The organism is Psychrobacillus sp. 05T411, from assembly GCF_056396485.1.
Genome location: NZ_JBFTLO010000028.1, coordinates 1 through 52,918, shown reverse-complemented (window position 1 = coordinate 52,918; position 52,918 = coordinate 1). Strand labels below are relative to the sequence as shown.

At 38.0% G+C, this 52,918-nt stretch carries 52 protein-coding genes, 2 tRNA genes and 1 rRNA gene; 3 read left to right on the top strand and 52 right to left on the bottom strand.

What is annotated here, in order from left to right; genetic code table 11:
* Positions 1-369 precede the first annotated feature (369 nt).
* From lysS to AC1DFT_RS17095, 16 genes are all read right to left on the bottom strand, one after another.
* Positions 370-1,860 carry a lysine--tRNA ligase gene (gene lysS, locus AC1DFT_RS17170; protein ID WP_478160247.1) on the bottom strand — a complete coding sequence of 497 codons (1,491 nt, stop codon included), beginning with the start codon at positions 1,858-1,860 and terminating at the stop codon, positions 370-372.
* 180 nt (positions 1,861-2,040) lie between these two features.
* Positions 2,041-3,066 carry a tRNA dihydrouridine synthase DusB gene (gene dusB / locus AC1DFT_RS17165; RefSeq protein WP_478160245.1) on the bottom strand — a complete coding sequence of 342 codons (1,026 nt, stop codon included), beginning with the start codon at positions 3,064-3,066 and terminating at the stop codon, positions 2,041-2,043.
* A gap of 15 nt (positions 3,067-3,081) precedes the next feature.
* Positions 3,082-3,609 carry a 2-amino-4-hydroxy-6-hydroxymethyldihydropteridine diphosphokinase gene (folK, locus tag AC1DFT_RS17160; protein WP_478160243.1) on the bottom strand — a complete coding sequence of 176 codons (528 nt, stop codon included), beginning with the start codon at positions 3,607-3,609 and terminating at the stop codon, positions 3,082-3,084.
* On the bottom strand, positions 3,606-3,971 hold the full coding sequence (gene folB, locus AC1DFT_RS17155) for a dihydroneopterin aldolase (RefSeq protein WP_478160241.1): 366 nt from the start codon (positions 3,969-3,971) through the stop codon (positions 3,606-3,608). The genes folK and folB overlap by 4 nt, the downstream gene beginning before the upstream one ends.
* Positions 3,971-4,834, bottom strand: coding sequence for a dihydropteroate synthase (gene folP / locus AC1DFT_RS17150; protein WP_478160239.1), 864 nt, complete (start codon positions 4,832-4,834; stop codon positions 3,971-3,973). The genes folB and folP overlap by 1 nt, the downstream gene beginning before the upstream one ends.
* On the bottom strand, positions 4,831-5,667 hold the full coding sequence (gene pabC, locus AC1DFT_RS17145; protein WP_478160237.1) for an aminodeoxychorismate lyase: 837 nt from the start codon (positions 5,665-5,667) through the stop codon (positions 4,831-4,833). Before pabC ends, folP begins: the two co-directional genes overlap by 4 nt.
* Positions 5,668-6,258, bottom strand: coding sequence for an aminodeoxychorismate/anthranilate synthase component II (pabA, locus tag AC1DFT_RS17140; RefSeq protein ID WP_478160235.1), 591 nt, complete (start codon positions 6,256-6,258; stop codon positions 5,668-5,670).
* On the bottom strand, positions 6,255-7,667 hold the full coding sequence (locus tag AC1DFT_RS17135; protein WP_478160233.1) for an anthranilate synthase component I family protein: 1,413 nt from the start codon (positions 7,665-7,667) through the stop codon (positions 6,255-6,257). Before AC1DFT_RS17135 ends, pabA begins: the two co-directional genes overlap by 4 nt.
* Before the next feature lie 109 nt (positions 7,668-7,776).
* Entirely contained in the window at positions 7,777-8,700 is a 924-nt protein-coding gene (gene cysK / locus AC1DFT_RS17130) for a cysteine synthase A (protein ID WP_478160231.1), read from the bottom strand.
* A gap of 117 nt (positions 8,701-8,817) precedes the next feature.
* Positions 8,818-9,747, bottom strand: coding sequence for a peptidyl-prolyl cis-trans isomerase (locus AC1DFT_RS17125; protein ID WP_478160229.1), 930 nt, complete (start codon positions 9,745-9,747; stop codon positions 8,818-8,820).
* Positions 9,731-10,612 (bottom strand): Hsp33 family molecular chaperone HslO, encoded by an 882-nt coding sequence (hslO, locus tag AC1DFT_RS17120; RefSeq protein WP_478160227.1) that lies wholly within the window; start codon positions 10,610-10,612, stop codon positions 9,731-9,733. Before hslO ends, AC1DFT_RS17125 begins: the two co-directional genes overlap by 17 nt.
* Positions 10,613-11,395, bottom strand: a complete 783-nt coding sequence (locus AC1DFT_RS17115) for a type III pantothenate kinase (protein ID WP_478160225.1) — start codon at positions 11,393-11,395, stop codon at positions 10,613-10,615.
* A gap of 905 nt (positions 11,396-12,300) precedes the next feature.
* A complete protein-coding gene (gene ftsH / locus AC1DFT_RS17110; RefSeq protein ID WP_478160223.1) occupies positions 12,301-14,301 on the bottom strand; it encodes an ATP-dependent zinc metalloprotease FtsH in 2,001 nt (666 codons plus the stop codon).
* Positions 14,302-14,399: 98 nt separating this feature from the next.
* Positions 14,400-14,942 (bottom strand): hypoxanthine phosphoribosyltransferase, encoded by a 543-nt coding sequence (gene hpt / locus AC1DFT_RS17105; protein WP_478160221.1) that lies wholly within the window; start codon positions 14,940-14,942, stop codon positions 14,400-14,402.
* Positions 14,943-14,961: 19 nt separating this feature from the next.
* Complete coding sequence (gene tilS, locus AC1DFT_RS17100) at positions 14,962-16,347, bottom strand: tRNA lysidine(34) synthetase TilS (RefSeq protein ID WP_478160219.1); 1,386 nt, start codon at positions 16,345-16,347, stop codon at positions 14,962-14,964.
* A gap of 40 nt (positions 16,348-16,387) precedes the next feature.
* Positions 16,388-18,757: a SpoIIE family protein phosphatase gene (locus AC1DFT_RS17095; protein ID WP_478160257.1), complete on the bottom strand. Its 2,370-nt coding sequence runs from the start codon at positions 18,755-18,757 to the stop codon at positions 16,388-16,390.
* Between the two features lie 384 nt (positions 18,758-19,141).
* Between AC1DFT_RS17095 and AC1DFT_RS17090 the strand changes: the two genes are divergently transcribed.
* Together AC1DFT_RS17090 and AC1DFT_RS17085 are read left to right on the top strand one after the other, a co-directional pair.
* A tRNA-Met gene (locus AC1DFT_RS17090) sits at positions 19,142-19,215 on the top strand.
* Positions 19,216-19,306: 91 nt separating this feature from the next.
* A tRNA-Glu gene (locus AC1DFT_RS17085) sits at positions 19,307-19,378 on the top strand.
* Between the two features lie 649 nt (positions 19,379-20,027).
* Here AC1DFT_RS17085 and AC1DFT_RS17080 read toward each other — a convergent pair.
* The 25 genes from AC1DFT_RS17080 to metG all read right to left on the bottom strand — a co-directional run bounded on the left by AC1DFT_RS17080 (position 20,028) and on the right by metG (position 44,795).
* Positions 20,028-20,459: a S1 domain-containing RNA-binding protein gene (locus AC1DFT_RS17080; protein WP_282240958.1), complete on the bottom strand. Its 432-nt coding sequence runs from the start codon at positions 20,457-20,459 to the stop codon at positions 20,028-20,030.
* A gap of 138 nt (positions 20,460-20,597) precedes the next feature.
* The gene (locus tag AC1DFT_RS17075) at positions 20,598-20,993 is read right to left on the bottom strand and encodes an FtsB family cell division protein (protein ID WP_478160217.1); all 396 of its coding nucleotides are present in this window, start codon (positions 20,991-20,993) and stop codon (positions 20,598-20,600) included.
* Between the two features lie 24 nt (positions 20,994-21,017).
* Positions 21,018-21,515: a spore cortex biosynthesis protein YabQ gene (gene yabQ, locus AC1DFT_RS17070; RefSeq protein WP_478160215.1), complete on the bottom strand. Its 498-nt coding sequence runs from the start codon at positions 21,513-21,515 to the stop codon at positions 21,018-21,020.
* Positions 21,512-21,814, bottom strand: coding sequence for a sporulation protein YabP (gene yabP / locus AC1DFT_RS17065; RefSeq protein ID WP_402828551.1), 303 nt, complete (start codon positions 21,812-21,814; stop codon positions 21,512-21,514). The genes yabQ and yabP overlap by 4 nt, the downstream gene beginning before the upstream one ends.
* A gap of 77 nt (positions 21,815-21,891) precedes the next feature.
* Positions 21,892-22,182 (bottom strand): RNA-binding S4 domain-containing protein, encoded by a 291-nt coding sequence (locus tag AC1DFT_RS17060; RefSeq protein WP_478160213.1) that lies wholly within the window; start codon positions 22,180-22,182, stop codon positions 21,892-21,894.
* 7 nt (positions 22,183-22,189) lie between these two features.
* Positions 22,190-23,647 carry a bifunctional methyltransferase/pyrophosphohydrolase YabN gene (gene yabN, locus AC1DFT_RS17055; RefSeq protein ID WP_478160211.1) on the bottom strand — a complete coding sequence of 486 codons (1,458 nt, stop codon included), beginning with the start codon at positions 23,645-23,647 and terminating at the stop codon, positions 22,190-22,192.
* Positions 23,648-23,659: 12 nt separating this feature from the next.
* Positions 23,660-25,270: a putative polysaccharide biosynthesis protein gene (locus AC1DFT_RS17050; protein ID WP_478160209.1), complete on the bottom strand. Its 1,611-nt coding sequence runs from the start codon at positions 25,268-25,270 to the stop codon at positions 23,660-23,662.
* Between the two features lie 361 nt (positions 25,271-25,631).
* A complete protein-coding gene (gene spoVT, locus AC1DFT_RS17045) occupies positions 25,632-26,168 on the bottom strand; it encodes a stage V sporulation protein T (protein ID WP_478160255.1) in 537 nt (178 codons plus the stop codon).
* Between the two features lie 95 nt (positions 26,169-26,263).
* Entirely contained in the window at positions 26,264-29,788 is a 3,525-nt protein-coding gene (mfd, locus tag AC1DFT_RS17040) for a transcription-repair coupling factor (RefSeq protein ID WP_478160207.1), read from the bottom strand.
* Positions 29,789-29,879: 91 nt separating this feature from the next.
* A complete protein-coding gene (locus AC1DFT_RS17035) occupies positions 29,880-30,110 on the bottom strand; it encodes an anti-sigma-F factor Fin (protein WP_478160205.1) in 231 nt (76 codons plus the stop codon).
* A 45-nt stretch (positions 30,111-30,155) separates the two neighbouring features.
* Positions 30,156-30,719 carry an aminoacyl-tRNA hydrolase gene (pth, locus tag AC1DFT_RS17030; protein WP_478160203.1) on the bottom strand — a complete coding sequence of 188 codons (564 nt, stop codon included), beginning with the start codon at positions 30,717-30,719 and terminating at the stop codon, positions 30,156-30,158.
* 86 nt (positions 30,720-30,805) lie between these two features.
* The gene (locus AC1DFT_RS17025) at positions 30,806-31,402 is read right to left on the bottom strand and encodes a 50S ribosomal protein L25/general stress protein Ctc (protein WP_478160201.1); all 597 of its coding nucleotides are present in this window, start codon (positions 31,400-31,402) and stop codon (positions 30,806-30,808) included.
* A gap of 72 nt (positions 31,403-31,474) precedes the next feature.
* Positions 31,475-32,434, bottom strand: coding sequence for a ribose-phosphate diphosphokinase (locus AC1DFT_RS17020; protein ID WP_478160199.1), 960 nt, complete (start codon positions 32,432-32,434; stop codon positions 31,475-31,477).
* A gap of 22 nt (positions 32,435-32,456) precedes the next feature.
* Positions 32,457-33,827, bottom strand: coding sequence for a bifunctional UDP-N-acetylglucosamine diphosphorylase/glucosamine-1-phosphate N-acetyltransferase GlmU (gene glmU, locus AC1DFT_RS17015; RefSeq protein ID WP_478160197.1), 1,371 nt, complete (start codon positions 33,825-33,827; stop codon positions 32,457-32,459).
* Positions 33,828-34,004: 177 nt separating this feature from the next.
* Complete coding sequence (gene spoVG / locus AC1DFT_RS17010) at positions 34,005-34,295, bottom strand: septation regulator SpoVG (RefSeq protein ID WP_478160195.1); 291 nt, start codon at positions 34,293-34,295, stop codon at positions 34,005-34,007.
* A 962-nt stretch (positions 34,296-35,257) separates the two neighbouring features.
* On the bottom strand, positions 35,258-35,629 hold the full coding sequence (locus AC1DFT_RS17005; RefSeq protein ID WP_478160253.1) for a RidA family protein: 372 nt from the start codon (positions 35,627-35,629) through the stop codon (positions 35,258-35,260).
* Positions 35,607-36,458 (bottom strand): pur operon repressor, encoded by an 852-nt coding sequence (purR, locus tag AC1DFT_RS17000; RefSeq protein WP_478160193.1) that lies wholly within the window; start codon positions 36,456-36,458, stop codon positions 35,607-35,609. Before purR ends, AC1DFT_RS17005 begins: the two co-directional genes overlap by 23 nt.
* A 55-nt stretch (positions 36,459-36,513) precedes the next feature.
* Positions 36,514-37,380: a 4-(cytidine 5'-diphospho)-2-C-methyl-D-erythritol kinase gene (ispE, locus tag AC1DFT_RS16995; protein WP_478160251.1), complete on the bottom strand. Its 867-nt coding sequence runs from the start codon at positions 37,378-37,380 to the stop codon at positions 36,514-36,516.
* A gap of 249 nt (positions 37,381-37,629) precedes the next feature.
* Complete coding sequence (locus AC1DFT_RS16990) at positions 37,630-37,803, bottom strand: small, acid-soluble spore protein, alpha/beta type (RefSeq protein ID WP_093276510.1); 174 nt, start codon at positions 37,801-37,803, stop codon at positions 37,630-37,632.
* A gap of 130 nt (positions 37,804-37,933) precedes the next feature.
* Positions 37,934-38,197, bottom strand: a complete 264-nt coding sequence (gene veg, locus AC1DFT_RS16985) for a biofilm formation stimulator Veg (protein ID WP_053591096.1) — start codon at positions 38,195-38,197, stop codon at positions 37,934-37,936.
* A gap of 154 nt (positions 38,198-38,351) precedes the next feature.
* Complete coding sequence (rsmA, locus tag AC1DFT_RS16980; RefSeq protein ID WP_478160190.1) at positions 38,352-39,230, bottom strand: 16S rRNA (adenine(1518)-N(6)/adenine(1519)-N(6))-dimethyltransferase RsmA; 879 nt, start codon at positions 39,228-39,230, stop codon at positions 38,352-38,354.
* Positions 39,231-39,233: 3 nt separating this feature from the next.
* The gene (gene rnmV / locus AC1DFT_RS16975) at positions 39,234-39,794 is read right to left on the bottom strand and encodes a ribonuclease M5 (protein WP_478160188.1); all 561 of its coding nucleotides are present in this window, start codon (positions 39,792-39,794) and stop codon (positions 39,234-39,236) included.
* Positions 39,795-39,882: 88 nt separating this feature from the next.
* Positions 39,883-41,082, bottom strand: coding sequence for a ubiquitin-like domain-containing protein (locus AC1DFT_RS16970; RefSeq protein ID WP_478160186.1), 1,200 nt, complete (start codon positions 41,080-41,082; stop codon positions 39,883-39,885).
* A 123-nt stretch (positions 41,083-41,205) separates the two neighbouring features.
* The gene (locus AC1DFT_RS16965; RefSeq protein ID WP_478160184.1) at positions 41,206-41,985 is read right to left on the bottom strand and encodes a TatD family hydrolase; all 780 of its coding nucleotides are present in this window, start codon (positions 41,983-41,985) and stop codon (positions 41,206-41,208) included.
* A gap of 854 nt (positions 41,986-42,839) precedes the next feature.
* Positions 42,840-44,795: a methionine--tRNA ligase gene (gene metG / locus AC1DFT_RS16960; RefSeq protein ID WP_478160182.1), complete on the bottom strand. Its 1,956-nt coding sequence runs from the start codon at positions 44,793-44,795 to the stop codon at positions 42,840-42,842.
* 348 nt (positions 44,796-45,143) lie between these two features.
* On the opposite strand from metG, the gene AC1DFT_RS16955 reads away from it, so the two are divergent.
* Positions 45,144-45,419, top strand: a complete 276-nt coding sequence (locus AC1DFT_RS16955) for an AbrB/MazE/SpoVT family DNA-binding domain-containing protein (RefSeq protein ID WP_142540905.1) — start codon at positions 45,144-45,146, stop codon at positions 45,417-45,419.
* 41 nt (positions 45,420-45,460) lie between these two features.
* Here the strand turns inward: AC1DFT_RS16955 and rsmI are convergent, their stop codons facing one another.
* From rsmI to rrf, 11 genes are all read right to left on the bottom strand, one after another.
* Positions 45,461-46,339 carry a 16S rRNA (cytidine(1402)-2'-O)-methyltransferase gene (gene rsmI / locus AC1DFT_RS16950; protein WP_478160249.1) on the bottom strand — a complete coding sequence of 293 codons (879 nt, stop codon included), beginning with the start codon at positions 46,337-46,339 and terminating at the stop codon, positions 45,461-45,463.
* Positions 46,339-46,605 (bottom strand): GIY-YIG nuclease family protein, encoded by a 267-nt coding sequence (locus AC1DFT_RS16945; RefSeq protein ID WP_478160180.1) that lies wholly within the window; start codon positions 46,603-46,605, stop codon positions 46,339-46,341. Before AC1DFT_RS16945 ends, rsmI begins: the two co-directional genes overlap by 1 nt.
* Positions 46,592-47,338 carry a tRNA1(Val) (adenine(37)-N6)-methyltransferase gene (locus AC1DFT_RS16940; protein WP_478160178.1) on the bottom strand — a complete coding sequence of 249 codons (747 nt, stop codon included), beginning with the start codon at positions 47,336-47,338 and terminating at the stop codon, positions 46,592-46,594. The genes AC1DFT_RS16945 and AC1DFT_RS16940 overlap by 14 nt, the downstream gene beginning before the upstream one ends.
* A 64-nt stretch (positions 47,339-47,402) precedes the next feature.
* The gene (gene yabA, locus AC1DFT_RS16935; protein WP_478160176.1) at positions 47,403-47,756 is read right to left on the bottom strand and encodes a DNA replication initiation control protein YabA; all 354 of its coding nucleotides are present in this window, start codon (positions 47,754-47,756) and stop codon (positions 47,403-47,405) included.
* Between the two features lie 12 nt (positions 47,757-47,768).
* Positions 47,769-48,599, bottom strand: a complete 831-nt coding sequence (locus tag AC1DFT_RS16930) for a PSP1 domain-containing protein (RefSeq protein WP_478160174.1) — start codon at positions 48,597-48,599, stop codon at positions 47,769-47,771.
* Positions 48,592-49,599 (bottom strand): DNA polymerase III subunit delta', encoded by a 1,008-nt coding sequence (gene holB / locus AC1DFT_RS16925; RefSeq protein WP_478160172.1) that lies wholly within the window; start codon positions 49,597-49,599, stop codon positions 48,592-48,594. Before holB ends, AC1DFT_RS16930 begins: the two co-directional genes overlap by 8 nt.
* A gap of 84 nt (positions 49,600-49,683) precedes the next feature.
* Positions 49,684-50,124, bottom strand: coding sequence for a YaaR family protein (locus AC1DFT_RS16920; RefSeq protein WP_478160170.1), 441 nt, complete (start codon positions 50,122-50,124; stop codon positions 49,684-49,686).
* Positions 50,125-50,148: 24 nt separating this feature from the next.
* Positions 50,149-50,478 carry a cyclic-di-AMP receptor gene (locus AC1DFT_RS16915; RefSeq protein WP_142540898.1) on the bottom strand — a complete coding sequence of 110 codons (330 nt, stop codon included), beginning with the start codon at positions 50,476-50,478 and terminating at the stop codon, positions 50,149-50,151.
* A 46-nt stretch (positions 50,479-50,524) separates the two neighbouring features.
* On the bottom strand, positions 50,525-51,166 hold the full coding sequence (tmk, locus tag AC1DFT_RS16910; RefSeq protein WP_478160167.1) for a dTMP kinase: 642 nt from the start codon (positions 51,164-51,166) through the stop codon (positions 50,525-50,527).
* Between the two features lie 2 nt (positions 51,167-51,168).
* On the bottom strand, positions 51,169-52,590 hold the full coding sequence (locus AC1DFT_RS16905) for an aminotransferase class I/II-fold pyridoxal phosphate-dependent enzyme (RefSeq protein ID WP_478160165.1): 1,422 nt from the start codon (positions 52,588-52,590) through the stop codon (positions 51,169-51,171).
* 166 nt (positions 52,591-52,756) lie between these two features.
* Positions 52,757-52,872 (bottom strand): 5S ribosomal RNA (gene rrf, locus AC1DFT_RS16900).
* Between the last annotated feature and the right edge of the window lie 46 nt (positions 52,873-52,918).

Here is a 52,918-nt window from a genome sequence, read left to right as displayed (position 1 = left end):
CATCATCATTAAATGATGTCAAAATTGTTTTGCTATCAAGTTAACCGAAGTTAATCTTTCAAGCTATATTTCTTAACGTTTTGCATGTTCAGTTTTCAATGTTCATGTTGTCGTTTTGTTTTAGCGACATTTAATATCTTAACATTTCTCTTTGTCAGTGTCAACAACTTTTTTCAATTTGTTTTTCAAGTGAAATCAGTAGTGAAAATGACAACTTGATAACTATACCACCATCTAATATGTTTGACAAGTACTTTTCTCAAAAAAAGTTTATAAACTCTCAACATACTTTTGCAACACTACAAATAGAAGAAAGTTAAAAGAGAGACACCACAATTAGTAGTATCTCTCTTTTCAATCACCTATTAATTAATCTCTATGACGCATCGTTGGGAATAGCAACACATCACGAATAGAAGCTGAGTTCGTTAAAAGCATTACTAAACGGTCAATCCCTATTCCTAGTCCGCCTGTTGGAGGCATACCGTATTCTAATGCTTCTAAGAAATCTTCATCCATTTCATGCGCTTCGTCATTACCCGCTTCTTTTTCTACTAACTGCGCTTCGAAACGTTGACGTTGATCGATTGGATCATTTAACTCTGTAAATGCATTTGCATGCTCACGGCGCACAATGAATAATTCAAAGCGATCTGTGAAACGACCATCTTCTGGATTTTTCTTCGCAAGGGGTGATACTTCAACCGGATGTCCATAAATAAAGGTTGGTTGAACTAATGTTTCTTCTACTTTCTGTTCGAAGAATTCATTTAATACATGACCTACTTCCATAGAAGGTTTCACTTCTACTCCATGTTCTTTAGCCAATGCATGCGCTTCTTCTTTCGACATTTCTTTCCAGAAGTCTACTCCAGTAGTTTCTTTTACTGCATCCGCCATATGCCAACGTCTCCAGCCTGGTGCTAGATTAATCTCATCGTCACCATACATGATAGTTGTAGAACCTAATACTTCTTGTGCAACATGTGACACTAAGTTTTCCGTTAAGTTCATGATATCTTGATAGTCGGCGTACGCTTCATATAACTCAATCATCGTAAATTCTGGATTATGACGTGTTGAAACACCTTCATTACGGAATACACGGCCAATTTCATATACCTTTTCTAATCCACCTACTATTAAGCGTTTTAAATGTAACTCAATTGCGATACGCATATATAGTTCCATATCTAAAGCATTATGATGTGTAATGAATGGACGCGCTGCTGCTCCACCTGCAATAGAATGCAATAATGGTGTTTCCACTTCTAGGTAGCCTTGTCCATCAAGGTAACGACGCATAGATTGAATGATACGACTTCTAGTTATAAACGTTGTTTTGCTTTCATCACTTGTCATTAAATCTAAATAACGTTGACGGTAGCGTTGTTCTACGTCTTTTAGACCGTGGAATTTCTCAGGCATTGGACGTAGTGATTTTGTTAAAAATGTGAATTCAATCGCTTTAACAGATAATTCACCTACTTGTGTACGGAACACATTTCCTCGTACACCTACGATATCCCCTAAATCAGCGGAGTTGAATAGTTCATATGCATCGTCGCCAATTGCATCTTTTCGTACGTAAATTTGAATTTGACCGCCGAAGTCTTGGATATGAGCAAATCCTGCTTTCCCTTTTCCGCGCTTCGTCATAATACGTCCAGCAATAACTACTTCATGCGTTGTTTCTTCTAATTGTTCCTTAGTAAGCTCCTCAAATTCCGCAATTACTTGATTACTTAAATGCGTACGTACAAACTTGCCACCAAAAGGATCTAGTCCTTTTTCTTGTATTGCAGTCATCTTTTGTCTTCTCACCAAAAGTTGATCATTTAATTCTTCTATATTAGACATGTCGGTCACTCCTCCACTACTTACTGTTTCGCAAGTATCTTTTATAACATTGAACTTATTGTACACAATTTTGGCGCTCTGTTCATCTTTTTCATTCATCGTTCGATATTTTCCATTATTCAGATTACCTACTGAAATGGAAAGAGCCGTCACTAAACGTGACAGCCCTTCTTTTTGCCATTAAGCAAGAATTGAATCGACAGCGCTATATTCTTTCGAAGCTTCTTCCGCAAAATGATGCAAGTAATCTTTCAGCTCTTGTGCGCTTTCCGTTTGGTTAATCACATTTCTTGCTGTCCCATTTCCACGAATACCTTTTAAATACCAAGCAGCATGTTTGCGCATTTCCCTTACCGCTACTTTTTCGCCTTTTAAGGCAGCTAAACGATCAAAGTGCAACAAACATACATCAATTTTTTCTTGTGCAGTAGGTTCTGGCTTTAATTCACCAGTTTCTAAATATTCTACTGTACGGTAAATCATCCAAGGGTCTCCTAGCGCTGCGCGTCCAATCATAACAGCGTCGACACCCGTTTCGTCTAGCATACGTTTTGCATCTTGAGGAGTATTTACATCTCCATTCCCTATAACAGGGATATTCACCGATTCCTTCACTTGGCGAATTAAATCCCAATCCGCATGCCCTTCATACATTTGAAGACGAGTGCGACCATGTACTGCAACTGCCGCTCCGCCCGCACGCTCAACTGCACGTGCATTTTCTACTGCATATAGATGTTCATCATCCCAACCTGTACGCATTTTCACACTTACTGGTTTTTTTACCTTATCTACTACGGCTGAAACCATTTCGTAAATCTTTTCTGGGTCTAGAAGCCATCTAGCTCCTGCCTCACATTTGATAATTTTATTTACAGGACATCCCATATTAATATCAATGATGTCAGCAGACGTATGTTGATCTACATATTTTGCAGCTGCAACAAGCGTTTCTTTCTCTCCTCCAAAAATTTGAAGGGATAGTGGATTTTCACGCTCATCTATATAAAGCATACTTAATGTTTTTTCGTTTTTATGAACGATTCCTTTATCGCTAATCATTTCAGCGTAAACTAGTCCCGCTCCAAATTCTTTGACTGTTAAACGGAAAGCCGAGTTACAAATACCAGCCATCGGGGCTAGTACGACACGGTTATCCATCACGAAATCACCAATTTGAAATGGTTTTGTTGATGTAATTGTCATTATTATTCACCTTCTTTATGTTTCTCTATCTGTATAGTGTGTGAACTCGTCCACTCCATCGAAAGTTCTCCATAAATGGATGCCTTCTTTTTGAGTATCGGCAAGCTCTACGAAAGAACGATTTGTCCCAGGTTCTCTTAAATCCGAGTTTATTTCCGTTAATGGTATAAGCACGAAGCCTCTTTCTGTCATCCTTGGATGTGGAATAATGAGGTTCTCCGTTTTCACGTTCTCTTCATTATACAACAAAATGTCAAGGTCTACAGTTCGGGGACCCCAATGTATTTCTCTAGTTCGCCCTAGGTCCGCTTCTATTTCATTACATTTTTTTAGTAGTTCGTGCGGGTTTAATGAAGTCTTTAGCTCCACTACTATATTCAAAAACGTGGCCTGATCTACATAGCCGACCGGATCCGTTTCGTAAACTGAAGACACTTGGCATACTTTTACACCATTCGTAGCCTGTAATGATCGCACAGCCTGCTGAAGGAAAAGAAGACGATTCCCAATATTTGACCCTAATGAAATATACGCTCTATTCATAGCAACCCTCTCGTAATATCAACCGCAACCGAAGCATAATGTCCTGCAATCGGCGGATTAGGCTTTATTAACTGAATACGACAACCACTAACTTTCGCTTGATAGTCCTCTAGAATACGTGCAGCAATTCTTTCGGCAACTGCCTCTATTAATAAATACGGTTTACCTTCTACAATTTCCTTACATAACTCAAAAACTTCCGCATAGTTTACCGTTTCTTCCAAGTCATCGGTTTCTCCCGCTTTTTTTAAATCGCATGCTAACGTAATCGTTACGCGAAAGATTTGACCAAGCTTTGTTTCTTCTGCTAGCGCACCATGGTAGCCATAAAACTCTAAGTCATTTAAATGAATATAATCCATTACAGTGAATCCTCTCTTTCCTCATATATCTGTTTCCCTGTCAGTACATCCATCATTTTCGTCATACGTGCAATTTCTTTCACGTCATGTACACGGACCATATGGCAACCAAGTTGTAAACCATAACAAACGGTTGCACCTGTACCTTCCATTCGCTCGTTCACAGGAAGATTCAGCACATTACCGATTAAACGCTTACGAGACGTTGCTAGTAACACAGGATACCCCATATCGACTAAATCACCTAAATGCTGCATCATCCAAATATTTTGCTCCGTCGTTTTTCCAAAGCCAATCCCAGGGTCTAGCCATATATGTTCATCTGGAACGCCTGCCGCTTTTGCAATTTGAATACATTCTTCTAGGTCTTGCTTGGCTTCTGGCCAAAAGTCCTTATATACTTCGTTATCTCGGTTATGCATTAAAATAATCGGAACACTTAATTCAGCGGCTACTTCCGCGATTTTCGAATCTCTTTTTGCACCCCAAATATCATTAATAACATGTGCTCCTGCGAGGACTGCAGCTCGCGCAACTTCTGATTTATATGTATCGATTGAAATAACTGCATCGACTTCTGCACGAATTGCTTGTATAACTGGAACGACGCGCGCTATTTCTTCTTCATCTGAAATAACGGTATGTCCAGGTCTAGTCGACTCACCACCAACATCAATAATTTTTGCTCCTTCTACAACCATTTGCTTGGCGCGAGCAACGGCTGCCTCTATTTCGTTAAACTTCCCACCATCTGAAAAGGAATCAGGAGTAACATTTAGTATTCCCATCACAATCGTTTCTTTTTTAAAATCTAATGTAACTCCTCCACCTTCAAAGAGTTCAGTATGATATTGTAAATTCATCTTATTATCCTTTCTTCCTGAATACATTTTACATACGCATTATGTAGCGCCGTGTACATAGGACCTTGATTACCTAATAATTGTTTTCCATTTATCTCTTTAATAGGGACAATTTCTTGTACCGCATTTGTAATAAAAACCTCATCTGCCGCTTCTAATACATCTTTCGTAAACAAACCTTCTTCTACTTCAAAATTATGTAAAATCCATTCTCTTGTAATTCCAGCAAGTATCCCAGTTTCAAGCGATGGCGTATACAACTTCCCGTCTTTCACCCAAAATACATTGGACGTAATTCCTTCTGCAACAAATCCTTCTGCGGTCAGAAAAATACCCTCATGCGTTGCCAATGACTCTACTTCAAATCTCGCTTGTACATTATTTGCGAAATGATGGGATTTATGACGAATCTCACTTTCTGGTGAATTCCGAGTCGTTTTCAACCATATTGCTTTTTTCTCTGTACCTCGAGGAACAATATGCAAAGCTTTTCGAAATAAAATCACCGTAGGCTTCTCATAATGAGACGGCTGAAGTCCAATATCATGAACACCCGCTGAGATATTCAACCGAAAGTAGCCGTCTTGTCCATTATTCTCTTTCGTTAAAGCGCGGATAGCAGCTAAAATAATTTCTTTCTCATATGGCATTGTCATACGAAAATCAGCAAGAGCCTGAGAAAGACGCTTCCAATGTTCATCAAATAAAAAAACTTGCCCATCATATGTACGGAAGGTTTCAAAAAAGCCTAAGCCGTATAAAAAACCATGATCATATGCAGAAATAGTTAATTCACTACTATGATATAACTTTCCATTCTTCCAAGCGTCCATTTACACAAGCTCCTTTGCAAGAATCTCATATTTTTCGATAAAGTTTCGGATGAGTTTTTTCCCTTCTTCTGTCATGATGGACTCCGGGTGGTATTGCACCCCTTCAATAGCAAACTCTTCATGGCGTAATCCCATGATTTCTCCTTCTTCCGTCCAAGAAGTTACTTCCAAACAATTTGGCAGTGACTCTTTTTCCACAAGAAGAGAATGGTATCTTGTTGCTTGGAAAGGGTTCGGCATATGTTCATTTACCCCTTTGCCATTATGAAAAACAGGAGAGGTTTTCCCGTGCATTAATCTATTAGCTCGAATCACTTTTCCACCAAATGCTTGTCCGATCGATTGATGTCCTAAACATACCCCAAAGATAGGGATTTTCCCGGCAAAATGCGTGATGACATTTAAGCTAATACCCGCTTCGTTGGGCGTACAAGGTCCTGGTGAGACAACAATGATTTGAGGTGCTAGCTGTTCGATATCATTTATCGTTAATTCATCATTCCGAACAACCTTCACTTCAACCCCTATTTCCCCAATATATTGAACGAGATTATATGTGAAAGAATCGTAGTTATCAATCATTAAAATCATTTGCTTTCCCCCTCTGCCATCGCCTTTGCTTGCCAAACTGCTTTTGCTTTGTTTAATGACTCCACGTATTCAGCACTAGGAATGGAATCAATGACAATACCAGCCCCCGCTTGGATATACGCCATCTCATCTTGAATAAACGCGGTGCGAATCACAATATTGAACTCTAAATCACCTGAAAACCCTAACCATCCAATAGATCCTGTATATATCCCTCTACGAACTGGTTCCAGCTCCTCGATAATTTCCATTGTACGAATTTTAGGAGCCCCTGTAATTGTTCCACCAGGAAACATTGCTCGCACAATCTCCGTATTCGATACTCCTTTACGTAATGTCCCTTTTACATTGGAAACTATATGCATGACATGCGAATATCGTTCAATGACCATGAACTCGTCTACTTCGACTGTTCCATATGTAGATACTTTCCCTAAGTCATTTCGTTCTAGGTCTACAAGCATTACATGTTCTGCGCGTTCTTTTTCATTGTCGATTAGTTCATTTGCTAAGGCGATATCTTCCGCATCACTTTTACCGCGAGGTCTCGTCCCTGCAATCGGGCGAGTGGATAATTCTGACCCCTTTTTCTTCACTAATAATTCTGGCGACCCTGATACAACTGCAAATTCCGGCGAATGAATAAATGCCATATAAGGAGATGGATTAAAAGCTCTTAATGCTTCATACATAGCAATTGGTTCAACCTTCAACTCTTTTGATTGGCGAACGGATAAATTTACTTGAAAAACATCGCCTTGCGCAATATATTGCTGTACTTTTCGAACAGCCTCTTCAAACCCAGAAGAATCTACAGATACATGTAATTTCGAATGATCTTCTGCTACTTCCACTGCAGCTCCTGATTGAAAAACGCTTGAAGCAATACCCATTTCAGCAGCCAATCTATATTGTTCTTCTAATTTCACCAAATCTACCTCGCTCGAAGATAGCTTCATCAGCGTGACAACTTCCGTCTCCATATCTAATACCACCCAGACATCAAACAAATAAAAGTATAGGTCGGGAATATGTAAATCATCTGCCGCTATTGTCGGTAGCACTTCTATTTTTCTCGCATAATCATAGCTAATAAAACCAGCAGCTCCACCCTGGAAATCCGGCAACTCTTCTTCAAATGGTAGTTTATAAGAAGCGACTAGCTTTTCTAACTCCGCAAGCGCTTCTCCCTCACGTTCTTCTACCCTTCCATCTCGCCATTCAATAAGTAATCCAGTTTCGGTAGATTGGGTCACAGCTAACGGATTCCAAGCAGCTACAGACAAATGACCTCCCCGTCCACTTTCAAAAAATAAATGATGAGTTTCCTCTTTTGTTATTTTTTTATATGCATAAAAAAACGCCGCTTTTGATAATTGAAATGCATGCGTTTGAAGTTGTAATTCCATTTTTTCATATCCTCCTAAAAAAGGTTTGCCTTCATCTTAACTTGAAACTGCTCCTTCTCGCCACAAAAAAGAGAGAAAGCAATAAATGCCTCCTCTCTACTTTCGTTTATTAATCTTCGAATTGGTATAAAGGTGTACTTAAATAACGCTCTCCGTTATCAGGAATAATTGCTACTACCTTTTTCCCTTTGCCAAGTTCTTTTGCAAGTTGAATCGCCGCATAAATAGCTGCTCCTGCAGAAACTCCACCTAAAATTCCTTCTAATTTTGCTACCTCACGGGACGTTTCATACGCGTCCTCATTCGATACTTGCGTAATAGTATCATAAATTTGCGTATCCAATACTTTTGGAACAAATCCAGCTCCAATTCCTTGGATTTTATGTGGACCTGGTTTACCACCAGATAGTACGTTTGAATCTTGTGGTTCTACTGCAACGACTTGAATTCCTGGGAATTTCTCTTTTAATACGCTACCTGCACCAGTAATCGTTCCACCAGTTCCAATTCCTGATACAAACCCGTGTAATTCATCAAACGCTTCTGCAATTTCAGGACCTGTAGTTAGGCGGTGAATTTCTGGGTTTGCCGCGTTGTTAAATTGTTGTGGCATAAACCATCCATTTTCATTTGCCAATTCTTCCGATTTAGCAATTGCGCCTTTCATACCATCTGCTCCAGGTGTTAGTACAAGTTCAGCTCCATATGCACGAAGCAAGTTTCTACGCTCTAAACTCATTGTATCTGGCATTACTAGTACTGCATTATACCCTTTTGCAGCGGCAATCATTGCTAGTCCAATTCCTGTGTTACCACTAGTTGGTTCAATGATTGTACTACCCTCTTTTAATTTTCCTTCTTTTTCAGCCGCTTCAATCATTGCAAATGCAATACGGTCTTTTACACTACTACCAGGATTGAAGTATTCTAGTTTTACGTAAACTTCTGCATCTTCTGGGTTCGTTACTCTGTTTAACTTTACGATCGGTGTTTTTCCAATTAATTCTAATACGGATTGTGCTAGCTTCGTCATAGTTCCACTCCTAATCCCTACTTAGTTAATAGGTTTTATTTTCTTAATCATACCAATGTTACAGATGGATTGTCAATAATGGTAATAAAATAAAAGCACACTCCTAAGAGTATGCTTTTATTTCTCGCTATAAAACCAATCTGCATTAAATTCTTCCCAAAATGTTTCTTGTGTAACTGATCGCGACAATTGATCTAGTGCGAGCTCTCTACGAATATGATCTTCTACATCCGAGAACGAAAAAGACTGCCCTTCAAATACACTATTCACTTGTGCAACTGCAAAACGACCATCTGTTAATGGAATAACATCACTCCATTTACCCGCATCTATTTTCGGTAAGGTTTTCCATAATGCTTCGTCTACTGTTTCAGTACCTTCCGCAATATATCCAATATCCCCACCTAAACTAGCTGAGCTTACATCAGAAGAACGCTCTCTTGCTAATCCATCAAACGAGGAACCATTTTTCAGTTCTTTCACTACTTCTTTTGCTTCAGCTTCTGTTGCACTATAAATAACGCTTGTACGATAAGACGTCGGTATATTGTATAAGTTTTTATTGTTCTCATAAAATGCTTGAATATCCGCATCTTCAATAACGATGTCTTTCGCCAATACTTTTTCTAAAATTAGTCGTGCACGAACTTTTTTACGCATCACTTCTTCATCGAATGATTGAAATGATGTATCAACCCCTTCTTGAGTTGATCGAATCAGTGCAAGCTCCAAGTCGATTTCTGCGTCATTTACTTTAATATTGTTTTTTTCAGCCGCTGCTTCCATTACTTCTGCATTGACCATGTCCAATAAAACTTCTTTTCCATACATGGACTCCATCGAAGCCATCCATTGCTCTTTTGTAATAACTTTTCCATCAACTGAAGCGACTTCTTCTTTCGTTTCGACAACCTTATCATTCGGTATTAACCAAGCAATGAACCAAAGTAAATTACCCAGTAATAGGACGCCGAGTACGAGAAGTACTGGTTTCGTTTTTAAACGTCGTTTGGGTTGAGATTCTTCGTCATTACGCATTGATTTCATCGATAAATGACTCCAATTCATCTACAGAGTAATTATATTTTTCCATACAGAAATGACATTGTGCTTCGGCTCCTCCATCTTCCGCAATCATTTCGCGAATCTCACTTTCCCCCAAACTGATGATGGCAGTTCCAAATCTTTCTTTGGAGCAATTACATTCGAATGCAACTGGCATTGTACTCAATATCTGTACATTTTCTTGCCCCAAAATCTCAAATAGCAATTCCTCTGGAGTTAAACCTTTTTCGATCATTTTAGAAACTGGCTCCATTTTATTTAAATGTTCCTCGATTATTGTAATTGTTTCATCGTCCGTACCTGGCATTAGTTGTATAACAAATCCACCTGCAGCTAAAATCGTATTATCAGGATTAACTAAAACACCAAGTCCTACAGAAGATGGTACTTGTTCTGATACAGCAAAATAATACGTAAAGTCTTCTGCAATTTCACCAGAAGTAATTGGCACTTGCCCTGTAAAGAAATCTCTCATACCTAAATCTTTAACCATTGTAAGAGTACCTTCTGTTCCTACTGCACGACGAACATCTAATTTTCCTTTTTCATTCAACTCAAAATGGGTTTGTGGGTTTGTCACATATCCACGCACTTCCCCTTTGGCATTACTATCAATTACCATTGGACCAATCGGACCATTTCCTTCTATTTTAACCGTGATCTTGTCTTCGCCTTTTAACATTGCTCCCATCATTACAGCAGCAGTCATTGATCTGCCAAGTGCCGCTGATGCTGTCGGCCACGTCTCATGTCGACGTTGTGCTTCTCCTACTGTATCTGTTGTTCGAACGGCAAATGCCCGAACACTTCCTTCAAAAGCTAAAGCTCTTACTAAATAGTCTTTCATTTATTTTATCCCTCTTTCATCCATATTTCGTTGATATATTAAGTATAATCCTTTTAACGTTAAGAAAGGATCAATAACGTCTATTACCGTTGTTTCTTCTCCTATCAAAGAAGCCATTCCCCCAGTCGCAATTACTGTAGGGACCTTTTTCGAATTCTTTTTCATCCGATTCACAATACCATCAACTTGCCCTACATAACCATATACAATACCTGCTTGCATAGCCGATACAGTATTTTTCCCAATGATATGCTCAGGTCTTGTTAGTTCAATTCGAGGAAGTTTACTCGCTTTCGTAAACAATGCTTCTGTCGATATACCGATACCTGGAGCAATAGCGCCCCCCATATATTCACCTTTCTCGTTTACATAACAAAATGTTGTCGCAGTACCGAAATCTACAATAATAAGAGGTGATCCATATTCATGGATGGCAGCAACCGCATTTACAATTCGATCCGCTCCCACTTCACGAGGGTTTTCATATTTAATATTTAAGCCGGTTTTAACACCTGGACCTACTATTAATGGTTTTATACCAAAATATTTTTTACACATCGCCTCTAAAGAAAACATAATTGGAGGTACTACAGATGAAATAATAATTCCTTCAATTTGCTCAAAAGTTATATTTGCATGGGAAAATAATGCCTTCACTTGCATACCATACTCGTCCTCTGTTTTCAGACGATCTGTTTCCATCCGCCAATGATGGATTAACGCATCATTTTCATATACCCCTAATACGATGTTCGTATTCCCTGTATCTAACACAAGTATCATCTGGCTTGTCCCAACTCTCTCGTAAGTTTTCCAAAATATCATACCATATATAAGGTCACGAACAAAAGCACAGTAACCTAGCTCTGCTCTACCCTACCCTGCCCTATAAACGGAAACGCCGGATGTAATGCTGCGCAGTATAGGGAAACTGCGTGGTAGTGAGGCGACTAAAGTGTCCACTGCGATTTTCGCTACAGGACGGACGCTTTCCGTGGGGCGAGTGATGAGCTTTCACCGCCGCTTGCGCGTACGTTGTGAAGTCTCATCTTACTCACTTGATCCCACTGGAGTCGCCGCCTGCAGCGAAAATCAATGAAAATTGCCCAATTATTGAGATCCCATATTAACAATATTAAGACATATAATTCCTATAATAGGTCGGAATTATAGTTGTCTCACATCAAGTAAAGAGCCATTTTGAGAATTGGTTGCTTTCACGAGTAATTTGGTTGCTCTCGTGCTGATTTAGTTGCTTTCCATATAGAACTGGTTGCTCCCAGTCATCGGTTGGTTGCCCTTAACCATTTATTGGATGAATGCAATGAAAAAACTGGTTAAAATTTTGTTTTTTAACGGGATGGTATGGATAATTGGGCAATTTCTTTTGATTTTCGCTGTTGGCGGCGACTCCTGCCGGATGAGTGGGCAAATGAGACATCGCAGGCGTACGCCTGAGGGCGGCGGGGATGGCTCATCGCTCACCCGGCGGAAAGCGTACGGCTGTAGCGAAAATCACATCGGATACCTCATTCAACTCACTACGTCGCCGTTTCCCTAAACAGCGGCATACCTTGTGTTGTCGAGAAAAAGTCTTTTCAAGTACTATAGATCCCATAATTCCCAAAGCAAAGAAAAAAGCTGATTGCCTCGCACGGGTGCGACAAACAATCAGCTTTCCTATTCTATTAATCTCTTCGTTCTTCTTGAATTGCTTTATCTGGTATGCTCGCGGTACTTTCTTCTTTTGGTAAATCACCAGTAGATGGATCTGCAGGAGCTCCTACCGCTTCAGCTGATTCTTCTTTTTTAAGATTTACTTCTATTTCCTGATTTGCTTTTTCATAAGGTCTCTCAGGAAGTGTTCCATGCTCTTCTAAATGCTTGATCTGAGCTGCATCGAGTGTCTCTACCTCTAATAACGTGTTGGCGATTAGATTTAATAATTCGCGTCTTTCCGTTAAGATTTGTTTTGTGCGCTCGTATTGTTCTTTAATCATTGTTTGCATTTCATGGTCAATTTCGTAGGCAATCTTATCCGAATAGTTTTGTTCCGAATTAAAGTCACGTCCAAGGAAGACATTTCCTCCTTGCGCTTGACCGAATTGCATTGGACCAAGCTTGTCACTCATCCCGTATTCAGTAACCATACTTCTTACAATACCAGTCGCACGTTGGAAGTCATTATGTGCACCAGTAGATACTTCACCAAATGTAATATCTTCGGCTACACGACCACCTAATAATCCCGCTACTTTATCTAGCAACTCTGGTTTTGTCATGAAGTAACGATCTTCTTTTGGTAACATTACTGCATATCCGCCTGCTTGACCACGAGGTACGATTGTCACTTTATGAACGATTTCCGCATCATCTAGTGTTAGCCCGATAACCACATGCCCTGCTTCATGGAATGCAACAATATTGCGTTCTTTTTTAGAAATGACTTTACCTGATTTAGCAGGACCAGCGATTACACGGTCTGTTGCTTCATCGATATCACTCATATCTACTTTTTTCTTATTACGTCTAGCTGCAACAAGTGCTGCCTCGTTTAATAAGTTTTCTAAATCTGCACCAGAGAACCCTGGAGTACGTTGAGCAATTGCTTTTAAATCTACTGATTCATCCAGTGGTTTGTTACGGGCATGTACTTGAAGTACTGCTTCACGTCCTTTAACATCAGGACGACCTACTGTAATTTGACGGTCAAAACGACCTGGACGAAGAAGTGCTGGGTCTAAAATATCCGGTCTGTTCGTTGCAGCGATAATAATAATACCTTCGTTTGCCCCGAAACCATCCATTTCAACTAGCAACTGGTTAAGTGTTTGTTCACGCTCATCGTGACCTCCACCAAGACCAGCTCCACGTTGACGACCTACTGCATCAATTTCATCGATAAAAATAATACATGGTGCATTTTTTTTCGCATTTTCAAATAAGTCACGTACACGGGATGCCCCGACACCGACAAACATTTCTACGAAATCCGATCCACTAATAGAGAAGAACGGCACGCCCGCTTCCCCCGCAACAGCACGAGCAAGCAATGTCTTACCAGTACCCGGAGGACCTACTAACAAAATCCCCTTCGGAATACGCGCTCCAATTTCCACGAATTTGCGTGGATCTTTTAAGAAATCTACTACTTCTACTAGTTCAGCTTTTTCTTCATCTGCACCAGCAACATCTGTAAACCTAACTTTTTTCTTTTCATTATCATATAATTTTGCCTTACTCTTACCGAAGTTCATCACACGGTTACCACCGCCTTGTGATTGACTTAGTAAGAAGAAGAATAAAATAATGATAATTAGAAACGGTAACAATCCAGTGAAAAATTGAACCCAGCCACTCGTTTTCGGAGCTTCTACGATATCAACTTGAACTGCATTTGCTTCCGCTAATGATAAAACCTTCGTTTGTGCTTGTTCAAAGTTATACGGAAGCTTTGTTAAGAAAGTTTCTCCTTCTTCATAACCCTTCATCTTACCTTCAACAAAATAAACTCCTTGTTCAGGCTGCATACTAAAGCTTGTTACTTCTCCATTTGCAAGAGAAGTCATAAATTCGTCATAACGAATATTTTTAGTTGGTTGATTGCCCGAATTAAACGTCGCAAATATCCCAACAATTACAAAAAATATCAATAAGTATAATATAGCGTAGCGCAATGCTCGATTCATTCCCAGCCTCCTCACAAGGTAAACAGAAAAACTAATGATAATCTTATCACACCAATTTTTTAACGTACAATGAAAAGCCTTTTAGTGTAACATTTAAATTAAAAAGAATAAACTTCCTTCTTCAATACACCAACATACGGTAAATTACGGTATTTTTCTGCATAGTCTAATCCATAACCAACAACAAATGCATCTGGAACTTCAAATCCAACATAATCTGCTTTAAGATCTACTTTTCTTCCAGTTGGTTTATCCAGTAATGTAACAAGTTTAATCGATTTTGCTTTACGATACTTGAACAGGTCTACTAGATAGCTCAAAGTCATCCCGCTATCAATGATGTCTTCAATGATTAAAATATCGCGACCTTCCACACTAGTGTTTAAGTCTTTAATGATTTTCACTTCTCCTGAAGACACGGTAGCGTTTCCATAACTAGAAACATCCATATAATCCATTTCAATATACGTGTCTACACGCTTCATCAAATCTGACATAAAAGGCATAGCCCCTTTTAAAATACCAATAGCAAGCGGGAACTTATCTTTGTATTCAGCTGTTAATGTTTCACCTAATTCACGCACTTTTTCTTCGATTTGTTCTTCTGTTAATAAAACGTTAAGTATGTCTTTTTCTAACATATTTAGTCCCCCCTAATGATTAGTCTCGCTTTATGTATAAGACATAGTTTTGCGAGTGATATTTCTTTGAAAATCTTTCTCCATAACGAAGTCCAATTACTGCCATTATTTCTTTTTTCGATGTTACAAGTAGTGGCCACTCTATTCTTTCCAGTGCGGAAACTTTTTCATCAATAAATACTCTAGATACTTTTTTAGGAGAAATCATCCCTTTTATCTGGATCCGATCTCCTTCCTCTCTTTGACGGATAGACAACGGGAGGGAATCGTTTTCCAGTTGGACAAACCACTTTTCACCAGCAATAGCATTAGTCAAGTTTCTAGATAAATAGATGGAATAACCAGCACCAATATGGATCCAACTATCCTCTTCCACTACATTCCTAGTAAGGCTAGGTTGTTGTTTAACAGAGGAAAACTGAACTTTATTGTAATGACGTGCGAGGAAATAATCCTGAGGCAAATGAATAACAATATTGCCATCATCCTTATTACAAGCAGCCAAAATGGAATCGATTAAGTGATCATTAAGAAGTATTTCGGAGTTGTTGTATAGATACTTTAATAGTAGTAGAATCACTCTTCTTTGTAAAGCAATGGGCACTTCTATAAAGCACTTTGTATCTATAAAAAAAACACCTTCTTGATCAACTGTCACAAGCTGTTCATACTTTTGTCTGGCCATATTTTGGAGAAAGTCCTCATCCTGCTGTTGTTTTTCCACAAATCTACGAATACTGTCGCTTATATTGGGATTTTCTTCTTTTAACAGTGGAACAATTGTATGACGAATACGATTCCTAGTATATGTATGTTTATCATTGCTTGGATCATGTCTAAATGATAACTCATTGAATCGAATAAACTCAAAAATCTCGTTTTTCGTTACACATAGAAACGGACGGATGATATTCCCTTCAGAGAAAGGTCTTGTTCTTGGTATTCCTGTAATAGTAGAGGAATTAGCACCTCTTGCTAGTGACATAATGACGGATTCGATTTGATCATCTGCATGATGACCTAGCGCTAGCTTGTTGTAATCGAAGTTTTTCATTGTTTGTTCAAAAAAGGAGTATCGCTCTTGTCGACATATTACTTGTACATTTCCACCTTCAACAGCAACCCTCTTCGGTACTTCAAGGGTTGCTGCGTAAAATGGAATACCTAGGCTAACCGCAAAACGTTCGACAAATCTCATGTCCTCTGCCGATTCTTCTCCTCTCAACTGATGGTCTGTATGCACAATTCCCATTTCGACCTGATATATTTCTTTTAAATTATTTAATGCTTGTACTAATGCGATAGAATCAGCACCACCAGAACAAGCAACGAGAAGACGTTCCCCTTCTTTTATAAGTTGATGCTTATCTATATATTCTTTTACTTTTCGAACGAACGGATGCATCTTTTCACCTTTTTTCTTTTGTTCTGCCCGGATGCTTTTCTTAATAGTGTACCATGTTTTCTTGGTATTTTGCTGCTTGGCGCGGTGAAAAAATGGACCATTCCGGAACTGCGTGTTTCACTTGCATGAAAATAACGGTTCGATCATCTCCCGGTAAAGAATAGGTTTCTTCTAACTTTTTCACAAAGCGCTCTGCACTCATCGTTGGATCCTGTAATATTTTCTTATAATACATCTCTTGCTTTTCAATGGAGGTATTTGCTGAAAAGACACCATCAGAAAGCATTACTAATACATCTCCGTCTTTCACATCCACTTTCCTTGCCTCGATTGAAAAGGTTGGTAAAAATCCAAATGGCACATGTTGACTTTCAATTTTCCGCATTTCATTTCCTCGGATTAAATACGTGGACATACTTCCTGCTTTCCAGGACCAAAGCTCTCCGTTTTGTAAGTCTATTAACGCTAGATCAACTGTAGCATAACTATCTGTGTCATCTTGCAAACTCATCATGTAATGCAGCGTATGCATCGTCGTTTCTGGATCCATTTTTTTATTGAGACATTCGCGCATAAATTGCATTACCCTTCTACTTTCTCGGTGTGCCTCCACATTATTTCCCATTCCATCGGATAGAATGACCGCCAATAACCCGGGATGTAGTTGAAACACAGCATGTGCATCCCCCGAATAAATCGTATTTCTACTTGAAGATGTATAAATATCATGTGTTACGTCAAAGCGTACGGATGATTTACAAGTCATTTGCACATGTTCATACGGATGGTGCATCTCTTTCATCGATGTAATCTCGAAAGGCTCTTTCCACAAGTCATATAATATCGGTAAAATCAACCTCTCTCCAGTCATTTTCACTTTAGACTCTGTCGGTAAACAACAGACAACTTCCATTTGGCCAATTTCAATATTTAAAACGTCAATTTGGAAGTACGGAATATTACATTGCTGGAACTTTTGTTTAATTTCTTCTTCATGGGAAGTATATAATGTCACCTCATTTTCTAAATTACTCATGAGCTCCCCCATATGATTCCCCATATCACGAAGTTTTAGTGCGAACATTTTTTTACCATGTTGCATTTCATATGATAATTGTTTTTTCGCTTCCTTCTCCTTTAATTCTTTCATAATTTGAGCCGGCTTTATACATTTGTACTGCATTTTCTTTTCTATTTGAAATCTCGATTTATTAGGTTGCTCCTCCCATTGTTTCATCAATGCGGGCATTCCATTCGATTTTTCTCCCCAGCATGTTTCATAACGAAAACAAGACTGACAAATGGGCAACGAGGATGATTGTCCTTTTTGAGCCGCCGCCTTCGGTTCAAATCGATCTGATATAAATCCCGTGATGAAGTCAACAAAATGTTGAAACTCCTGAAGCTGATGATTCACCTTTTCAGTCATCCATTTTTGTCTTCTTAAAAGGATATTTGAAGTATCCGGAAATAGTTGATCCTTTAATGTTGTGATCCAGCTAGATGGAATAATAAAAAACAATAAAGAGGCAGTAACTAGAGATCCGATATAAACGGCATCTAACGGTAAGGTTCGGTCATATAGTAAAAAGAAAAAGGTCGCTCCGAGCATACCAAATGCCTGCCACAGTCTACCGAAGGGCTTATGAAGTCCCGCGAAAAAGCCAGTTAATGCATATACAGCAATCATTCCACTAAAACTGAGTTTAGAAATACTCAACACTGTCCCGGCGAGTACAGCAACTACCGTTGCAAGCTGAACACCTCCCACAGCTGCCGATACTGCGATAACCAAATGTGTAAATATTAATGGAACTGATACATATCCAAAAATAAACGAGGACATCCCAGTTAAAACTAATGCCCCTATAAGTAATGCAGCCCCCATTCTTTCGGCTGTCCACCTTTTGTGGATGAAGTCTGGCATAGGAAGAAAGAGCTGAAACAAAAATATCGTCATAAATAAAGCTAGTACCCCTTCATATGCAATCGCCAACCAAATGGTTCCAGGAATATCACCGGCGTACGAAACGTATTGCCATATAGACTGGATAATGACGACATCCATTAAAACAAAGAGTGGAATTGGTACTTTCTTTATAATCCTTTTCGAATAAAGCGGAAATATAAGCGCTTGCAATGCATGGATGACAACTTGTCCGAGCCCTAATGTCACACTACCAAGTAAGGCTCCTGCCAATGTCCATGGAAGAAAACGTGGAAAACGCAAACTAACGAGTGCCCAGATTGGAAGAAAAAACGGTACAGAAGCTTCGAATAATACAACTTGTGCTAAGAAAAATGAAAGAATGAAAAAAACAATCGTCAGTGAGATGGTCACTTTACGTGCTTGTATACCTTCAATTACCTTTCTAAAAGACAAACCTCTTTTTTGTTCTTGCTCATACATTGTTTTCAAATCATATACCTCCCCGTATTCAACTATTGATCGAAGTATACCTACTGCGTGCACAAAAAGTATGTCTCTTTCTGACAATTACAAATAAAAAGTTTTCGACGCTTTCGGTCATGAATTGAAACTTGTAAATCGACTTGCAGAGTTTCTATTGGGGGATATTCAAATGACACCAAAATGCAGTAACAGTAGTATTTGATTTAGGGAAAAGGAGCGTTTTTTAGACTTTTCTAGTATGTAATAGCTATCACATAGAACAGATAAAAGCTAAGTTAGATTTGTCGGAATAAACTTTCTTTTTTATCTTTTTATAAATTATTAAAAGAAGTATTGACACTTTACCGAAAGGATTGTAATATGTTAATTGTTCGTTAAAACGGCGGTGTAGCTCAGCTGGCTAGAGCACTCGGTTCATACCCGAAAGGTCGTGGGTTCGACTCCCTCTGCCGCCATACATTTTTAATTGATTATTATCTTATTCCTACACGGATAATGTCGGATGGTTTACATAATTATCGGATTAAAAATGATGCATTTTCATATGGCCCCTTGGTCAAGCGGTTAAGACACCGCCCTTTCACGGCGGTAACACGGGTTCGAATCCCGTAGGGGTCATCAAATTAAAAGCATTTTCTAAAGTGTAACTTTAGAAAATGCTTTTTTGTTGTTTTTGTCTATTTTACGGTTAATGATGTATAGAACACATTACTCTTATAAAGGATAGTTTGCGCAATATAGGGATAATGCGTCTTAATTAGTGTCGTCTCACTCCAAGTAAACTTGTTATTTTGAAAAATGGTTGCTTTCACCAGCAATTTGGTTGCTCTCGCGCAGATTTGATTGCTTTCTGAATAGAATTGATTGCTTTCACTGAACAATCTGTTGCCCTAAGCCATTTATTGGGTTCAAACAGTCGAAAAACTGTATAAGATTTTGTATTTCGCAAGACGATACTGAATAAATAAGCAAATTCTATTGATTTTCACTGCAGGCGGCGACTCATGCCGATGCCTACAGGAAGTTAGTCACGAAGGCGTTGCCACACGATGTGGATCCCAGCCTTTGCTCCTCTGAGCAAAATGAGACTTCACTAAGGTGAAGGCTCAATCGCTCCCCGGCGGACACTTCATTCAACTCTCTACGACGCATAATCCCTATAGTGATCAGTATTATATAATTTTCTACAGCACAAAAAAGGCGTCAGCTAAGCTGAGCACCTTTTCATCTATTAAACATTTTTTCTACCGATAAAACAGACAGCATATTATCCTCTTTTTGCGCCTCTGCCGCCGCGCTTAGATTCTGTTGCACGCTTTAACGTAGACAAACGATCTTCACTATCCTTTAAGAATCTTGCCATTTTTTGCTCAAAATTCTCTTTGTTTGGACGATCGCGATCATTTGGGCGATTGTTGTTACGTGGACGCTGAGAACGTTCTGGTCTCTCTGGTCTTTCCGCTTGAGGCTTCGCTTTACGGATAGATAATCCGATTTTGCCGTCCGCTTCAACATTCATCACCTTGACTTCAACAACATCTCCAACCTTCAAATGCTCATTAATATCTTTCACATAATTATCCGCAACTTCACTAATGTGAACTAGACCTGTTGAGCCTCCTGGCAGCTCGACGAATGCTCCGAAGTTAGTGATTCCTGTTACTTTACCTTGTACCTTGCTGCCTACTTCAATTGAMATAAAAAAAATGCTCCTCCTTAAAATTTAAGCGACTCTTTTAACGAGTTAGTATGACTTTTTCATACCGCCCCTACCTTTATTATAGCTAACAAAAAAAGAGTGTCAATAAGACTACTCTTTTATCACTCGTTTTTTTAATTATTTCTCTTTAGTATCTGGAAGCGTAAAGATGATTTCTCCTTCTTCCGAAAGGAAATATTCTTTTCTTAATAATTTTCCAATGTACTCATCGTCATTTAATTTAGAAATTTGAAGCTTTAGCATTTCCTGCTCTTCCTGTACTTTTGCTAATTCTTCTGTCATTTTCTCTTTTTGCAATCGTTTTTCCTCTAACGCTTGATTGCTATTGATCAAAGTGGATATTAAAAATCCTACAAGCGCCAAAGACATGATGCCAAAAACAGCTAAACGTCTAAATAAACGTACCTTTTTTGCTTTTTTACGATTTTCTTGACGTTCTATAGAGCGAACATAATCTGTGTTAATTGCAGCAACTTGTTTTCCAGTAGATACACTTCTTTGCTTTTCTCCCATTTCGCTCGCTCCCGTCAAAGTATCTCAATTTTTCGTGTACTTTTTATTATAACGGAAGTTTGGTTTTTTCTTAAGAGCCAAACGCCATATTTTTTTATATATAAAGTGAAACGGTCGTACTATAGTTGCAAGAATAATTCCTATTAATCGGAAAATTTTATTAATTATTATTATAAATATGCGAATCAGAAACCAAATCGGCTGAATAATGATTCGCAAAAATAATCTTCCCACTAACCTAAATATAGGTTGGAATAATTGCTCATACAATAGTATACCAACTACTTGAGCCAGTGGATCGTATATTCTCCATATACCATCCCGCACACTAAAAAGAATATAAAAAGTTCCTAATCCTAACATAATCCAAACTACTATTTCTAGAGCGATACTGTATTTAAAAACAAAGGTACGCTTTGGAAAACTATTCGTCACAAAGCGTGTTCCTTCAATAATTGCACCTATTACTATTCCACTCAAAACCATTAATAATAAACTATAAAATTGTAGAGAGAGTGTCATCCGAATAGTTTATGAAGTAATCCTCTAGCACCATCTAAATTCTGCTCCTCGTCGTACTGTATTGCCTTAACAACCCCTTCTAGAGTCAGCAAACCTTTGTCTACGTCTAAATGGACAATCTTCAATTCTTCTCCCTTAATCAGAAGTAATCCTTGTGAAGTTCTTACATAAAACTCTTGTTGGTCAAATCGTTCAATCGCTTTTACTGAAGTTAAATCCATTCTTTTTCGATTTCTTAGAGATATTAAATGATCACCCGTTGGAATAGTAATTGTTTGATTTTCTGCTTGATATTGCATATGCTCTCTCCTCTCTTGTCCTAATTCATTGTATGCACGTAAAAAAAAAGCATGACAAATGCGTCATGCTTTTTTTCTTAATCTTCGTCATCTATAAATGCTGGGTCTACTTTTTCAAGTCGCTCTTCTTTAATTATTGTAAACATGGAAGCAGCATCTTCTTTTTTCGCTGAATCTTTGATCGCATCAACAGAAGCAGTGACTACTTTCTGTCCGAAACGAATAGATAACTCATCTCCCGCTTTGACATCGGAGCTTGCTTTTGCCACTTTTCCATTAATGGTAATTCGCCCTTGATCCGCTACTTCTTTTGCAAGTGTTCTTCTTTTAATCAATCTCGAAACTTTTAAAAACTTATCTAATCTCATGTCCACACTACCTCTCTAGTTTCTTCGCATCGTTCCAAAATTTATCGAGCTCTTCTAAATTATAATCTGAAAAGTTTCCTTTTCCCCTTTTAACACTAGACTCGATAAATTGAAATCTTCTTTTAAACTTTTCGTTCGCTTGTATCATTGCCTGCTCTGGAGACAAGCCGTAAAAACGTGCTAAGTTAACAATCGTAAATAGCACATCCCCTAGTTCATCTACTTGCGTTTCTTTTGTACCCGATTGTAATTCTTTTTTCCACTCTGCTAGCTCTTCCGTGAACTTATCCCAAGCTCCAGACACATCTGGCCAATCAAAACCAACTTTCGCCACTTTCTTTTGATAATTGAAAGATGTTAGAAGGGAAGAATCCGAACGCATTTCTCCGTCTAGCAATGACTCTGCATCCTCGTTTTTCTCATCGGCTTTTATTTGTTGCCAATTGCGCAGGACATCTTCTGTACTATTTGCAGTGACGTCTCCAAATACATGTGGATGCCTACGAATCATTTTATCTGAAATGGAGTTCAGTACATCTTCCATACTGAAGTATCCACTATCCTCCCCAATTTGCGCATGTAAAAATACTTGTAAAAGGACGTCCCCTAGCTCTTCTACAATATGGTCATCGTCTTTCTCTTCAATTGCCTGTAATAGCTCATAAACTTCTTCTACTGCATATTTCTTCAATGTTGCATGCGTTTGTTCCTTATCCCACGGGCACCCATTAGGACCCCTTAAATCTGCAACGATTTGGCGCAATGTTTGCCATTCCTTCAATCGTTTTTCTTGCTCACGTATAGGCGGGACGTATAAAGTTGTTAAATTATCCAGCTCCATTACGCGATCCAATTCATATAAAGGTACTTTCCTAAGCTTTTCTTGCGTCGAGCCTGCTGCTGTTACGATGGTCACTTCATAATCATCCGGATACTTTTCCATGAGCGTTAGCTTTACTTCAGATGCACTAAATGCATCATACACTTGTCCAATTAATACATGCGATCCCATTTGAACATCGTCCCGTTTAAAACTAGTACCATCTATTAATTGGAATCCCTCAATTGGATCAATTCGAAGTGCAGCAAAAATTGGGTCTAAAAAGCTTTGACCACCTTCGATCCGAATTTTCGCATGTCCTTTACGCTCTGCTTCGATTAATAACTGCACTGTTTGCTCTGCGACTAGTGGATGCCCAGGTACTGCGTATGTAACGGGAGCATCTTTTGCTAGATTTAGTAAGGTTTGTACTATTTCTTCGTATACCGCTTCAAATTGATCATTTTTTTCATATATTGTATCAAAGCTTGTCCATGTGAGACCTTCTGCTTTCAGTTCCTGCAACACCGGATGCTGCTCTGTACGAACATATAAATGCTCTGCTATTTTTAGTTTTTTATATATACCTAAAGGCAGCTGATCTAGTTCACTTGCTCCAAGTCCGATAATCGTTATTTCATTCATCTGCACACACCCTTACTGTTCTTTATTTAACCACAGCTGGAAAGTGGCCATTCGTCTACCAAATGGCAATAAAAACCACTCTTTCTCCGCTATAACCCGTCTTTTCGCTAAAATAATTAAAAAAATAGTTGCTCCGATTGTCACGGCACTTAAAGATATCACTAGTGCCTCTATGCGACTAGGTAACCAATCCCAAAAATACGCATCCGCTACAAAACTATAGATCGCTACCACTACGACCATTGTTATAGATGAAATAGCAATTCCTTTATAAAATGCGAAAGAAGCAAAACGTATTTTCCAACTTCTTTTAAAATAATAAAACATACATATAAATACAATTACTAAACTAATATTTCCCGCTATGGCTGCTCCTAATACACCATATACTGGTACAAGCATATCATTTACCAGCCATTTACTACATACACCAAGTAATAAAAAAAGTGTAGGAAGTTTTACTTTTCCACTCCCTTGAAGCATCGCCATTAAGGTAAGTATTAGGGACATCCATACGATTTGAAATGAAAACACCATTAATGTGACCGATTCATCTCTTGTTTGAAAAAGCATTTCATTCACAAAAGGAAGTACTACAATTAAACCTAATGCTGCAGCAATGCTAAACGTGAAAGCTACTCGAAACGTAAGCTGCATAAAAGGAATCGCTGTTCGTCCTTTTTCTTGATTCATCCGGTGTGCTACGAGTGGAACGATTGCCAAAGATAAGGTAGAAGCAATAACAATACCTAACTGTACAAGTGGTTGACCACGATCATAGATCCCTTTTGTTTCCATCGCCTGCTGCTTCTCCATGCCGTTTTCTAAAAGTATTTGAAAAATAGTAAATGAGTCTACTAGCTGTAATAGCAAAAATAATAATGCACTTATACTGGCACTAATACTAATCAACGTCAAATCTTTTACAATCGGCCAAAGTTGCACATCTTTCTGGTTGATATGCTCCCTCTTTCGACCAACAGTTTTCCAATAAATATATGCTAAAAATAATACGCCCGCAAGTTCACCCGCTACCGCCCCATACATGGCCATACTTCCCGCTTTATATAAATCGAAGCTTCTCGATACGACAATCCATGTGCCAAGTAAAATAACTGATACCCTGATAGTCTGCTCCACTATTTGCGCATACGCTACTGGCTGCATATGGCCATTTGATTGAAAATCCCCTTTTAACACAGCAAGCATTGGCATTAATAAAATGACGTACGAACCAGCTTTTAATAAATAAGCTAAATTTGCATCCCCCATTGCCTCCGCAAAAAAGCTCGCACCAAAATATAAGACGATAAAAAATAGTATCGATAGTATCCCAATATAGAAAAAAGCAATTCGCTGAACTTGCGGTATTGCATATGTTTTTCCGGTTGATTTATAGTCAGATAGTATTTTAGATAAGGCAACTGCAAAACCATAGGAAGTCCAGGTTGTAATAATTCCAATAAACGGATAAACCTGTTGATAAATATAAAAACCTTCATCTCCTACTAAGTTTTGAAAAGGTACACGATACACAGCGCTTAATAGCTTCACAATTATCGCCGCAATTGTAAGCATCGCTGCTCCTTTCATATACGTCTTCATATTCCAATCATTACTCATAAGTTGAATCCTTCTTCCATCCAGCAATGCATTTATTATACACAAGAAAAGCGGGGGTGTGCAGTATAGGGATAATGCGTCTCGCGACAAGCAAACTTGTTATTTTGAAATATGGTTGCTCTCGTGCTGAATTGATTGCTTTCGGAGTAGAATTGGTTGCTCTCAACTACCAATCTGTCACCCTTATCCATTTGCTGGATATAATAATTTAATAAACAGTGCTTCCTAGCAAGTAAGACTGATAAATAAGTACTTTCTTGTGGTTTGCAGCGGAAATAACAGTCAGTAAGAAGCATTTTCCACTTTGTTCTTCCCAAAAGCACAAAAAAACCTTCCTCTTTTGTTAAAGAGGAAGATTTTTTTAGCTTTCCATTTGTTTTGCCAGGAAATTTGCAGCGGTTTCGATTGCTTTTAGTTCTGCTTCGCCGATAAAATGCACTTTTGATATTAAAAATATTGCCCCAATTGGATCCCCTGATGAAATAATGGGAGCGATACAATAGGATTTAACCGTTTCAAAAATTCCCGGTACCCACTCGACGGAATTTTCATGTTTTTCCATCACAACGGATCTCTTACCTACAATTTCCTCGACATCTGGGCTTAGTCTACGATTTAAGTAATCTTTTTTCGATAATCCTGCCGCTGCAATCATTTCATCGCGGTCGCTTATTAGAACCGGGGTTCCTAGCGTTTCATACAAAGTTTCCGCGTACTCTTTTGCAAAACTTCCAAGCTCGCTTATAGGTGAATACTTCTTTAAAATTACTTCTCCATCTCTATCCGTAAAAATTTCCAACGGATCTCCTTCTCGGATGCGAAGTGTTCGACGTATTTCTTTCGGGATAACTACTCGACCTAAGTCATCAATACGACGTACGATGCCAGTTGCTTTCATGTAATTTGCCTCACTTTCGACAGATTGGAAACTAAAGTTCATTTCTGCCATAGTATGCATCACATTACCAAAAAATATGCAAAGTGGAATTTAGCTTATGCTATTTCTTTTTTTGCTTGTGGAAGAACTAACATCATTTCTTCTAATACGTCAAACGGATCAAACTTTCCTGTTTTCCGTTCATCTATTGTAACGACTAGATTATTATTATCCATCGTAAATCCTACTGCACGTCCGTATTTCATCGATTTCTCTACTAGCAATGCACCATTTATATTTTGCGTTCCTTCTGCACTAAAACGAATAGAAACGATTTTATTTACTTCTTTAATGGATTCTACCCCTGCAGATTTACCATAAATCTTCATACGTGCAATACGAAGTAATTTCTCTGCTTCAAGCGGCAAATCTCCAAAACGGTCTTGTAGTTCGTCTACAAGATCCAAATACTCCTCTTCCTTTTCCATTGCTTTCACACGTTTATACATTTGAATTTTTTGATAGCCATCTGGAATATACTCATCTGAAATATAAGCATCCGTTGATAAAACAATCTCTAACTCCGGAATATCTTCTTTCTTAATCCCTGTTCTTTTTTCTTCTATAGCCTCTTCTAGCATTTGTGTATACAAATCGAACCCAACTGAGTCAATAAACCCGTGTTGCTGAGAACCAAGTAAATTACCTGCACCTCGAATAGATAGATCGCGCATAGCAATTTTAAAGCCGGAACCAAGCTCTGTAAATTCTTTAATGGCTTGTAATCTTTTTTCAGCTACATCCGTTAGCACCTTATCTCTTTGATGCATTAAATAGGCATATGCTACCCGATTAGAACGTCCTACACGACCTCGTAATTGATACAACTGGGACAAGCCCATTTTATCTGCATCATGGATAATAAGTGTATTTACATTTGGTATATCAATACCTGTTTCAATAATGGTCGTCGTTACTAAAACATCGTATTCGCCTTCTAAAAAGCTAATAATAACCGATTCAAGCTCCGTTTCCGACATTTGTCCATGCGCAAACCCTACTCTTGCACTTGGCACAAGCATTTGAATTTCATCCACTTTTCGCGTAATATCTTCTACTCGATTGTATAGATAAAATGCCTGTCCGCCCCTTGCAAGTTCTCGTTCAATTGCTTCTCGTACGAGTGCACCATTAAATTCCATGACATATGTTTGTACAGGAAAACGGTTTTTAGGCGGTGTTTCAATGACAGATAAATCCCGTACCCCAATCATCGACATATGTAATGTACGTGGAATTGGCGTAGCTGTTAATGTCATAACATCAACGTTTGTTTTTAATTGTTTAATCTTTTCTTTATGCTTTACACCGAATCGTTGCTCTTCATCGACAACTAGTAATCCCAAATCGTGGTACACAACGTCTTTGGATAAAATTCGATGCGTTCCTACTACTACGTCTACCATTCCCTTTTTTAGCCCATTAATTGTTTCTGTTTGTTGCTTTTTGGAACGGAAACGACTAAGTAAACCGACTTCAATCGGAAAGTCTTGAAAACGTTCTAGCATCGTTTCATAATGCTGTTGTGCAAGAATCGTTGTAGGACAAAGAAACGCAACTTGCTTTCCTTCCATTACTGCTTTAAAGGCTGCGCGAATAGCAACTTCCGTTTTCCCGTATCCTACATCTCCACATACTAAACGATCCATTGGACGAGCTTTCTCCATATCCTGCTTCACTTCACTAATGGTACGAAGTTGGTCTTCCGTTTCTTCATAAGGGAAGGCTGCCTCAAAGGCTTGTTGCATTTCGCTGTCTGGCTCAAACGCATACCCTACTTCTGCTTCTCGTTTTGCATATAGTTTTATAAGCTCGTCTGCAATATCTTGAACAGCAGCAGATACTTTTGTTTTTGTTTTCTTCCAGTCCGCTCCACCTAATTTATGAAGCTTTGGATCCTTTTCGCCAGAAGCAACGTATTTTTGGATGAGGTCTATTTGGTCGACCGGTACAAATAATTTATCCTCGCCACGATATCGAATATGCAAATAGTCTTTATGAATCCCATTTACTAATAGCGTTTCTATTCCGATATATTTCCCTATACCGTGGTGTATATGTACGACATTGTCTCCGGGCTTTATTTCGGAATAGCTTTTTATTCTTTCAGCATTTGACACTTTTTGTGTTCTTGTTTTTTTCTTATGCTTTTGTTTAAACAATTCAGCATCTGTTATAATAGCAATTCGTTGAAGAGGTAACTCAAAACCTGCATCTAAATCCCCTTCTACGATAAATAAACCAGGCTTTTGTAAATCTCCCGTAGTGGCTCCTATCTTAGAAACTATTTCATAGTCTTCTAGAACAGTATGAATCTTTTGGACTCGGTCCTTTCCGTCTGCTAAAATAATAACGCGAAACTTCCCTTGTATGAACCGTTCCACTTCGTTTTTCAATAAATGCATCTGCCCATGAAAGTTTTGCATTGGTTTACAAGAAATACTTACATTTTTTTTAATCGTTATGCCTGAAAATGTTCGTGAAAACAAAGAAAAGTAGACTTTTTCATTCGAAAGCATTTGAATGATCTCTTTTAATTGGAACGAAGGCTTTACATCATGAACTGTCTTTCCTTCTTCTAGAAGCGATAAAAACCAGTCATTTTCTTCTCTTTCTAACGTCTCTGCTACTTCTTGAATTCTTCCAAGCTCATCAAATAAAACCATCCCATCCTGCTTGAAATAATTCCCTAAGAAGCTATTATCCTCGTCTAACAATGACACGTATTTCATAAACTCTTTCGGTTGCTCACCTTGTTTTAAAAGCTCGATATCATGTTGGATATTTTGATAAAATTGATCTTTCATTTCCTGTATTTTAACTTTTTTTAAGCTTTCTGCTAAAGAGTGTTCTAATCTTTGTGCAAGTAACTTCTTCTTACTTTCAGTTAGAACATACTCGCTAGCTGGGAGTATTCGAACTTCCTTTAGCTTTTCTAGCGAACGCTGATCTTCAGCAGAGAAAGTTCGAATAGAATCGACTTCTGTATCAAATAACTCTATGCGTATCGGATTTTCTAAATAAAGAGGATAAATATCTATAATTCCTCCCCTTAAAGCAAACTCTCCGGGAGCAGTAACCATTGGTTGTCTTACATATCCCATATCCACTAAGTTTTGGAGGAAGTTTTCCAGTATAATCTCTTCACCTTCTACAACAGAGATTATACTTCCTTTCCAATCCTTTACGTTTGGCATATGCTTTTTTAATCCGGCGATTGGTACGATATAAATGCCGTTTTTCTTCGTCAGCATATGATCTAATGCCTCTAAACGCTGAGCACGAAGTTCTGGGCTCGTAATCGATATATCTGCGGCTATAAGCTCATCGGCTGGGTAAAGTCTTACTAAATCCTCTCCAACTAGTTTCACTAAGTCCTCCGACAGTTTTTGAGCGTGCAGCAAGTTTGGCGTGACGATTATAATAGCTTTCTGACGAGTCTTATATAGCATTTCCGTGAAGACAGCTCTTGCACTAGAAGTAAGCCCAGTTATTAACTGTTGGTCATTTCCATTCTCTAACTCTTTTACTAGTTTTTCTATATGTGCATCTTCGATTAATAGATTACTTAAAAGTTCCATTCAATCCTCCCCTATCCAACAAACAAAAGAACTTATTTGGATGATTATAAAACAGAAAAGGCTTTGTGCACGAAATCGTGCCAAAGCATCTTTACTGTATCCATTTTTTTAATGCATAGTAATTCGGAAACGTTTGAAGAGAGTTCTGACATTCTTCACATATGCACTGCACGGTATACTCGCCCTCTGCCCCATTTACTATGTATTCATGCTGTTCTTCTGGTGTTATTTCATGTTTAGTTAAAAACTGCTCATCTATACTATCAAACGGTAATTGCCCAATTTCTGTTTCACAATGGCGACATTTATAATGAATCGTCATAACCATCAACCTCCTTTTAGGAAGTATAGGCCTTTTCATTAAAATTTATGCACCATTGTATGTATTCATCACTTCTAAAAAACTTTTCGACAGCCAATCTTCACATGCATCGCCACTTTTTTTCACTGCCGCTCCCATTTCAGCTTTTTCATCGTCACTAAATTTGGATAGCACATAATCTGGAACCTTCATCCCATTCTTCGGACGATCGATTCCGATACGAATTCGATTAAATTCTTGCGTACCGAGATGCTGGATAATGGACTTAATACCATTATGTCCTCCAGCACTTCCTTTTTGACGAAGTCGAAGCTTTCCTACTTGTAAATCTAAATCATCATATATAACAACCAGGTCCTCATCTTCTACTTCAAAATAATCCATCATTGGTACGATACATTCACCCGATAAGTTCATGTATGTTAACGGTTTCAAGAGTAACACTTTTTCAGTGCCGATATGGGAAATACCATACATGCCATTAAATTTGGATTGTGTGAGCGGTATATTGAAGCGACTTGAAAGCTCGTCTATTACGTGAAAACCAATATTATGTCTCGTTGCTTCATATTGCTTACCTGGATTTCCTAGACCAACAATAATCTTCATTCATTTCCATTCCTTTAATACGTATTTCCTTTATTTTATCATAAACATAAAGAAAGAGATTGCCTTAAGACAATCTCTTTGTATTATTATTCTTCTGTTTTAGTTTCTTCCACTTCAGCTTCGGTTTCTTCCGGCTCAACTTCTGTTCGAGGTGCCGATACAGTAACTAATGTATAATCATCGTCATTCGTTATCGTATAATCTATTTTGTCTCGAACATCAGCAACGGTCAGCGTATCACCAATCGCCATTCCAGAAATATCCACCTCAATAGCCTCAGGAATATCCGATGGTTTTACCGTAATTGTCAATTCTCTATTCGGTTGTTGCAATAATCCACCTTCAGAAACGCCTACTGAAGTACCTATAACATGAACGGCAACATTTACTTCTAGTTCTTCTTTCATGTTGATCGCTAAAAAGTCTGCATGAATCATTTGACCTTTTAATATGTCCATTTGATAGTCACTCATCACAACGTTAATCGTTTTCCCGTTAACTTCTAGCTTCATAACTCCATTACGACCTACTTCTCGAAGTGTTTTCGATAAGTTTTTCTCGTCAACCGATATTGGCTGTGATTCCATTTGAAAACCATAAACAACCGCTGGAATATGTCCACTATTTCTCAACTTTGTATTCTCTTTTGGTGATCTGTCTTGTGCTTTTACAATTGTACTCATCTATTCTCATCCTCCCGGGTAGGTTCTACCAATATGTATACCCTTTACCGGAAGTTTTCAAACATTTATTTATCAATCAAATAAAGTACTAACTGATTTTTCTTCGAATACGCGTACGATTGCGTCACCTAATAATTTTGCTACAGACAATTCTTTAATCTTTGGTGATGTCTTATCTTCTGATAATTCGATAGAGTTTGTAATAACCAATTCTTTAATCACTGAGTTATCGATACGTTCAATCGCAGGACCTGACAATACAGCATGCGTACAGCAAGCATATACTTCTTTTGCGCCACTTTCCATTAAAGCTTGTGCTGCAATAGAAATAGTACCAGCAGTATCAATAATATCATCGATTAAAATTGCTGTTTTACCTTCTACGTTTCCGACAATATTCATTACTTCTGCAACATTTGGACGTGGACGACGTTTATCGATAATAGCAATCGGCGCTTTTAAGCGATCTGCCATTTTACGAGCACGAGTAACTCCACCGTGGTCCGGAGATACGATAACTAATTCAGAAGGATCAATATCTTTTTCCAAGAAGTAATCTGATAAAATCGGTGCTGCTACTAAATGATCAATTGGAATATTAAAGAATCCTTGAATTTGAGGAGCATGTAAATCCAATACGATTGCACGAGTTGCACCTGCTGTTGTTAGTAGGTCTGCTACCAGTTTTGCTGTAATTGGTTCGCGAGCACGTGCTTTTCTATCTTGGCGAGCATAGCCGTAATAAGGTAATACAACACTTATTGTACGAGCAGATGCACGTTTTAGAGCATCCAACATGATTAATAATTCCATAATATGTTCGTTTACAGGACCTGAAGTTGATTGGACGATAAAAACGTCACATCCGCGGATGCTTTCTTCGATATTGATTTGGACTTCGCCATCACTAAATCTAGTTACTGTAGATTTTCCTAGTGGAACCCCTACTTCTCTTGCGATTTCTTCTGCTAGTTCTTTGTTGGAATTTAATGTGAATATTTTTAACTTAGAGTTTTCGTATTGTTCTGCCATGATAATCCTCCTGGATTGCGGGTTATTTTAGTTTTAATCTATTTGCGTAGCCTTCTTTATTTTCTTGTCTTGCACGCCCAATAGCTAGAGCCTCTCCAGGTACATTTTTTGTAATGGTAGAGCCTGCAGCAACGTACGCTTTATTGCCAATCGTAACTGGTGCGATTAAATTGGAGTTACAACCAACAAAAGCATCATCTTCGATTGTTGTTACAAATTTATTTTTTCCATCATAATTTACTGTAATTGTTCCGCATCCAATATTAACATTTGAACCTATTGATGCGTCACCCATATAACTTAAGTGAGAAATCTTACTTCCATTTCCTACTGTGGACTTTTTCACTTCGACGAAATTACCAATTTTCACATCATTTCCAACCTCGGTTTGTGGTCGAATATGTGCAAATGGACCAATTCCCGTATGATCACCGATTTCGCTTGATAATACAACAGAAGAATGGATAGTGGTTCCATTTCCAATTACACTATTAACAATATGACTATTTGGACCAATCGTACAGTTATCTCCAATAGTCGTTTTCCCTTCGATCATCACTCCTGGTTGGATAATTGTATCCATCCCAATGATAGCATCGCTACTAATGTATGTACTTTGGGGATCAATAATTGTTACACCTTCACGCATATGATGATGAGCAATACGAGATCGCATAATCTGTTCGGCTTGGGAAAGTGCGATTCGATCATTTACTCCAAGAATTTCATCAAATTCTTTTGCTGCGAAAGCAGAAATTACTTCTCCTTCTTTTTGCAAAATCTCTATTACATCCGGTAAGTAATATTCACCTTGTGCATTTTCGTTTTTCACCAATTTCAATGCCTTGAATAATGCTTCGTTATCAAAACAATAAGTACCTGAGTTAATCTCGTTTACAAGTTGTTCTTCTGCAGATGCATCTTTTTGCTCAACAATGCTTTTTACATTTCCACTTTCTGCACGAATAATTCTTCCGTATCCCGTTGGATTGCTTGCAATTGCCGTTAAAATTGTTGCTTTAGCTCCTGTTTGTTTATGATGATTCAATAAATCACTCATTGTTTCCGTCGTAATAAGTGGTGTATCGCCACAAATCACAATAGTCGTTCCAGATAAATTGGCAAGGGTTGTTTCTGCTTGTAAAACTGCGTGTGCTGTTCCTAGCTGTTCTGCTTGAAGTACATATTCACTTCTATTTCCTAGCTCACTTTGAACAACTTCCGCACCATGTCCAACGACTGTCACGATTTTTTCAACACCAAGCTTTTCCATGTTATCGATAACATGTTCCACCATAGACTTTCCACATACAGGATGCAGTACTTTATATAGACTTGACTTCATACGTGTTCCTTTACCAGCTGCTAGTACAACTGCAAAAGTATTTGTCATTTTCCGATTTCCCTCCAGTGGGCTAATTTCCTCTTTTGACTATAGCGGAAATGGAGCGATTTTTCAAGGAAATATCTCTTGACAAATACATGACAAAGCAAGTATTATAGGTAATTTTTCTGCACAAAAAAACCATCTCTGGAATAGAAATGGTTTCGTTGTGCATTTTTTATATTCCTACATGCTTGCTTCTGTCAATCTTTCTTCTTCTGCGTCGCTACTTAAGTGATAGGCATATAATACTGCTTCTTGAATCTTGTTTCGAGTCCCAGGGTTTATTGGGTGGGCAATATCCCTAAATTCACCTTCTGGAGTTCTTTTACTAGGCATTGCAACAAATAGACCTGTGTTCCCATCTATCACTCGAATATCATGCACAACAAATTCGTTGTCCAGTGTAATGGAAGCGATAGCCCGCATTCGACCATCTGTTAGTACTTTGCGTAATCTTACGTCTGTTACTTCCATTTAATCACCACCTTTTTTCATAGTTGCATCATTCTCTCTCAATTACTATTCTACAAGAGTTTAATTTCTCCTTCTTTTATAAAGGAATATTTTTAATATTATAAAATATGTAGTTCACTTAACTAAGCATAGTTTGTGGAATGTAGAGAAAGTGCATGACACATAGCTAAGATAACTCCAGTAAATGGATTAGAGTAACAACGCATTATAGGGAAACTGCGACGTAGTGACCGCTGTGATTTTCGCTGCAGGGCGTACGCTTTCCGTGGGGTGAGTGATGAGCCTTCACCGCCGCTTGCGCGTACGTTGTGAAGTCTCATCTTACTCACTTGATCCCACTGGAGTCGACGCCTGCAGCGAAAATCAATGGAAATGGCTAAATTATTGAGATCCCATATTAACAATAAATGGTTGAACGAGACAATAACCTAGCTGAACACGACAAACTAGTCGAGTAGATGCCGGCTAGGCGTGTTTGACGGGATTTAAGACATATAATTCCTATAATAGGTCGGAATTATTGTTGTCTCACATCAAGTAAAGAGCCATTTTGAGAATTGGTTGCTTTCACGAGTAATTTGGTTGCTCTCGTGCTGATTTAGTTGCTTTCCATATAGAACTGGTTGCTCCCAGTGATTGATTGGTTGCCCTTAACCATTTATTGGATGAATGCAATGAAAAAACTGGTTGAAATTTTGTTTTTTAACGGGATGGTATGGATAATTGGGCAATTTCTTTTGATTTTCGCTACAGACGTCGACTCCTGCCGGGTGAGTGGGCTAATGAGACATCCCAACGTACGCCTAAGGGCGGCGGGGATGGCTCATCGCTCACCGGGCGGAAAGCGTCCGACAGCAGCGAAAATCATAGTGGCCACCTTATAAGACTCTTTACGTCGCCGTTTCCCTAAACTGTGCTTCATATAAAAAAAATATGTTGTCCGAAGACAACATACTTTTGGTTYAAACTAATGCAATTACTTCAATTTCCACTTTTACGTCTTTCGGTAATCTTGCTACCTCTACAGCAGAACGGGCTGGTTTATGCCCCGCGAAGTGTTTTTCATAGGCATCATTGAATTCTGCAAAATCATTCATATCTTTCAAGAACACCAATGTTTTTACGACTTTGGATAAGGAAGAACCAGCTTCTGTTAATACAGCATCTAGATTCGCAAATACTTGGGCTGTTTGTTCCGTAATCGAGCCTTCTACCACTTCTCCTCCTGGAGTTAATGGGATTTGACCCGAACTATAAAACATTCCATTTACAATAACTCCTTGTACATAAGGTCCGATTGCTGCTGGTGCATTAGTTGTTGATACTGTTTTCATCTACACTTCCACCCTTCACAAAATAGTTTCCTTTGGTTAAAGCAATTGTACCACTTTTTTCATTTACTTCGTGTAGTTTTACTAAAGATAAATAATCTTCTACTAACTGCTCACCTTCATGCTCCGCTTCTACCAATACAGCAATACCAGCAAGCTCACAATTAAATTCTTCGAGTAAGCTCTTCATCCCGTTAATCGTACCACCGACTTTCATGAAGTCATCTGTGATTAATACGCGCTGGCCTTTTTCCATACTTCTTTTAGAAAGAACCATCGTCTGAATGCGTCTTGCAGATCCCGATACATAGTTAATACTTACCGTTGGGCCTTCTGTTACTTTACTGTCTCTCCGAACAACGACTACTGGCACATTTAAGTGTCTTGCTATAGCATGTGCAATAGGAATTCCTTTTGTGGCAACGGTCATAATCGCATCTATTTTTTCATTTGCAAAAGCTGATGCAAATACTTTTCCTACTTTATTCATCAGAGCTGGGTTCCCTAACAAATCGGTCATATACAAATAGCCACCCGGTAATAACCGTTCTGCCTTAGAAAGCTGTTCCATCAAATCTTTCGCTACTACTTTTACATCTGCATCCGTCATCGTCGGGATGAACTTTACGCCACCTGCTGCTCCAGGGACAGTTACAAGTAAACCTCTTCCTCTTTCTTCAAATGTTTCTTTCACAATCGTTAAGTCTTCGCTAATGGAAGATTTAGCTGATTCGTATAAAGAAGCAAAATATGTCAAAGGGATTAATTTATGAGGATGCTCCATTAAGTATTGCGTCATATCTACGAGCCGTTCACTTCTTTTCCATTTCATTCAATCACCTCCAAATACGAATATTTTATAAAAAACTTACCACAATCATCCGTGTTTAAGCAAGTGTGTCTCTTTCTCCGATTAGTCGAACAGCATATACTTCATCACAAAATCCACGAAGTCCGTTATATACTCGTTGTACTCTGGATTCCTGATTTACTAAACCAAATACAGTTGGACCACTACCACTCATCAATACGGCATCCGCCCCAAATTTTTGCATCTGTTCTTTTAGTACGGCTACTTCCGAATATAAATTTAATGTGACTTCCTCTAGTACATTCCCTACAGATGCACACATTAGTTCAAAATCTTTTTCTTTTATAGCTTGAATCATTTGCTTTGTATTCGGGTGTGAGATGTCGCCTATTTTTAAGTTCCCGTAAATATCGGCTGTAGAAACACCGAGTGTCGGCTTTGCAAGAATGACCCAACAATTGGCAGGAGACGGTAGCTCTTGAATTTTTTCTCCTCTACCTGTGGCAAGTGCTGTTCCACCATACACACAGAAAGCTACATCTGAGCCAATTTTAGTACCTATTTGCGCAAGCTCATCTAATGTAAGACCTAAATTCCATACCGTATTCAGCCCTCTAAGCGTAGCAGCTGCATCACTACTTCCACCGGCTAGTCCAGCCGCTACAGGTATGTTTTTTTCAATTTTGATCGATACGCCCAATTTCACATGATACATCTCTTGTAATATCTTCGCAGCCTGATAAGCAAGATTGCGATGATCATTTGGAACAAAACGATCGACCGATAATATATGTATAGCCCCATCTTCTCGTACTTCCAATCCAATACGGTCTGCTAAATCGACAGTTGTCATGATCATTTCTACTTCGTGATAGCCGTCTGGACGTTTATGTAATACATCAAGAGTTAAGTTTATTTTGGCAGGTGCTTTTACATAGTACATCCCATCTGCTCCTTTTCCAACATATGCTGTCACCTATTTTACCACAGTACATAAGAAAAGCGGAAGCGCATACGTTAGCAGGATACACTCTAAGGCTGCAACGACTGTATGAGTGCTTCGGAAGTATCCTAAGTACATCGTACCGTGTGGCAAGGTCTGTATGGCCCAAATCGTGCAGGCTTAAAAAAAGAAAAGGCAGATTTCTCTGCCCTTTCTGGTTGCTAATTGTTCATTATTTGGAAATCTCGTTTACTTTGGTGACTTCATTTGTTGCTCGGCCATTTCAATTGCGCGTTTCACCATATTACCCGCATCACGTGATTTTATTCCACCCCAGCCCTCGGTTTTGACTACATCATAAAATCCAAGATCTTTTGCAATCTCTTCTTTTAATTCATTAGACATAATACCTTTTCTAGCCATATGGTGTATCCTCCTTTTTAACAATTAGCCTTCCTAGTATATCCCGAAAACAGAAAAAAACTCTTTATCCATTCCGAAGAACAGAGAAAGAGTTTTTTTGTTAATATAAAAAAATAAAAGTTCTAAATACTCATTTTACAACGATTAAATTATTTGCTTCATCAAAAATAGTGATTTCTACTGCTTCTGTCAAAATGTCTGCATAACTATAAGATACACGTTCAAAAGAGTTTTCATCTTGATCCAAGTCGATAACGAATACGGCGTGATACGTTTCTCGTAATACACCAGCTCGCTCGATTGTTTTCTTACGTCCCCCGTTTGCTTTTAATTGCAAACGCTTGCCTAAATGATGATCTAATGACTTCTTAATATCAGCTAAAGTTTTTGGCATTCCGCTTACACCTCACTGAATATTACTATACCATGCATTTATTTTTTTGTCAAACAAAACATTTTAACAACCATAGGCACTCTTTGTCAACGTTTTTATTTCATTCAATGACTACTTTTGTTTATAAACATTACTAATATTGTAACAAGTGTTATTAATTAAAGTGTGCGTATAATTCATCCGCTAGACGGCCAAATTCTTCGATAGATAGAGTCTCGCCTCTTCTAGTCGGATTAATACCTACTTTTTCTAAAGATTGAAGGATTAATTCTTTTTTCTGTTTTCCATTTGGCAAAGAGGATTGCAGATTATTAATAATCGTTTTTCTTCGTTGTACAAACGAGCCTCTTGATACTTGAAATAAAAAGTCCTCATCAATCACATGTACTGGTGGTGTTTCATGGCGCGTTAGCTTAATAACTGCAGATTCTACATTAGGTTGAGGCATAAAAACTGCTTTGGGGACAATCATAGCTACTTCTGCTTTCATATAGTATTGAATCGCTATAGAAAGTGACCCGTAAGCTTTTGTTCCAGGTTTTGCAGTAATTCGGTCTGCTACTTCTTTTTGCATCATCACAACCATTCCTCGAATAGGTAGACGATCCATTAGTAATTTCAACAAAATAGGTGTTGTTACATAGTAAGGTAAATTGGCCACGACCATAACGTCTTTATAGTCCTCTAGCTTATCTGTGAACATTTGTTTCACGTCAGCATCCAATATATCCGCATGGACAATCTCCACGTTATCATATGGCGATAACGTATCTTCTAATACTGGCAATAGACGTTGGTCAATTTCAAAAGCTACTACTTTTCCTGCTGCTCTTGCTAAATGCTCTGTTAAAGCACCAATACCTGGTCCAATTTCGATTGCTGCCGAATCTTTTGTAAGATCCGCATGTCCTACGATATTTCGTAAAATATTAGGATCAATTAAAAAGTTTTGACCTAAACTTTTTTTAAAGGAAAAACCATATTTTTTTAGTATTTCTTGTGTCCGAACTGGGGTAGCTATATCTTTTTGCATAAATTATTTATCCTCCGTATCCAGTTGTGAAATTGCTTCTTCTACCTGCTGTATGCTAATTTGAAAAATGGAAAGTCGCTTTTGCAATTGTTTCCCATTTGTATATCCTATTTTTAAATATTCTCCGAGTCTTGTTCTTCGCTCTTTGGAGTTTGGATGACCGATTAACTTTCCTTTTACTAATATTTCTAAAGGAATATCCTCTGCTACATCCGTATCCGATTTAGGAGTATAAACGCTCGCAAGTGCTAGACGGATATCCTCGTCCTTTGCATGTTCAATCCCTAACCCTTTGCCGTTCTTGGCAATCGTTTTTTCTTTCGATAAAAAGGCATGCTTCACACTAGGGACATGTTCTTCAATAATGGCGCGAATACGTCTCCCAGGGTAATCTGGATCTGTAAAAACAATAACTCCCCTTTTATCTTGCGCATGCTGGATTTTCATCAGTGTTTCTTTAGAAATAGCAGATCCGTTCGTTTCTATTGTATCTGCATCAACTGCACGCTTAATAGCAGTTGTGTCATCTTTACCTTCTACAACAATGACTTCTTTTATTCGCAAAGGTACTTCCTCTTTTCTACTTTATTACTTCCTATCATAACGCAAAAAAGCTTCCCCTATCAATGAAAGAAAGGGAAGCTATACAACATCAATTTAACACTTTAATGCGTACCTTCTTGCGTCCAAAGTCATATGCTTTCGATTTAGATGGCATGAATAGGTCAATTTTGTTTCCTTTAATGGCACCACCCGTGTCTCCAGCTACTGCGTAACCGTAGCCTTCTACCCACACTTTAGAGCCTAGTGGAATTACTTTAGGATCCACTGCAATTACTTTCACATCTGGATTTGACTTTAAATTAATACCGGTTGTCGTAATACCAGAGCAACCATTACAATAAGCAGTGTATGCAGTTGCCGTTACATAGAACTCATTTCCTGCACTATCTGTTGCTCCACGGGATACACTAGCAGTTACTACTTTTGTTCCAACTGCAACTACTTTTTTCGTAGGTTCTTTTATCACGCTTTCACTAATAACATTTCGGGATACTTCTACCCCATTTTCTTTCAGTACATCATAAGTTCGTGAAACTGTTCCTTTTTCACCCGCTTGCACTACTTTTTCTTTCCCTTTTAATAGCGAGTCATCTTTTTTCGTTTCTACTGCAAAGTTTGTAGCTTCCTCAACTACATCGGTGACCTTTTCTACTCGCACCACTTTTATAACGGAATCTGGAATGACCATCTCATCCATTTGCCGTTCTACTCGGTCGAATTCATTCAATTGAATGTTAGATTGTTTTAAAAAGTCAGCGACCGTAGTCGAAGTGGACCATACCTTCTTCTCTTCGTTACCATCTAAAAGCGTGACTTCAAACGCTTTTTCAATTGCAATTTTGTTATTCGGTCCAACCTCTGCATCCGCAGCAGGTGTAATTGCATCATGTTCATTTATTTGAACATTTGCTTTTGCGAGTATTTCTGAAACTAAATGTTCAGTAGTATTGATTGTTTGAATTTCACCATCTACTGTTATTTCTATTTGTCTTGCCTGCTCCCACTCAACCACTAAATTATTTTTGATTGAAGTGTTCACTGAGGGTTGTAAAAAGTCATCGTTTGCTACTAAAATATTATGTTGTTTTAGTAGTTCTCCGACTGTATTTGCGTGCGTTAAAATCTCTTGTTGTTCACCGTTCACTGTTAAAGCAACAGTTTTCTTAGTTCCTTCGTATAAAACGAAAGAAACGACTGCAAGAAACAATAGTAAAGATGCAATAGTTACTAGTGTTTGCTTGCTCCTCAATGAATGAAAGAACAGGTTTTTCATGGTATTATTTGACATGAAAAACGCCTCCTTGTTCACTCGAGTGATTATATAGAGTACTTTTCATCTTGTCAACTATTTATATTTTTTTACACTATTCAAACACAGTAAAAATCGACGATATTTTGGGCATCAAAAAGTTTATATTTTTTTATCTACTATGCGGAAAAATTGTTCTGCATTATTTGTTGTCGCTTCCGCAACTTGTTCGATTGGCAGCCCTTTCAATCGTGCAATTTCTTCCGCAACAAGTGTTACAAGCGCAGGCTCATTTCTTTTTCCTCGATGAGGATGGGGTGCCAAATAAGGTGCATCTGTTTCAATTAATAAATGCTCTAAAGGAATCTCCGTAGCTACCTCTTTTGGTTTCTTTGCATTTTTAAATGTTACGGGTCCCCCAAGAGAAATCATAAAATTCATGTCGATACATTGTCGTGCTGTTTCGACACTTCCACCGAAACAATGCATAATGCCTCCTGTTAAATAGGCATCTTCTTCTTTTAAAATTCGGATGACGTCCTCCGTTGCTTCTCGATTATGTATAATAATCGGTAAATTTACCTTTTGAGCTAAACGAATTTGTTTTCGAAATAATGCTTGTTGAATATCTTTAGGCGATTTATCCCAGTAATAATCCAGCCCGGTTTCTCCGATTCCTACTACTTTTTCGTGAGCCGCAAGTTCCTCAATCCATTTTAAGTCTTCGTCTGTACAATCAATTGCATCTACAGGATGCCAACCTACTACTGCATAGATGAATGGGTATTCTTCTGCTAGCTTTATTGCTCGTTCGATTGTTTTTCGATCAAATCCGACAACGACCATTTTCTTTACATCTGCTTGTAGTGCTCGATTAATTACTTGTTGCAAGTCTTCGTCGTATTGATCGGCATTTAAGTGTACATGTGTGTCTATAAACATTTAACTTCTTCTCCTCACGTAAGTTCATTCATATATCGTCTAGAATAGTATTTGAAAATATTATTTATCATAAGAAAAGCATAAGTGCCTATCTCTGCCCAATACAAAAACAGAAATTATTAAAATTAATGGGGTGGTGCACATAATAAGGATAATGCTTTGTAAAGAGTTGACTAGTGACCGCTATGATTTTCGCTGCAGTCGAACGCTTTCCGCCGGGTGAGCGATGAGCCATCCCCGCCGCTTTGGCGTACGTTGGAATGTCTCATTTGCCCACTCATCCGGCAGGAGTCGTCGCTTGCAGCGAAAATCAATGGAAATTGCTTGCTTACTCAATATCGACTTGCTAAAAACAAAATCATATATAGTTTATGGAATGTTTTCATCCAGTAAATGGCTTAGTACAACTAATTGACAAATTAAAGCAACCAAATTGCCGGTGAAAGCAACTAATTCTTAAAACAGCTCTTTATTTGGAGATCGCATTTTCTTATTAGATTTATAAAACTTTACGTAGTAGACTGGATTAATTTAATCTCTGATATGTGTAGACACTATATTAGATAGTAATTCCCATGGATTTTCGCTACAGGGCGGCGACTCCAACGGGATTAAGTGAGCATGATGAGACTTCACAACGTACGCGCAAGCGGCGGTGAAGGCTCATCGCTCACCCGTGGAAAGCGTCCGCCCTGTAGTGGAAATCCCAGTGGACACTTCATTCAACTCTTTACGACGCATTATCCCTATACCACGTTTATTCGGAAAAATTACCCACTTATATAGAATTTTAAAATTTCCTAAAGCAATAAAAAGACCTGTCACTTTTTTAGCAACAGGTCTATTTTAACTTATTATTTCACTTGTGCGCCATTTTCAAGCTTTTCATCCACTGTTGCTAACGTTAAATAACCATCTTTTTCACCAGCGAGAATCATCCCTTGAGATAGTTCTCCTCTTAGTTTAACTGGTTTTAAATTAGCAACTACAATTACTTTCTTCCCGATAAGATCTTCCGGTTTATAGTGCTTCGCTATTCCTGAAACAACTTGACGTTTTTCATAGCCCATATCTAGCTGCAGCTTTAATAATTTATCTGCCTTTGGAATTTGTTCACATTCCAAAACGGTAGCTACGCGTAAATCTACTTTAAAGAAATCATCGATTGAAATCTCTTCAACGCCAACTTCCTCTTCTTCTACTTCTTCTTGTGGTGTTTGCACAGATCCGCGCATTTGGTCGCGAATATAAGCTACTTCAATATCTACATCTAAACGTGGGAATATTGGGACACCTGTTTGAATTACTTCTATATTATCTCCAATCACGTCGAAGTTTCCAAGCTTATCCCATTCCAAATACTCTTCTGTCATTCCAAGCTGAGCCATCATTTCTTTAGGACTATTCGTCATAAACGGTTGGATTAATGTAGCAATTTGGCGTAAACTTTCTGCTAAATTAGTCATTACAGCCGCCAACTGACCACGAAGTGCCTCATCTTTAGCAAGTACCCATGGTTGAGTTTCATCAATATACTTGTTGGTACGTGATATGAAAGCCCATAAATCGCTTAATACGACACTGAACTGCATTTTCTCCATGCTCGTTTCATATTTTTTGATTGTTTCTTTTGCAAATTCCTGAAGAGCTGCATCGAATTCCGTAGGCTCACTTTGAGATGCTGGAACTTTTCCATCGAAATATTTATTAATCATCGATACGGATCTATTTAACAAATTACCTAAATCATTTGCCAAATCGAAGTTTGTACGCTCTACAAATGATTCCGGAGAAAATACACCATCTTGCCCAAATGGTAGCTCACGCAATAAGAAATAGCGCGTTGCATCTAAGCCATAACGTTCTACTAACATTTCTGGATATACAACATTTCCTTTAGATTTAGACATTTTGCCGTCTTTCATCATGATAAATCCATGTGCAAATACCTTTTTAGGTAGCGGTAAATCTAATGCCATCAAGAAAATTGGCCAATAAATTGTATGGAATCTTACAATGTCCTTTCCTACAACATGTACATCTGCCGGCCAATACTTTTTAAATAATGAATCATCTTCTGATAGATAGCCAAGTGAAGTAATATAATTCGTTAACGCATCAACCCACACGTAAATAACATGCTTGGGATCTCCTGGTACACGAATTCCCCAATCGAATGATGTTCTGGAAACAGATAAATCCTCTAATCCAGGTTTAATGAAGTTATTAATCATTTCATTTTTTCGGGACTCTGGTTCAATAAACGCTAAATTGTCTTCATAATAAGCTAATAGACGATCTGCATATTTCTTCATATTAAAGAAGTAAGACTCTTCTTTTACTTTATGAACAGGTCGACCACAGTCCGGACAGTTTCCATCTACTAACTGGTTTTCAGTAAAGAAAGATTCACAAGGAGTACAATACCAACCTTCATACTCACCTTTATAAATATCTCCATTATCTAAAAAACGTTGAAATATTTTTTCAACCGTTTTTGTATGGCGTTCTTCCGTTGTTTGAATGAAATCATCATATGAAATATCCATCAAAGCCCATACTTTTTTCGCTGCTTCCGCAATTTCATTTACGTATGCTTGCGGTTCCATGCCTGCCTCTTGTGCTTTTTCTTGAATTTTTTGACCATGCTCGTCCATTCCCGTAAGGAACCTAACGTCATAGCCTCTTAGTCGTTTGTAACGTGCCATTGCATCGGATGCTACTGTTGTGTATGCAGTACCAATATGAAACTTGCCACTTGGGTAGTAAATAGGCGTTGTCAAATAAAATGTTTTTTGTTGATCTTTCAATGTAAAAATGCCTCCAATGCGAAAATCTACTTTATATTCTATTCTATCTAAACAAAGTATTTGTTTCAAATAATTAATAACTCTACTGTATAATTATCGACCAACGTTTAACTACCTAAATTATTAAATAAAATGGTTATTATTCCAAAATAATGACTTTTTTTAAAAATATTAATCAAATTTTTATCTATTAATATATTATTTGGTCAAATTTTTATGATATAACGCAATGTTTTTCATAATTTAATTATTGACGAAAATGGTAGTACTTGGTATGATTGTTTATATGAAATAGATTTATGTCGAAAAATGACGAAAAATTTGTACTCTTGAGAGGAGAAAACTATTATGAAATCTACAGGTATTGTTCGTAAAGTTGATGAATTAGGACGCGTAGTTATTCCGATTGAACTTCGCCGCACATTAGGTATTGCAGAAAAGGATGCTTTAGAAATCTATGTTGATGATGATAAAATCATCCTAAAAAAATACATGCCTAACATGACTTGCGCTGTAACTGGTGAAGTATCAGATGACAATCTTCGTCTTGTTGGTGGTAAATTAATTCTAAGCCCTGAAGGTGCAGAATTACTAATTAAAGAGATTCAAAATAACTTAAAATAATAAAAACATCCGTATTCTTTTTAGAATATGGATGTTTTTGTTTATTCTATATGATAGTTTTGATAAACGTCTCTTTTTGGCATACCTCTTTGAATTGCCACTTCTTTAATAGCTTCCTTCGACGTACACTGCTTTTCTTCTATAATTTTGTTCACATGCTCTTCTATACTTAACTTTTCCCACCACGGAGCATCTAATTCATCTAATGGCTCTTCCTCGTTACCATTTAATACGATGCAAAATTCACCCCGAATTTCATTTTGCTCTACCCAACTTACCGCTTCATCAATTGTCCCTCTTAGAAACTCTTCAAACTTCTTCGTTAGCTCTCTGGCTAACACAATTTGACGATTGCCATCCATAATGGCCTGCATGTCTTTTAAGGAATCCTTTAATCGATGAGGAGATTCATACAAAATAACAGTCTCCTGCCTTTTTTGAAGCTGTGTAATCTCTGCTTTTCTTTCTTTTTTATTTCTACTTAAAAATCCGTAAAAGAAAAAAGGTTGTGTCGATAATCCCGAAGCGATTAATGCACTTAGTGCTGCATTTGCTCCTGGGACTGGTATGACTGCAAACCCTTCTGCAACTGCTTTTGCTGCAATATCTGCCCCAGGATCTGAGATGCAAGGAAGTCCGGCATCACTCACTAACGCTATACGTTTCCCCTGCCTCAATAAATCTAATATCTTTTCTCCACCTACTTGCTGATTGTGATCATGATAGCTCATTAGTTGTGTCGATATCTCAAAATAATTACAAAGCTTTTTTGTATTACGTGTATCTTCTGCAGCAATCATATCTACTTCTTTTAATATTCGAATGGCGCGCATCGTCATATCTTCCAAATTCCCGATAGGCGTTGCAACCAAATATAAACAACTACTTTGTTCGTGCTCCGTCGATTTCTGAGATTTCATCATCTAGTTTGCCCTCCCATATAGTGTATTTTTTGCTTCCTTGATAATTGCTTAAAAGCGTATTCTGCCTGCATTGCCTCACGTTTCGTTTCAAACATTTCATTATATATACAGACAACTGGAAGTCTCGCTCGTGTATATTTTGCCCCTTTTCCTTCATTATGCACCGCAATTCTTTTTATTAAATCATTCGTATAACCTGCATAATAGGAACCATCACAACATTCTAAAACGTAAAACGTATGAATCTTTTCATTCTTTTCCATATAGCATCTCTTTTACTTCTTCTGTATATTGCCCATCTTCCCCATATACATATAAAGGCGGTAAAATTTTCAAATCCGGTTTCCCATCTTTTATTCCTTCGATTAAAAGTGTATTCGCTTCTTTTCCCTCTTTTGGGTAGACGAATCGAATACGCTTAGGCTCTAGTCGATTTGCTCTCATCGCGGTAACGATATCAAGTAGTCTTCCAGGTCGATGAACAAATGCGGCTTTTCCACCTTGCTTTAACAATTCACTTGCCGAAATGACTGCTTCCTCTAGCGTAAGATGGATCTCATGCCTGGCGATAGCCAAATGTTCTTTTAAATTCCGTTCACTTGCTTCATGCGCTGGAAAATAAGGTGGATTACAAGTAACAACGTCGTACTTTTCCGATCCAATTAAAGCAGCAATTCCTTTTACATCGCCCTGCTGAATGATAATTTGTTCGGAAAGTCGGTTGTATTCCACACTTCTAGTAGCCATATCGGCTAGCCTTTCTTGCAATTCAATGCCAATTATTTCTGCTTGTGTCCGGGCACTCAAAAATAATGGGATTGCCCCATTGCCAGAACACAAGTCCACTATTTTCCCTCTTTTAATCGGCACATATGTAAACCTTGCCAATAATACAGCATCCAAAGAAAATGAAAAAACAGACGGACTTTGAATTATCCGTAGATCCTCTGCCAATAAATAATCGAGACGCTCGTCATCCTTTAACCATTGTTCCATAACTGATTCCTCCAAGCAAAACAAAAGACTGACACCCACTTTTGGAGTGGCATCAGTCAATTGATCATACGTTTTGTTTATTTAAAAATGATAAGCAAAATAGACAATCTTCTTCTTTACGAGAACTTCCAAAATGAACATGACAAACATGATAACCTTCTTGATAAAGTCGCGCTAAATTATCATGACCTTCTCCAATATCTGCTTTGTTTAACTTTTCTTCTCGAACTTTCTCATTTAATGCTTCTTTTTCATGCATTTCATCGAGTCTCTGTCTTAAATGGTTGTTCTCTTGTTGTAGCGTTTGACGTTCTTCTACCATTATCGCCACAAATTCTTTTAAAGCTCGAAATTGCAGCTGCGTGGACTCTAATTGTTTTTCAAATTCTATAATTGTATCTAAAAAATTACGGTCCATCACACATTCACCTCATTGCCCCGACCATTGTACCGGATTTTCCGAATGGCTAATAATTTCTTCTAACGTGTAATCTAATACCCTTTGAGGATCATTTAACTCTATACGTAAAACCCGCTCTAAAATATTCATACTTACTACTCTTCCAAGACCATCCGGTGTTTCAATCTTATCACCAATATCAGGCATTTGTTCTCTTGCTTCTTCATATTCATCATTTTCATACTTTAAACAGCACATTAAACGTCCACATAAACCTGATATTTTAGATGGATTCAATGATAAATTTTGATCTTTTGCCATTTTAATAGATACTGGTTCAAAATCACCTAAAAATGTAGAACAACAAAGCATACGTCCACACGGACCAATGCCCCCTAACATTTTAGCTTCATCACGAACTCCAATTTGTCTAAGTTCAATTCGAGTTCTAAATACGGAAGCTAAATCCTTTACTAAGTCTCGGAAATCGACTCGACCTTCCGCAGTAAAGTAAAAAATAATTTTGTTTCTGTCAAATGTATATTCAACATCCACGAGTTTCATCTCTAAAGCTCTTTCTAAAATCTTTTCGGTTCCTAACGCGAGAGCTTGTACAGATTCTGAACGATTTTCTTCTACCTGAATACGATCCTTCTCAGTAGAAGGTCTTACTACTTGTTTTAAAGGGAGAACTACATCATGCTCCCCTACTTGTTTGATCGGTACAACTACTTTGCCGTACTCAACCCCTCTAGCAGTTTCTACAATAACGTAATCATCTTTCTCTAACGCAAAATCTACTGGATCAAAATAATATATTTTACCCGCTTTTTTAAAGCGAACTCCTACAACATTATACAAAAGTAAATACCTCCTGCAAGCTTAGCATTAATTGCTCCATCATCAGTGTCCGGTTCATGTTCTTATGCAAGTTTTGTTTTGCATGTAAAATTATTTCTAATTGCTTGGATAATTGCTCATACGTACTATGCAGGGCAACTTGCTTCCAATAATGAACCATATCCGGATAAGTACAGACTGCGACGTTACTTGCTTTTATAGCTACTATATCACGATAAGCGAATAGTAGTAAATCTAATGCTTGCTCTGCTTGTTCCTTTTCTTTAAGCAAAGGACCAAAATCTTCATGAATACACATCAAGGCATCTTGAACACTTTTTCCACTCGCTTCAACCAATTTTAACACTGATTTCCTTGCAAGTCCAAATTGCTCATCCTTCGCTAATTTAATCGCTTCTTCGACTTGATTCGTCATCCGACAGACAGTAGAGGCCATTGAATCAGTTATTCCTTCTTCTACAAGTCTTTGTTTTAGAACCGATTGGGGCATAGCTGCTAAGCTTAAATGCTGACATCTAGAACGGATGGTTGGAATTAGTGCATGCATTCGATCCGTTAAAAGAATTGCCGTTATTTCGCTTTGTGGTTCTTCTAAAAACTTCAATAATGTATTGGCAGCGCTAGCATTCAATTGATCCGCTTGATGAATAACGTATATTTTACGTCCAGTTTCAATTGCAGTTTTGCTCATTTCGTGAATTAGGTCATCTATTTGACCACGCTTAATGAATTGTCCATCCGGTTCTAGTTCTATAAAGTTTAGATGATTAGCTGATTTTAATCTTTTACAACTTCTACATGTTTCACATGGAACATTTTCGGTCGGATTTTCACATAATATAAGTTGTACAAAAAACTGCATTACCTTTACTTTCCCAGTGCCTTTTGCACCTTCAATGATATAAGCATGTCCAATGCGGTTCTTCTGAACAATTGATTGAATTTGCTTAATTGCTACAGGTTGTAATTTATCTACTCCATCAATTGACCAGTCTTCCATGTATCTCACCTTCTTCATTATCAAATGCTCTTATCTATTTTCTAAAAAATCCCGTGTCTCGCAAGTGGCGAAAACACGGGAAGTTTACGTGTAAAGGTTAATAAGTAGACCTTTTATTTCTCCGATTTTATCTAAGAGATCAATGGAGCTTTTCTCTTGGTTTAAAATCTCTTCGGCTAATTCTACTAGTTTCTCATCAATTGTTTCAACAATCTTCAACTTCCTACCTTCACCAAAACGATTCCAAGTATGAGATTGTTTTAATCCCATCCCAAAATCTACGGCTTCTTGTAGAAACTTTCGAATTAGCATTTTGAACTTTGCCATATCACGTAAATTTCTTGATCGTGCTAGACGATCTCCTGCCGTTGAAATATCCCCTAACAGTTTCGTTATTGTTTCCGTCTGCATTCTATGTTCTTGTCTGGAGATTATTTGTCCAAAGTTTGTAGCTCGCGGACCATTTTGTATAGAATCTTTTCTTACTTTATCTATTCCTACTCGTACGTCTTGATTTATCTTCAACCTTTTCTACCCCTTCCTTCATTATTAAAAATGATGGAATTGTTCAATCGGCAGAACAAATACGGTAGCTCCTCCTACTTCAACTTCTACTGGGTATGGAATATACGAATCTGCATTTCCACCCATTGGGGAAACAGGTGCAACCATTTGCTCTCTTGCTCGACAATTATCTCTAATCAACTCTAAAGCGGAAGCTACTAATGAGTCCTCGGTACCGATTAAAAAGGTAGTATTTCCAGATCGTAAAAACCCACCTGTACTCGCCAGTTTTGTCGCTCTAAACTTTGCTTTTGTTAAAGCATTAGACAATCGGTTACTATCTTGATCTTGTACTACTGCTACTATCAATTTCATCGATACTCACTCCTATTGTATTTTCTTATCTTTATTATAACATGAATTATCTAATTATTTCTAATTCGTGTTTTATGATTTTATATACATCTTTTAACACTTCATCAACTGAACGAGAAGCATCAATTACTTCCATACGTTCCGGATATCGATTAACTAGCGATAAATAACCTTCTCTAACTTTTTCATGGAATGTTAGATCTTCTACATCTAAACGATTTTTTTCGCGGGTTTCATGAGCGTTAATCCTTGCAAGCCCTACACTTGGTTCAATATCGAACAGAATCGTTTTATTTGGCATTGTTTCACCTATTGCAAACTTATTGATGGCTAGTATTTCTTCCACACCAATACCTCTTGCAAAACCTTGATATGCAAGTGAACTATCTATAAAACGATCGCATATAACTATTTTTCCAGCTTCAATAGCAGGCTGTACTTTTTCAACTAAATGCTGTCTTCTAGCTGCGGCATATAATAAAGCTTCCGTACGGCTTTCCATCATTGTATGCTCATTATCTAAAATTATGTTTCTAATTTTTTCCGAAATCATAATTCCGCCAGGCTCTCTTGTCATTACAACATCATAGCCCTCTTCTTTTAATTGGGCTCCAAGTAAATTCATTACGGTTGTTTTTCCAGCCCCTTCAGGACCTTCACTAGTTATAAAATACCCTCTTTTTTGCACAATTAATCCTCCACTACATATATTAACTTTTCTGCAAGTCGATGTTTCCCTTGAAATACTGCTCCCTTAGCCAACCATTCTTCTAATTCAGTTAGTATAGCCACTGTGATTTTCTCTCCTGCTATTAAAAGAGGAATTCCAGGTGGATAAGGAATCACCATTCCTTTTGCTATTCTTCCGATTGAACGGGTATACGGAATCCATTCACCTTGCTTTTCATTCAATACACCGACACTCATATGTAATGTTGAAATAGGCTGTTGAATAATCGGTTGGATTTCTGCTGGACTATTTGGTATTTCTTTTTGTAATTGATCTACCGCTTTCTTTATACGCTTTCTAATATCAGCAAAAGGATATTCATGCTCTCCCTTTAATAAAGGCAAAATAAACAACACTTGATGTGTATCCGCTAATTCTACATAAATATTCTGCACTTCAAATGCTTTCTGTACTTGGAAACCCGCATACATTTCTACTCGTATTAACAATTTAAGTGGATCGTCTACTTCCACTACTTCCAGACAAGAAATAGTTTCTAACGCATGGATAAATAACTTTCTTCTATTCATAAAGTGTTTATAATCTATTTCGTTGTATCTTTCGACATAACTTCTCGCATCATCCAGTGAGGCTAGTAAGAGATAGGATGGGCTGCTCGATTGTAGCATTCGCAAGTACTTATTTATCGAATCTACTTTAACTAACTCCGAATTAAAATGTAAAAAAGACCCCATCGTTAGTGCAGGTAATGTTTTATGGGCTGATTGCACAACTACGTCTGCTCCACACATTAACGCGGACTTCGGAAAACCTTTATTCGCATGGAAATGTGCCCCATGAGCTTCATCCACTAGGACTGGTATATTATTCATATGACATACGTCGATAATATCTTTTAGATTAGAAGATGCAACACCATAATAACTAGGATAGGTTAGTATAACAGCTTTAGCCATAGGATACTGTTGTATTGCATTATTGATCACTTCCAATGACACGTAAGCTGCCGTTTTCGATCGCTCATCCCATTCTGGCGTTACAAAGATAGGCTCCGCTCCGATTAATTCGATGGCATGAAAAATAGATTTATGAGCATTTCTTTGTACAATAATTTGCTCACCAAACTGACAAGTAGCATAAATCATAGCTAAATTTCCTACAGTAGTTCCATTTACTAAAAAAAAACTTTTCTGCGTTTCATAAGTAGCTGAAAGTAGCTGCTCTGCTTCTTTAATCGCTTCTTCTGGATGATGATAGTCATCTAATCCACTTAACTCGGTCAAATCATACTGCATAGTTTCTTTTATTACATTGGGTAAATTGGATAGAAGCCCATTTTTATGACCCGGTACATGAAATGAAACGCTTTTTTGTGTATGAAACTTTTCTAATGCTTCAACTAATGGTCGTTTCCCTTGCATGTTATACACCTCACTAGCTTGTCATATTATCTACTTTTATTATACATGAATAGAACAAGTTCCTCTTAAATATAGAATTAATATATTAATCTAAACCTTATAATTTCCAAGGCAAAAATAAAAAGAAGTCATTACCGAATAATCGGTAACGACTTCTTTTTTTGGTGCCCAGCGACGTCCTACTCTCACAGGGGGAAACCCCCAACTACCATCGGCGCAAAAGAGCTTAACTTCCGTGTTCGGTATGGGAACGGGTGTGACCTCTTTGCCATCATCACTAGACGATGAGTGCTTGTCTTTGCCATCATCACTAGACGATGAGTGCTTG

Bases quoted from the DNA above. Each gene is read 5' to 3' on its own strand.
- lysS (WP_478160247.1), bottom strand. From the start codon at position 1,860: ATGTCTAATATAGAAGAATTAAATGATCAACTTTTGGTGAGAAGACAA.
- AC1DFT_RS16915 (WP_142540898.1), bottom strand. From the start codon at position 50,478: ATGAAATTGATAGTAGCAGTAGTACAAGATCAAGATAGTAACCGATTG.
- ftsH (WP_478160223.1), bottom strand. From the start codon at position 14,301: ATGAATCGAGCATTGCGCTACGCTATATTATACTTATTGATATTTTTT.
- AC1DFT_RS17020 (WP_478160199.1), bottom strand. From the start codon at position 32,434: ATGGCAGAACAATACGAAAACTCTAAGTTAAAAATATTCACATTAAAT.
- yabA (WP_478160176.1), bottom strand. From the start codon at position 47,756: ATGGACCGTAATTTTTTAGATACAATTATAGAATTTGAAAAACAATTA.
- mfd (WP_478160207.1), bottom strand. From the start codon at position 29,788: ATGGAACTTTTAAGTAATCTATTAATCGAAGATGCACATATAGAAAAA.
- AC1DFT_RS16970 (WP_478160186.1), bottom strand. From the start codon at position 41,082: ATGTCAAATAATACCATGAAAAACCTGTTCTTTCATTCATTGAGGAGC.
- rsmA (WP_478160190.1), bottom strand. From the start codon at position 39,230: ATGCAAAAAGATATAGCTACCCCAGTTCGGACACAAGAAATACTAAAA.
- cysK (WP_478160231.1), bottom strand. From the start codon at position 8,700: ATGACGAAGCTAGCACAATCCGTATTAGAATTAATTGGAAAAACACCG.
- AC1DFT_RS17095 (WP_478160257.1), bottom strand. From the start codon at position 18,757: ATGTATGAGCAAGAACAAAAAAGAGGTTTGTCTTTTAGAAAGGTAATT.
- veg (WP_053591096.1), bottom strand. From the start codon at position 38,197: ATGCCAAAAACTTTAGCTGATATTAAGAAGTCATTAGATCATCATTTA.
- pth (WP_478160203.1), bottom strand. From the start codon at position 30,719: ATGAAGATTATTGTTGGTCTAGGAAATCCAGGTAAGCAATATGAAGCA.
- AC1DFT_RS17060 (WP_478160213.1), bottom strand. From the start codon at position 22,182: ATGAGATTAGATAAGTTTTTAAAAGTTTCGAGATTGATTAAAAGAAGA.
- AC1DFT_RS17115 (WP_478160225.1), bottom strand. From the start codon at position 11,395: ATGATACTTGTGTTAGATACAGGGAATACGAACATCGTATTAGGGGTA.
- spoVT (WP_478160255.1), bottom strand. From the start codon at position 26,168: ATGAAAGCAACTGGCATCGTACGTCGTATTGATGACTTAGGTCGAGTA.
- folB (WP_478160241.1), bottom strand. From the start codon at position 3,971: ATGGATTATATTCATTTAAATGACTTAGAGTTTTATGGCTACCATGGT.
- yabN (WP_478160211.1), bottom strand. From the start codon at position 23,647: ATGAATGAAATAACGATTATCGGACTTGGAGCAAGTGAACTAGATCAG.
- AC1DFT_RS16945 (WP_478160180.1), bottom strand. From the start codon at position 46,605: ATGGAAAAGAATGAAAAGATTCATACGTTTTACGTTTTAGAATGTTGT.
- AC1DFT_RS17025 (WP_478160201.1), bottom strand. From the start codon at position 31,402: ATGAGTACAATTGTAAAAGCACAAGACAGATCACCAAAAGAGAATACA.
- AC1DFT_RS17035 (WP_478160205.1), bottom strand. From the start codon at position 30,110: ATGACGATTCATTATAAATGTCGCCATTGTGAAACAGAAATTGGGCAA.
- folK (WP_478160243.1), bottom strand. From the start codon at position 3,609: ATGAATAGAGCGTATATTTCATTAGGGTCAAATATTGGGAATCGTCTT.
- AC1DFT_RS16905 (WP_478160165.1), bottom strand. From the start codon at position 52,590: ATGCAAGGGAAACGACCATTAGTTGAAGCATTAGAAAAGTTTCATACA.
- purR (WP_478160193.1), bottom strand. From the start codon at position 36,458: ATGAAATGGAAAAGAAGTGAACGGCTCGTAGATATGACGCAATACTTA.
- rsmI (WP_478160249.1), bottom strand. From the start codon at position 46,339: ATGAAATCTCAGAAATCGACGGAGCACGAACAAAGTAGTTGTTTATAT.
- pabA (WP_478160235.1), bottom strand. From the start codon at position 6,258: ATGATTTTAATGATTGATAACTACGATTCTTTCACATATAATCTCGTT.
- pabC (WP_478160237.1), bottom strand. From the start codon at position 5,667: ATGGACGCTTGGAAGAATGGAAAGTTATATCATAGTAGTGAATTAACT.
- yabP (WP_402828551.1), bottom strand. From the start codon at position 21,814: ATGCAATATCAAGCAGAAAATCAAACAATTACTATTCCAACGGGTGAT.
- dusB (WP_478160245.1), bottom strand. From the start codon at position 3,066: ATGACAATTACATCAACAAAACCATTTCAAATTGGTGATTTCGTGATG.
- tilS (WP_478160219.1), bottom strand. From the start codon at position 16,347: ATGCATCCGTTCGTTCGAAAAGTAAAAGAATATATAGATAAGCATCAA.
- hpt (WP_478160221.1), bottom strand. From the start codon at position 14,942: ATGTTAGAAAAAGACATACTTAACGTTTTATTAACAGAAGAACAAATC.
- AC1DFT_RS17050 (WP_478160209.1), bottom strand. From the start codon at position 25,270: ATGAGTAATGATTGGAATATGAAGACGTATATGAAAGGAGCAGCGATG.
- spoVG (WP_478160195.1), bottom strand. From the start codon at position 34,295: ATGGAAGTAACAGACGTAAGATTACGCAAAGTACTAACAGATGGTCGA.
- AC1DFT_RS17075 (WP_478160217.1), bottom strand. From the start codon at position 20,993: ATGGGAGAAAAGCAAAGAAGTGTATCTACTGGAAAACAAGTTGCTGCA.
- AC1DFT_RS17135 (WP_478160233.1), bottom strand. From the start codon at position 7,667: ATGGAATTACAACTTCAAACGCATGCATTTCAATTATCAAAAGCGGCG.
- yabQ (WP_478160215.1), bottom strand. From the start codon at position 21,515: ATGACACTCTCTCTACAATTTTATAGTTTATTATTAATGGTTTTGAGT.
- AC1DFT_RS16955 (WP_142540905.1), top strand. From the start codon at position 45,144: ATGAAATCTACAGGTATTGTTCGTAAAGTTGATGAATTAGGACGCGTA.
- ispE (WP_478160251.1), bottom strand. From the start codon at position 37,380: ATGTACTATGTAAAAGCACCTGCCAAAATAAACTTAACTCTTGATGTA.
- AC1DFT_RS17125 (WP_478160229.1), bottom strand. From the start codon at position 9,747: ATGAAATCAATGCGTAATGACGAAGAATCTCAACCCAAACGACGTTTA.
- AC1DFT_RS16965 (WP_478160184.1), bottom strand. From the start codon at position 41,985: ATGTTTATAGACACACATGTACACTTAAATGCCGATCAATACGACGAA.
- holB (WP_478160172.1), bottom strand. From the start codon at position 49,599: ATGGAAGACTGGTCAATTGATGGAGTAGATAAATTACAACCTGTAGCA.
- hslO (WP_478160227.1), bottom strand. From the start codon at position 10,612: ATGAAAGACTATTTAGTAAGAGCTTTAGCTTTTGAAGGAAGTGTTCGG.
- folP (WP_478160239.1), bottom strand. From the start codon at position 4,834: ATGAATTTACAATATCATACTGAACTCTTTGAAGGTGGAGGAGTTACA.
- AC1DFT_RS16990 (WP_093276510.1), bottom strand. From the start codon at position 37,803: ATGGCTAGAAAAGGTATTATGTCTAATGAATTAAAAGAAGAGATTGCA.
- AC1DFT_RS16940 (WP_478160178.1), bottom strand. From the start codon at position 47,338: ATGGAACAATGGTTAAAGGATGACGAGCGTCTCGATTATTTATTGGCA.
- glmU (WP_478160197.1), bottom strand. From the start codon at position 33,827: ATGACAAATACTTTTGCAGTTGTACTAGCAGCTGGTAAAGGAACACGT.